Below are 56,605 nucleotides of genomic sequence, written 5' to 3'. Positions count from 1 at the left end.
GTAATATCTACAAGTCCGCTAACATGCCTTAACTCCGTGAAGAGCCCCTCTTCGTTGTCTTGGAACTTGTGCAAGAGGTTTTTCTTTGTTCGCTTTAGAAGGCTGGTTGAGAGTCCTTCGCGACATTTTTGGCAATAAATGCTTCCGCAAATACCTTTCTTCCGGTCACACTTCGCAATCTTCTCAGCCAGACCCTGATGCCCCGAGGCAGCTAAAGCCAGTGTAACGCGTTTCGTAACTCTGATACCGGGTTGGAAAATGGCTCGTGAATCGGGAATCGACGCGGCTTGCTTTTGAGCTTTACGGATCGCCCTCATCCCAGTCGAGGCCTTCCTGCGCTGCGACAGCTCACGGAATACATCGGTAAAGTCAGTTTCGGACTCAGAATCCGATGCCATGCTTATTTGCCTAATGATATTGCTGATCGCAGGTGAACGCCCGAGAGGAGAACAGTATGAAGACGATAACCAACATAGATCAATGGCTGGGAGACAACGTCGATGACGATATCGAGAACATCTACAGTGCTTGGCAAGCTGGCCAAGGAGAAAGCGAGCGCGACTTCACCGCTAGGTTTCTTCCCAATGGTGCTCTGATTATCACCGGCCCCGGTCCGAATCCCCTCTTTCTCACACCCAACGCCCAGCCGGTCTACCTGTCGTATGTTGAAAAGCTGAACCCTCACCCCGACATGACGCTCCATGGCGCCTTGATGTACGTGCGAGAGATGAGGAAGCAGGAGCAGTAGCCGATAGCTGACTGCGGGTTATTCGCCACACGTCTTCCGATAAAAGTCGTGAGGGATGATCTCCGAATTAATCAACGGCATCCGTAGATCCTGATTTAGTTCACCCGGCCCAGAAAGATCGAAAACCGAAAACTCGTCGCCAAAGTAAACGGTCACCTCTCGCACGGGGTACCAACTATCACCTCCATCATGGGCGCAGGTGACGAGTATATCAAACACTCGTCCGTGAACTCGTATTTTTGCCTCGTAGCCCCTCGATCCTTCGCCCTCCCACCCTTTCGGCTGGCCTATCAGGTCGTACGAAAAAGGAGCTTCTGCAAGATAAGGATTGATTTCTCTGCTGGCCGCGCTGACAGACAAAGGAAAGATCACTACTAGAAAAGATATCAGAATTCTCATATATCGCCCCCACCGCCAACACACCTATAGTTTAATGTCTACTTATGCAAAGCATCACTGATATTGCATAATCTAGAAACAATTCCGTTAATATATCTGCTGTCAACTTTAAGGTTGTGATAGTTTTTTAGTTCAGTATTATCCTCATGATTAACAGCCAATATAAAAAGCCTATCGCTATCCATAGTGTTCAAATCTATACACTGGAAATATAATGTATAGTCGCCATCATGAATGAATTTCGTCTCCCAATATATGTATGCCTTCTCCGTGTTCTTTATCTCAATGAGGTCGTAGAATTTTATTTGCTCTCCATCGACCTCCACGTTGATCTCTAGGCGGTCAAATCGCGTAGCCATCGAGGTTTCCGTTTTTAGCACATCTACCGAATTAACTTCATGCACAAGCGTCGTGAGTATTGCGGTAGAGATTGCCGTGATCACCACAATTGCTGCTGTTTTCATTGTGCCCCCAAATGCGATCCGACCATAGCTTTCGTGTCGGCCTTCTCGTCGTATTAACCGACGTATTATAATACGTGGTTTCTTGCGTGGCTAGGTGATCGTTCTCCTGCAATGGAGATACAATTACTTATCGGATGGAACGTTAGATCGCTTCGTGTAGCCAAGGGGCTTTCACAGGATGACCTAGCCCTCGCAGCAGACATTGAACGTGCCTACGTAGGCCACCTCGAACGCGGCAAGAAAAACCCAACTGCAACTACGTTGGCGAAATTGGCCGGCGCTCTTGAATGCCACCTGACGGAGTTGTTCAAAGACCCTCCCGAGGAGGCGTCGCTACCCCCGCCACTCAAGGGGGGGAGACGTTCTCAGATACAACCTCGACGGGGCTAGGCAAGGAGAAGCCTTGCCAGTTACCGCTTCGCAGCACGCGTAGAAGCCCACATTGGCGCCTGCGCTAGAACAACAGTATAATATAAAATACGTTATATTACTTTATTATTATATATATGGATTCGCGTTCTCACCCATTTTATGTGGAAAATTGGAGTTGGTCTTTATTTAGTAAGGCTCAATTTCACGCGCCACCTCCAAGCCCCCGAATTAAACCTGTAATGGCGGCCACGGCACCGTCTGCGGTGAGATTGCCCGCAGCCCCCACAAGAGCATTCCGCGCATCTGTAAGTAGGCCCTGAAGCTTTCCTTTGTCAGTAGACTCACGAGCGGTCGCTTGCTCGATTGCCTCTATCGTCGCAGTCAGTAACACCGCATCAACGCCAGCACGCTCCAACTCCGGCAGGGCGGCCTTAATCTTATTGGTGACTTCCAAAATTTGAGGGGCTGAAACGTCAGACGTGTTTATGTCGCCAGACGTGTTCCCACTACCCATATTGCCGATGAAGTTGCCGATGCTTCCGATCGTGAAGTTCGCCATAACCTGCTTCGCTTCTTCTCGTTCTTTCGCTGTGAAAGACATCCCTTCTCCGGTAATGCCACGTCTCTCGAGCGCTATAGCCCAATCTAGAACCTTGTTCCTGACGACATCAAGGATAGCAGCAACGTCTGCTCTTCCAACGAAGATGGCCATGTCACCAAAGCCCCCAAACTCCGCGTTCCGGTTGAGGGCGTTTATGACCTCGGGGGGAAGAGGCTGCTGCAGAGCATCACCACTTTTCGTGGACGTTATCAGCTCCTCTATGGCGGCCACGGACTGTTTCGTGGAAGCCGTCGAGATTGCTTTGACGGTCTTTGGATCGCCGCCTATTGGTATCCAGCCGTTGTAGGGATTGAACGCTCGCGGCGATCCCCTGATCTGCCTATATGGGGGTACTTTGCCTTTGTAGCCGTTGAGTTCATTCTCAACCCATTCCTCAACCTCCGGAAGTTGAAGTTTAGCTGCTGCTAGCTTCACCTTCCTCAGAAGCGTTGAGACACGCACGGTTGGGTCAATAGCGTCGTGTTGAATTGATTCGATCAGTTTAGACATGCACACGCCTCCCACAATGTAGAGCTTCGCCGAGCATGGAGATAATCACAAGGCGGAACGTCAAAAGGGCGAGGGATGGGGAAAAGCAATAGCTGCATAATTTGCGGCGTGTCACCGACGGTTCGGTCGCATCTTTGGCCGAGGGCGCTGTCACATGATTTACGTCGCGGGGAAACTCATCTCATTTCGGGGCGCGTAGGCGACTCGCGCTTGGAGTTCCTTCAAAGCGGACGATGGAGAAGTTTTCTTTGTTCCTCCCACGAGGGCAAACTGCGAAAGGTTGATGACTATGGTGTGAGATTCGTTCGGCGCGCTCGAGAGCGTCAGCGGATGGATTTCACCGTCTCCAACCCGATGCCCGCCTTACTCAAGAAGTTTGCATTGTCTGTTGTCTGGCGGTTCGACGCCGCAGAACGGGTAGATGGCCGCTCATCCTCTCTCGGCCCGTACGAGCAGGCAATTCGCGAAGCAATTTTCGAGGACAGGTTTATTGATGCCCCAGTTATATTCATCCAGCCCAATATCGTCGCCAAAGGTGAGCCGATGGATATTGCAATGGAGCCGACCAAGGCAAGGCTGAGAGGGGCTACAGTATGGAAATTCGACTTCGGCTCGTTGGCATGTGTCGTGAGGATCAGTGGACAGGCCTGGCCTGCTGAGTGGGAAGCCGCAGACGCGGGGCGAAGTAAAGATGTCACGATCTTGGTTGCGCCGCCTTCAGAGATAACTAGCCTGCCCGCATATCGCCCTCTACTGATGCAAATGCAAACTTTCAAACCGCGCGGATAAAAACGAACGTTCAGTTCTAGAGCATACGTTTGATTTTTTATCACCCGTATGCCACTCAACCCTCGAAAGAAGATTTTAAAATTTCCAATACAATTGCATATTTTATTATATAATACCAATTATTAATAAAAATGCGATTATGAACGAGCGCCTATATCAGCAGATTGTCATGAATAATCCAAGAGTATTTTGGAGGATGCTCAGGACGGCGCATCAAACTATTTCCATAGAATGCGGCGATGGCTGGTATGACTTGATTGACGGCTTGGGTCGTGATCTTACCATCCTTGCCCGCCAAACCGACATCACAATCTTTGTTTCGAGAATTTCAAGCCATCTAGGTGCAATGCGGGTCCGATGGGTGACCCCAAACGAGCTTCTTATCGTCGAGCGTCGGGCCATCGAAGACCTCATTCTCCGACACTCGATCGCAAGCCAGTCGATATGCGATGTGTGTGCGCGACCACTTACGCCAATCCAACTTCTAAAACCACGGTGTCCAGCCCATACTCACAAGCTCTAACCGCATTGAAACTACCCCCGCTTCAATTAGGTTCGTTCCAAGCCTGATTGCCAAGGAGCCGGCCGCCGCTCGGCACTTTGTTGAGTTCTTTTCCGCGACAATCCGAAATCCGAACACACGATTGGCCTATTACCAATCGGCAATTCGGTTTTTGACGTGGGCCGAGGGCTTTGGCGTTAGAACATTGTCATCTGTTGAGCCCGTTCATGTAGCTGCTTGGGTCGAATTGAACCTCCAATCCCACGCAATCGCCACTGTGAAGCAGCGATTGGCAGGATTGAAGATGCTCTTTGACTGGCTCGTCGTCCGTCGGGTGATCAACGTCAACCCAGCCCAATCGGTTCGAAGCCCACGACAAACAATCGGCAAGGGAAAAGCCCCGGTTCTCGATCCTTCCGAAGCTCGCCGGCTAATAGCGGCAATAGATGTATCAACCGACATCGGCCTACGGGACCGGGCACTTATTGGAACAATGCTGTACACTTTCGGGCGCATCGGGGCCGTCCTGATGATGCGGGTTCGGGACGTCTATCCCCAAAATCGCCGGCTCTGGGTTCGCCTGCATGAAAAGGGGGGCAAACTTCACGACATGCCTTGCCACCATGAGCTTGAAGAATGGCTTTCCGAGTACATTGAGCGCTGTAGTTTGCTTCCCGACCCGCATGGCTGGCTGTTTCCATCGTGGGACAGGGAGAGCGGTTCCCTAGGATCAAACCGACTTGCTCATCCAAATGCCTTTGTGATGGTCAAGCGTAGGGCACGCGCGGCTGGCATCGAAACCCAGATAAACAATCACAGCTTCCGAGCAACCGGCATTACGGCATATCTTCTTAATGGCGGGACATTGGAGAAGGCTGCGAAGATGGCCAACCATGCCTCGACGCGTACCACGCAATTATATGATAGACGAGACGATCAAATCGTTCTGGGCGAGATCGAGAAGGTAAGGTTCTAGGCGGAAAAGGGCATTACCCAGAATATACTTCGTACATACAAACCCACCTAAGGCAACGTACCTTCGAATCTGTTCGAGCTACATGTTAACGGTCCCAAAAGCTGCGCATCGGTCGCTTTTTCGTCGCAGGCTAATGCTGGTAAAACGGCATCAATGGGGTTTCAGGCCTCTCTATGCCAAGGCCTTCACGTCGACGTAGAGCTTGCGCAAATGCTCATCCGACATGTCGATAATTGGTTCGTACATGAATGCGTTCAAATGTATGTTCTCCGGGGTCATGAGCATGACGCGATCCAGTATCGGTCCTGCGGCGCTCCCGGGATAATCATTTTTGAATCTTTCTAAGAGGCGCGGGGTTTGAGTGCTGGTAATGCCATTAACGAAGGCCTGATCGGCAATTTTGTCGACCATATATTGCTCGGCTTTGAGACGAATTGCGATTGACAGGGCAATCTTGTTCTCAAAATTGGCACCCGCGCCAGCTACTAGGCAATCTTCCGCCACTTGAAATATCATGTCTACCACGAATGCAGTCCCGTTTGCCGGTGACGTGGTCGTGCCAAAAAGCCCATCGTACACACTACATAGATCATTCTGCGTAATGATCGGTGAATCCGCTTTCCAATGTAGAAGCGAAGTTAATCTTACATACTCCGGATGCGCCTCCCCCTTTGTAAATTCCAGCAAGTTTCGCATAAACGGGATTGACGCGATTCGTTTCTTGTTGTCCGTAAAGAAATTCTGTTTCCAATCCTTTATAAAAACGTTGTCGATACCAGCCGCTTTGTTCAGTGTGATGCCGGCGGCGCTCTTTGACACCATCAGGCAGTTCGCGTAGCCGACGAAACGGCCCTTGACGGTGCGGAAAAAGTCGAAATTGTGTGTCAGAATAATTTGGCGGAAATTATCGCCTTCGGAAACATCCTTAAGATACTGGATTATTGCGTATTTGTTCTTGTAGTCGAATGAATCGGCGATATCGTCGACTACCACTAGCGTCTTGGTCCCGGCCTTCTGCCTAGCCTGTATTTCAAAGATTATATTCAGGACATAGAGGGCCTTTTTCTCGCCAGTGCTTAGAGCCGCCATCAAAGCCAGCCTATCTACACTAGCCGACTCCTCGCCATCTTCAAACGTGAATCCTAGGCTCAGCATGGGTTGCTGTCCTAGTATGACTTCGACCCGGTTTTTGGCAACAAGCTTGAATGGGACAAAGAAACGATCATTGAAAATATCAATTACTTCCTCCCATTGGGTCCTTTCTTTGGCAGCCTCCACCTCGATTTCACCGCGTCGCTTTTGTGCGGCCCGATATTTCCCGATCAAATCGGCATATTTGTCCTGGTGTGTCTTTAAATATGACTTCCACACCTCTTCACGGAAACTCGCCATATTTTCTAGAAATGGCAGGATGTCCTCATGCTCCGATAGGTACGCGTCAAATGTGCGCATGCCCGCGTTTTTCTGCAGCAGGTTCTCAATTTCCGCGAACTTTTTCCTAAGCTCGGCATCTTCGCTTATCGCTTCCTTTTCCTTCGCGATAAGCTCTTCAAGTTCCTCTCGGGTCGATATGTCTTTCGGAGCATCGGAATGAAGTCGTAGCGAGTGTTTGGCTTTGAAAAAGCCGTTATCAGCCAGGCTCTTTGCGATAGCTCCTGCGTTATAGTAATTGAAAACTCCCTTCTTAAAATAAACTGAGGCAGCTATAAGCTCATTGTATTTCTCAATGTATTCCTTAATAACAGAGCGCACATCGGGCGTCGACAGGAACTCAACTGCTTTCTCATCGAATAATATATCGTACTTAAGGTCGGCGAACGGCATATCTTTTTGTTCGAGTATTTCCGACTCAACTCTTAGCAATGCTTTAAAGAACTGGTTGTCACTCGCGGTAAACGCCCTAGATATCTCGTTCTCTAGATCTCTCTTCGATCCGGACTGTTTCTTCAACGCCTTGAGGAGCACCTCTTTCGCATCCTCCGTTTCGACATGGAGGCGTTCGTACTCCAACCGGAGGTCGGAATTGACGAGCAAAGTGGAGGTCTTTTCAGTATGACCGAAGACTTCATCATAAGGCTGTACGACCAGCACGTTTTCCGCATCCAAGGCTGCGCCGGTCTCATCTAAAATGGTCCGCTTGCCTATCCGAGCAGGAAATATGCGATCCCCTGATGCCAGACCCTTCGCAACATCCTGGAACGTTTTGGCGAAGGAGGTCTTCATCGCACCATTCGGTGCATAAATGGCGTAAGCTTTCGACTTTTCGAAGTCGAATGATGTCTTTAGAGCTTTGATTCCGTAACAATGCTCCAGATCGACTTCCAGCCTATCCATTGTCACCCTCCCAAATAATGGAAGGCTACACCACACGTGGCGCCTTGTCCCTCGTATGGGCGCTCAATTTCCATCGACACACAGCATTGTTGGAGCTTCAATCTGAAAGGATCGCCAGCGAGAACCGGCCCAGGAGCCCCGGCGCTTGCATGGATCGTCTACCCCGCATGGTATTGCTATAGTAGTTATTCGCACCAAAAGTGACTGGCACACAATTCATTGATGAGATTAAGGTATTGATTTTAAATGCTTTTTTATGGCGATCCCGACAGGATTCGAACCTGTGACCCCCAGATTAGGAATCTGGTGCTCTATCCTGCTGAGCTACGGGACCGCTAAGCCGCGATATAGACGTTTAGCGGGCGTTCGCCAACCGTTTTGGCGGCTGGCGAAAGGGTGTGGATCAGGCCGCGCGGCCGAGCGCGGTTTCCGTCAGCCGCACCCAGTACGAGATGCCGTGCGGTATCAGCTCGTCGTTGAAGTCATAGGCCGGGTTGTGGAGATTGGCCGTGTCGCCATTGCCCGCGAAGATGAACGCGCCGGGGCGCGCTTCCAGCATGTAGGAGAAATCCTCGCCGCCCATCACCGGGTTGATCGACCCGTGCACGTTGGGCTCGCCCGCGATCTCGCGCGCCACGCCCGAGGCGAAGTCGGTCTCGTCGGGATTGTTGTGGGTGACGGGATAGTTCACGTCGATATGCACGTCGACGCTCGCGCCGTGCGCGGCCGCGATGCCTTCGCAGATGGTGCGCATCCGCGCGCGCGAGGCTTCGCCCACTTCCGTGCGCAACGTGCGGATCGTGCCCGCGAACACCGCCTCCTGGGGGATGATGTTGTAGGCGTCGCCCGCGTTGAACTTGGTGACGGAGACCACGATGGAGTCGATCGGGTCTATCGTGCGCGCCACGATCGTCTGCAGCGCCAGCACCATCTGGCTGGCGATCACGATCGGGTCGATGGTCCCGTGCGGCATCGCCGCATGCCCGCCCTTGCCCTTGACCGTGATGGTGAACTCGGCCGTCGCCGCCATGATCGGTCCCGGCCGGATGGCGAACTGGCCGACGGGAAGCCCCGGCATGTTGTGCATGCCGAACACGCGCGAAATGCCGAAGCGGTCCATCAGCCCGTCATCCACCATCGCCTTGCCGCCCGCCCCGCCTTCCTCGGCCGGCTGGAACACCACCGCCACCGAGCCTGCGAAGTTTCGGGTCTCGGCGAGATACTTCGCTGCCCCCAGCAGCATCGCCGTGTGGCCGTCATGCCCGCAGGCGTGCATCTTGCCCGGCGTCTGCGAGGCGTAGGGCTTGCCGGTGATCTCGTCGAGCGGCAGCGCATCCATGTCGGCGCGCAGGCCGATGGTCGGCCCCGCACCCAGATTGCCGCGAATGATGCCCACGACGCCGGTCTTGCCGATGCCGGGCACCACCTCGTCGCAGCCGAACGAGCGCAGCTTCTCCTCGACGAAGGCTGCCGTCTGGTGCACGTCGTAGAGAAGCTCGGGAATGGTATGGAGATGGCGGCGCCACCCCGTCACTTCGTCATGCATCTCGGCAACGCGGTTCAGTACGGGCATCGGTCGGTCCTTGCTGGCAGGTCCCCTCCCCGTCTGCCGCGATTGTGAACCCATGACGGCTTTGCCATCTTGGCGTCACATAGGCTAAATAGCAGGGGCGAACGTTAAGGGGGCCCTGGTGTTTCGGCTGTCCAAGGGAGGCTGTGCCCCCTTTGAAGCGACCTTAATGACCCACGGGCGATCACGGCAAGAGGCGATTTCGGTTTGACCATGCGGCGGATGCTTTTCTCGACGGCTCTTCTGGCGGGTGCCGTCTCGTCACTCTTCACCATCGCGGCGGCGCAGGCCGGCCCTTCGGTGCTCATCGATCTGGCCACCGGCAAGGTGCTGGAGCAGCAGGACGCGTTCGATCCGTGGTATCCCGCCTCGCTCACCAAGCTGATGACAGTCATGGTCACCTTCCGCGCGATCAAGGCCGGCGAGATCGCGCTGGATTCGCCCGTCCGCGTGTCCGAGCGCGCCTCGAAGGAGCCGCCGAGCAAGATGGGCTACAAGCCCGGCTCGGTGCTGACCGTGGACAACGCCGTCAAGATCCTGATGGTCAAGTCGGCCAACGACGTAGCGACCGCGCTGGCCGAGAGCGTGGCGGGCTCGCGCAACGCCTTCGTCGCGCGCATGAACGGCGAGGCCCTGCGGCTGGGCATGTCGAGGACGCGGTTCGCCAATGCCCACGGCCTCCACGCAGAAGAGCAGGTCACCACCGCGCGCGACCTCGCCGTGCTGGCCATGGCGCTGCGCAACGAGTTTCCGCAATACGCGCACTATTTCTCGCTCGAGGCGCTCCAGTCCGGCAACACGGTGATGGAGAACCACAACGACCTGATGATGCGCTTTGCGGGCGCCAACGGCATGAAGACCGGCTACACCTGCCCTTCCGGGTTCAACCTCATCGCGACGGCAACCCGAGGCGGCCGCAGCCTGATGGCCGTCGTCATCGGCGAGCCCACGGTGGAGGCGCGCGCCGACAAGGCGGCCAACCTGCTGGAGCGCGGCTTCGCCACATCTGGCGACACCGCGCCCTATCTCGGCCAGCTTCGGCCCACCGGCCGCGAGGCGGCGGGCGCGGTCAACCTGCGGCCGGTCATCTGCACCGAGGCGCACTGGAAGGCGGTGACCGAGGCGCGCGGCCCGGCCGGCAAGCCGCTCTATACCTCGCCCTACCTGTCGGAACCGACGCGTGAGCCGACGGTCGTCGCCGTTTCGCTGGGCGGCGCGACGGGGCCCGAATCGACCGCGCCGCGCTATGCCGACGTGCCCATTCCCACGCCGCGGCCTGCCTATACGCCCGCAGCCGTGGCCGAAGGCGGCTGATCCTGTGCAGCATCCCCCCATTGCGGTTTCCATCCTCACCGGCTTCCTCGGCGCCGGCAAGACGACGCTGCTCAACCGGCTGCTGAAGGACCCGGCGCTGGAAAACACCGCCGTCATCATCAACGAGTATGGCGAGGTCTCCATAGACCACATGCTGGTCGAGCAGGCCGCATCCGACGGCGTGATCCAGCTTGCCGACGGCTGCCTTTGCTGCACCGTGCGCGGCGAACTGGTGGACACGCTGGCCGACCTCGTCGACCGGATGCACACCGGCCGCATCGCGCCGCTCAAGCGCATCGTGGTCGAAACGACCGGCCTGGCCGATCCGGTTCCCGTGCTTCAGGCGGTGATGGGCCATCCCGCACTCGTGCAGGCGCTGCGGCTCGACGGCGTCGTCTGCGTGGTCGATGCGGTGAACGGCCTTTCGACGCTCGACGCCCACGAGGAAGCGGTGCGCCAGGCCGCCGTTGCCGACCGCATCGTGCTTGCCAAGGCCGATCTGGCGGAAGAGCAACAGCTTGCCGCGCTGTCGCGCAGGCTTGCGAGCCTCAATCCCGGCGCCACGGTTCTCGACGCCGCCGACGCGCCTGCGACCGCGCTGGTCGATTGCGGCGTCTACAACCCGGAGACGAAGACCGCCGACGTGCGCCGTTGGCTGGGTGCGGCCGCCCATGAGCATCACCACCACCACCACGATGACGATCATGCCCACGACCATCACAACCATGGCCACGACAATCGCATCCGCACGGTGTCGCTGACGCATGAGCGCCCGGTGTCCTGGTCGACCATCGAAAGCTTTCTCGACCTGCTGCGCTCGACGCAGGGCGAAAAGCTGCTGCGCATGAAAGGCGTCGTCGAACTGGCTGAGGACCCGGAGCGTCCCCTCGTCATTCATGGCGTGCAGAAACTGCTGCATCCGCCCGCGCGCCTGCCGGGCTGGCCCGACGGCGCGCGCGGCACGCGCATCGTCATCATCGCGCAGGATTTGCCGGAGGATTATCTGCGGCGTCTGTTTTCGGCATTCATGGGCGAGCCGGTGCTCGACACGCCCGACCGCGCTGCCGTCGAGCACAACCCTCTCGCCATCGCCGGCTTCAAGGGCTGACGCCGCGCTCGATCAGGAACCTGTGACCGCCGTCGAAAGCCTCGCTCTGCACAAGGCTGTGGCCGCTCTCGGTGCAGAAGGCGGGCACGTCTATCACGGCCAGCGGATCGGTGGTCTCCACCCATAGCCGCGCCCCCGGCGCCATCCCGGCAAGCCGCTTTCTGGCGCGCAGGACCGGGAGGGGGCAGTTCAGCCCCCTCAGATCATAGACCTCGATCGTATCGTCCAAGCCAGCTCAGCCGCCGAACATGCCGAGCAGGCGGCTGCGCAGGCCGGGCTTCGCAGGCGCGGGCTGGGCCGCTGCCGCGGCTGCCGCCTCGCCCTGTGGGCTTGCCGGAGGAATGGGTGCGCCGTCGGCCGCAGCGGCTGTTTCGGGCTCGGCGGCAGGTGCGACAGCCGGAGCTGCAGTACGGCGGGGCGGGAACAGCGAGGCAAGCGGCGACGCGCTGGTGGTGGCCGCGGGCGCAGCGGCCTGCTGCTCGGCCGGTGCGGGCGTCGGCACGGCTGCAACCGTGGTTTCGAGCCGCGGCGCAGCTGCCGGCGCTGCCGGGCGTTCTTCTGCCATCAGCACGTCGGGCCGGTCGAGCGAAGGCGGCTCGCGCGTCACGCGCTCGCCACGGGCGCGCCTGCGCGACCAGTCGGCCACGAGCGCTGCTTCCTTGAGGCCGGCGATGGACGGCGCAGGTGTGCTCTTGGAAGAGCCCTTCCCGGCCGCCGCCGAGAACGCCGCGTCGTAGGTCGCCTGGTAGCTCCTGTAGGCCACCTGCAGCGTCTCCGGCTGCGTGGTCACCGGGCAGGCCGCCGTCGGCGAGAACGCCTGCCCCGGCTGGGCGATCTGGTTGAACACGTAGCGCCTGCCGCAAACGTCCACCTTGGGCGGGCTCTTGGTGATCTCGAAATGGTCGTAGCCTTCCTTCAGCATCGTCCAGAACTCGTAGTTCGGGTCGTCCTGGTAGCGCGCCATGTTGGCCGCCGTCATGCGGAAGGGGAAAGCCTGGACCTGAAATTCGGTCTGCCCGCCTTTGAAGGCGTCGCGGGCGAATGCGTAGATCTGCTCCATCTGCGCGTCGGTCATCGAGTAGCAGCCCGCCGACGAGCACGCTCCGTGTACCATCAGATGCTGCCCCGTACGGCCGTGTGCGCGGTCATAGGAGTTGGGGAAGCCGATATTGAACGCCAGGTGATACTGCGACTGCGGATTCATCTGGTGCGGCCGCACCATGTAGAAACCCTCGGGCGCCTGCCGGTCGCCTTCCGTGAATTTCGGCCCGAGCTTACCCGACCATTTGCAGATGTCGTAGTTGGTGACGAGGTCGTAGCGGCCGTTGGTCTTCTGCTTCCAGACCTCGAGGGTCGCCTCTTCCTTGAAGATGCGCACCATGATCGGCGCGGTCGTCGACATGCCCTTGGCGCGCATCGACTGTACGATCTTGTCCGGCAGGGGCCGCGTGGCCTTGGCCGGGCCGCTCGTCGGCGCGATATCTTCGAGCGAGCCGTTGCACCCTGCTATGAACAAGGCGGTAATCAACAGGCCGGCGCGTGCGATGCTGGTCGTCATGGATCGCGGATCTTACTCTGGTTGTGAATGACGAGGCCGTCCGTCCCCGAAATTACCTGTGCCCCACACCGACAATAGGTCGGTTAACCTTGAAAAATCCTTACCGCAATCTTTACCCTTTCGCACTCACGCGAAAGTCATCGCAGCGTCTTTTCCCATTGAAAGAAGACACAAGGCGATTTTGTGGCGGAACTGTACGGCTGAAGCTAGAGGTTGCGGCCCATGGCGAGGAACTTTTCGCGGCGATGTTCGCGATAGTCCATGTTCTGGCCGGCAAGATCGGAGAAGCCCTTGGCGATCTGGTCGCCTGCCGCGTTGATGACCTGCTCGGCCCCGCGATGCGCGCCGCCCAGCGGCTCGGCGATCACGCCGTCGATGATCTTCAGCTCCAGAAGGTCCTGCGCGGTGATCTTCATGTTGGTCGCGGCATCCTTCGAGCGCGTCGTGTCGCGCCAGAGGATCGAAGCTGCGCCTTCGGGCGAGATCACAGAATAGATGGAGTGCTCCAGCATGTAGACCTGGTTGGCGACCGCTATGGCGATCGCGCCGCCCGAACCGCCCTCGCCGATGATGACCGAGACATTGGGCGAGCGCAGCGAGAGACATGCAGATGTCGACCGGGCGATGGCTTCCGCCTGTCCGCGTTCCTCCGCGCCGATGCCGGGATAGGCGCCGGCCGTATCGACGAGGCTGACGACGGGAATGCCGAACCGGTCTGCCATCTCCATCACGCGCACCGCCTTGCGGTAGCCTTCCGGGCGCGCGCTGCCGAAATTGTGCTTGAGGCGCGTCTGCGTGTCGTTGCCCTTCTCCAGCCCCAGCACGGCTACGGCATCGCCGCGAAAACGCGCGAAGCCGGCGATGACGGCATTGTCCTCGCCAAAGGCGCGGTCGCCGGCAAGCTGGGTGAAGTCGGTGAAGAGCGTGCGCACATAGTCGAGGCAATGCGGCCGGTCGGGGTGGCGCGCGACCTGTACCTTCTGCCATGGGGTGAGCTGGCGATAGGCCTCTCGAAGCGCGTCCTGCGAGCGCTTTTCCAGCCGGGCGATCTCGTCACCGACATCCACCGCCTCGCCGTTCTCGGAGAGCTTCTTCAGCTCGAGGATTTTGCCTTCGAGGTCTGCGACGGGTTTTTCGAAATCGAGATAGTTGAACATTCGCCCTACTGTATCCGGGGTGATTGAGCGGTCGAAAGGCGCGAAATATGCGCTGCTGGGGGCTTCACATAACGATACGAGCGCTAGTCGGCAAGCGGGTGATGCCTGCTGACCAGCTCCACCAGCCGGTTTTCAAGCACGTGGGTGTAGATTTGCGTGGTCGAAATGTCCGCATGGCCGAGAAGCTGCTGTACCGCGCGCAGGTCGGCCCCGTTCTGCAACAGGTGGCTGGCGAAAGCATGGCGCAGCACGTGGGGCGACACCTTCGCAACTGGAACGCCGGCGCGTCCGGCCAGAGCCTTGAGGTCGCGGGCGAAGACCTGCCGCGGCAGGTGGCCGCTTTCCGATGACGCGGGAAACAGGAACGGGCTCTCCTTCAGCCTCGCGACGCCTGCGCGCGCGGCAAGCCACTCCTTCATGGCAGCGCGCGCCTTCGGCGACAGCGGCACCATGCGTTCCTTGCCGCCCTTGCCGCGAACGACGAAGAAGCGCTCGTCGCGAAGCGCGACTGTCACGGGCAGCGCCACGAGTTCTGACACGCGCAACCCGGTGGCGTAGAGCGTCTCCACCAGCGCGTTCAGCCGGCAGGCCGCCAGCCGTTCCGCATCGTCCGCAGCCTCGCGCTTTTCGATCTCCGCGCGGTCCAGCAGCCGCGTCACCGCGTCTTCCCGCATTGTCTTGGGTAGCGGTCGATCCTTCTTCGGCGCGTCGATGATGCCGGTGGGGTCGTCCTGGCGCAGCCCTTCGGCATAGAGGAACTTGAAGAACTGCCGCACGGCGGAGAGCTTGCGAGCCTGCGATGTCGGCGCGAAGCCGCGCCCGGCCACATCGTCGAGCCATGCGCGGATGTCGGCGGTGGAAGCTGCGGCAAGCCCACCGCCGATGAAAGCCGAGGCATCCTCGAGGTCGCGCCGGTAGGCGTCGAGCGTGTTGGCGCTCGCACCACGCTCCGCACTCATCATTTCCAGGAAGGCTTCAAGCCTCGCCGCGCCGTTCATGTTCGTCCTCTGGGTCGCATCGTCCCACAGCCGCGCCGAGCCTATCGCCGCATGCTTTTCAAAAGATGAAGCGCGGCCCGATGAAACCGAAACGCGTCTCAAACGTATTTTAGCTGAACGACGACGAATAACCTGCCTCATAGCGAAAGGAGCACGTCGTGGAACACATTGCTGCACTGCTTCTGATCGTGGGCTGCTCCGGCGACCTCGGCGAATGCCGCGAGCTTCCCGCTCCCGTACCGGTTTTCGAGACCATGGAAGAATGTGACGCCGTGCTTCCCGCCGAATTCGAGAATGCCCGCCCGCAGGGCGAGCGCGTCTTCGCCAGCTGCGTTTTCGTGGACCCCGCCATGGAGGAAATGGACGCCGAGCTCGTCTGGGACGTGCTTCCGGAAGGCCGTCTGGTAGCCTCTGTGGAACCGTTTGACGATTCAGGTGTTTCTGTCGCATCGCACGATGCCGGCGCGTCGGACGAGCCGCTTATGCGGTAACGCAGGATTATGCGGAGGGGGCGGACGGCTTGATAACGCCACATCCTCTCGGCATGGTACGGTGGAAGGGTTATTTTTTAAGCGCTATGGAGGCAGGAATGAAGAAATTGATGTTGGCGGCCGCAGTCATCGCAACTCTGGGTGCGGCTGGCTGCACCACCGCCGAGCAGACCGGTGTTGGCGGCGCAGCCGTCGGTGCCGCTGTCGGTGGTCTGGCCACGGGCCGCGTCGAGGGTGCACTTGCCGGTGCTGCCATCGGCGGCGCCAGCGGCTATCTGATCGGCCGCGCTGCCGACCGTCCGGGCTACTGCCGCTATCGCGACCAGTACGGCCAAGTCTACACCGACCGCTGCTGATCGGCGACATGTCGAGAAAAAGGGGCCTTCGCGGCCCCTTTTTTGTTGCGCGGGCTTCCGCTCAGGCCGCGTCTCAGGCCGCGTCGCGCATCGCGCCCGGACCCGGAATCGCGCCGGGCGGGCATTTGCCCAGAATGATCATCCCCAGCACCTCGTCCTTGGTCACGTCCTCGGTACGCGCCGTGCCGACGACCTGTCCGTTCTTCATCACGCAGACCCGGTCGGCCAGGTCGAACACGTCGTGGATGTCGTGGCTGATGAGGAAGATGCCGATGCCGTCATCCTTGAGCTGCTTGACCAACTCGCCCACCTGCGCGGTCTCCTGAGGCCCCAGCGCCGCCGTCGGCTCGTCCATGATGAGGATGCGGGCGTTGAAGTGGATGGCGCGCGCGATCGCGACCGACTGGCGCTGGCCGCCCGAAAGCTTCACCACCGGCTCCTTGAAACGCTGGAAGCGCGGGTTGAGACGGCCCATCACCTTGCGGGTTTCCGATTCCATCGCCACGTCGTCCAGCGTGCCCCACGCGGTGCGCAGTTCGCGCCCGAGGAAAAGGTTCGCAGCTGCGTCCACATTGTCCGCCAGCGCCAGCGTCTGGTAGATCGTCTCGATGCCGTACTTCTTGGCGTCGCGCGGGTTGTTGATGGTGGCTTCTTCGCCATTGACGAAGATTTCGCCCGCGTCGCGCTTGTAGGCGCCCGACAGGATCTTGATGAGCGTCGACTTGCCCGCGCCGTTGTGGCCCAGGAGCGCGACGACTTCGCCTTCGTGAAGGTCGATGGAAGCGTCGTCCACCGCATGGATGCCGCCGAACGAGATCGAGATGTTGCGCATCTCGACGAGGGGTGCTGCATGTGTCATGGCGCTTCTCCTCAACCGATCCTGCGGCGATAGACGGTGTCGAGCCATACGGCGACGACGAGCGCCAGGCCGACGACGATGTTCTGCAGCGGCGTGTCCACGCCCAGCAGGATCATGCCCGACGCCAGCGACTGCATCAGCACCGCGCCTAGCATTGCGCCCGCGATCGTGCCGACGCCGCCCGACAATGACGTGCCGCCGATCACCGCCGCGGCGATCACCAGCAACTCGTCCAGCGTGCCCTGCGCGTTGGTGGCCGCGTTCAGGCGCGCCGTCGAGATCATCGCGCCGATGGCGGCAAGCCCACCCATCAGCATGAAGATCTTCATCGTCACCCAGCGCGTGTTGATGCCGGCCAGCGTGGCGGCCTCCGGGTTGCCGCCGATGGCGAACACGTAGCGGCCGAACCGCGTGCGCGTGGCCACGAACGTCATGGCGATGCCCACGGCCAGCGCGATCAGCACCGGAATGGCGATGCCGTGCGCGATGAATGCGTTCTCCGGCACTTCCTGGCCCAGCGCTTCATAGTAGCGGCGCACGATGCCGATGGGCCACGCATAGGAATTGGCGACGGCCACCGCGCCCAGGATGATCGCGCAGACGAGTGTGCCGAGGAAGCCTTCGGCCCATAGCGGCCGCTGCGGAAAATTGAAGCGCTTGCGCTGCGCCCGCGCGTTCATCAGCATCACGATGACGGCGACGCAGGCGACGATGCCGACCACCCAGCTCCATGTCGAGCCTATCGCGCCGTCGGGGCCGCCGCCCATCAGGCGGAACGTGGCGTCCATGGGCGCGACCGTGCGGCCGCTCGTCACCCACCATGCCGCCCCGCGCCAAACCAGCAGGCCGCCGAGCGTCACGATGAAGGCCGGCACGCCCAGATAGGCGATGATGAAGCCGTGCAGCGCGCCGATCGACACGCCGACGACAAGGCCGACGAAAGCGGCGATCAGCCACATCGCCGGATGGCCGAAGCCGATGATCGCCGGCATGATCTCGGCCTGCGTGACGCCCATTATCATGCCCACGAAGCCCAGTATGGAGCCGACCGAAAGGTCGATGTTGCGCGTCACGATCACCAGCACCATGCCGGTCGCCATGACCGCGATCGAGGACGACTGGACCGACAGGTTCCAGAGGTTTCGCGGGGTCAGGAACAGCCCGCCGGACAGCACGTGGAACACGCCCCAGATCAGGATCAGCGCGCCCACCATGCCGAGCATGCGTGTGTCGAGTTCGGTTGCCTTGAGAAACCGGGCTACCGGGCCGAGTTCGCTTGCGCGTGCCCTGTCCGCCGGCGCATGTGTGGTCGCATCCGACATGATCGTCCTCCCCGTCCGGGCGCCCGGAGGCGCCGGCTGGCCAAGCTTAGTGCATCTGGGCCGAACTTGGTATCCGGTTCAGGCCCGTTGCGATGCGCGTTCGAGGTAAGTGAACGCCGCGGCTTTCGTCAAACCGCGGCGCTCATGTGCGTTCAGTTCAGCCTTAGTCGCAGGCGGCGACGGTGCCGGCAGCGACGCCCTGGCAGACCACTTCCTTGGTCACCCAGCCCGCCTCGATCACCTCGTTGAGGTTGTCGCGCGTGATCGGGTTCGGCGTCAGGAAGATCGCGTTCATCTCGACGCCGTTGGGGCCGTCGGCCCACTTGGACGCGCCGTCCACGGCATCCATGGCGGTGCCTTCCGCCAGCTGGTTGGCGATCTCGGCCGCAGCCTTGCCCAGCTCGCGCGAGTCCTTCCACACCGAAACGGTCTGCGTACCCAGCGCGATGCGGTTCAGCGCGGCATGGTCGCCGTCCTGGCCGGATACCGGAACGGTTCCGGCAAGACCCTGCGCTTCCAGCGCCGCGACAACGCCGCCGGCGGTGCCGTCGTTGGACGCCACGACCGCATCGACGTCGTTGTTGTTCTGGGTCAGGATCTGCTCCATGTTGCGCTGCGCGTTGGCGGGCAGCCAGCCATCGGTATAGGCCTCGCCGACATTCTTGATCGCGCCGCTGTCGATGGCTTCCTTCAGCACTTCCATCTGGCCCGAGAACAGGAAGTCGGCGTTCGGGTCGGCCGAAGAGCCCTTGATGAAGGCGTAGTTGCCTTCCGGCTGGGCCTCGAACACGGCGCGCGCCTGCATGCGGCCCACTTCCTTGTTGTCGAAGGTCAGGTAGAACGCGTCGGCGTTCTCGATCAGGCGGTCATAACCGACGACCGGAATGCCCTCGGCCACGGCGTTCTCGACGGCCGGCCCGATGGCGCTGGAGTCCTGGGCAAGGATGATGAGCGCGTTGGCGCCCTGCGAAATCAGCGCCTCCACGTCCGTCAGCTGCTTGGCGGCGGAAGACTGCGCGTCGGCGGAGATATAGGTGTTGCCGGCGGCCTCGATCGCCGCCTTCATCGCGGCTTCGTCGGTCTTCCAGCGCTCTTCCTGGAAGTTCGACCAGGAAACGCCGATGGTCTTGCCTTCGGCATGGGCCGCTGCCGACAGCGTGAGCGACATGGCGACGCCGGCCAGCATGGCGGTTGCAAATCTCTTCATGATGTTCCTCCCTGCGCCCCGTTGGAGCGCTTGATGACACTAGCTCTACAACAGATGCGAAGCTCTTTTTTTCGAGCCTCGAAAAAAAGAATGACTCACCGGAAGCTCTGTGTCAATATCTTCCTGCGATGCTGGCGAAGCCCGCAGAAGACGGCTAGACCCACCTCATCCGGACTAGACCGGCAGCATTGCAGGGAGGAATATGCATATGACGATCGGCGTGCGCCACGACGATCTGCGCCGCAAGAACCGCGCGATGGTTATCGCCGCGGTCCGCCGCGCAGGCCAGCCGTCGCGCACCGAGATCGCGGCCGTCACCGGCCTCAGCAATTCCACCATCTCCACCATCGCGGCCGATCTGATCGAGGAAGGCATTCTGGCGGAGGTGCGCAGCGGCGAAACCATCGCCGCAAAGCGCGGCCGCCCGCAGGTGGCGCTGGGCCTCAACCCTAGGGCGGCGACGGTCGTCTCCGTGGTGCTCTCGCTCAACTCGCTGTCGGCCTCGCTGATCGACTATTCAGGGCGGGCCATCGCCCACGACATCTCGCGCCCACCCACCCTTACCATGAACGAGGGCGATCTGGTCGAGGCGGTGACGGCATCGGTGCGCCGCCTGCTGGCGCGCGTCCAGCCCGAGCACGGCCCGTTGCTGCGCATGACGCTCGCCGTTCAGGGCATAACCGATTCCGACGCGCGCAAGCTGCTGTGGTCGCCGATCACGCCTCACAGCGACATCGCCTTCGCCGATGCGCTCGAGGCGATCTTCACCATTCCGGTCACGGTGGAGAACGACTGCAACATGATCGCGGTCGCCTTGCGCAGCCGCGCGCCGGAGCGCTACTCCGACAACTTCTTCACCATCCTCCTGTCCAACGGCATCGGCATGGGGCTGGTGCTGCGAGGCGAGCTTTTCACCGGCTCGCATTCTTCGGGCGGCGAGTTCGGTCACATGGTGCATATCCCGGACGGTGCGCAGTGCCGCTGCGGACGGCGCGGCTGCATCGAGGCCTATGCCGGCAACTACGCCATCCTGCGCCACGCGCGGGGCGAAAGCGAGCGCGCCCAGCCCGCAGCCGACATCGACGACGCCACGATGCTGGCGCTGGCCGCCGCCGCCCGCGACCATGAAGGCAGGGAACGAGAAGCCTTCCAGAAGGCGGGCGAGGCCATCGGCTTCGGGCTCGGCAGCCTGTTTGCGCTGTTCGACCCCGCACCCGTCGCCATCGTCGGCCTCGGCACCTCGGCCTTCGACGTGATCGAGCCCGCCATGCGCGACGCGATTTCGCGCACCGCCGGCGGCCAGCACAATGCCGCAATCTCCTTCGACCTCGAACCCGACGAGATGCCGCTGATACGCGACGGCTGCGCGCGGCAGGCCCTGGCCCACGTCGATCTGGAAATCTTTGCAGCAGGCGTCCTGACGACCACGATCGCCGGCAAGGAAGTCGCCTGAACCCCTACCCCGGCGTCCATGCCGCCAGTGCGGCCCCGCGCTCCAGCATGTAGAACCCGTCCGAGTCGAAACGCTGCCAGTCGCCTTCTTCCCCGTCCGGCCAGATGACGCGGATTTCGGCCTCGGCCTCCTCGCCCAGCCCGAAATGGTGCCAGCCGCTCTGCCCGCTCGCGTGGCCGCCGCCCACCGTCACCTCGCGCCGCATCACTTCGCCTGCGCAGCGGATTTCGATCCACGCGCCAACGGCGTCGCGGTTGGGGCCGTCCTGCACGAGCCTCACCTGCATCCACCGGCCGGCATCTTCGCTGGCGTTGCGCCATAGCTGCGCGCTTTCCCAGCGATTGACGACGACCATGTCCAGCAGCCCGTCGAGGTTGAAGTCTGCCAGCGCACCGCCCCGGCCGATCGCTGTGCTGGCCACGCCTGCCCGGTCGCCGGCTTCCTCGAACGTGCCGTCGGGGCGCTGGAGCAGCAGGTTGTTGGGGTCGTGCTCGGCGAAGTCCGGCATCTTCGCGACGTTGCCCTTGACCACGAAAAGGTCGGCAAGCCCGTCATTGTTCACGTCCTCGAACTGCACATGCCACGCCGTGCTGGGTCGCAGATTATCGCCGACATAGGGCCGATGCGCGGTCACGCCCTTGGCGAAAGCGACGTCTGCATAATCCGGACGTGACGCGTCGCCGCTCAGCTTCTGGAGCTTGTTGTCGGCCATGCTGGTGAGGAAATATTCGGGGTAGCCGTCGAAATCGAGGTCGTAGCCGGCAATGCCCATGCCCCAGATGCGCAGCGGCTTCCAGCCTTCTTCGGCCGTGTAGCGTGCCGGCACCTGCCCCAGCTCGATGCGCCAGAGCTGTTCCTGCCCGCCCTTGTAGTATTCGCGATCGTTGGAAACCCGCAGTGCCGGCGTTCCGGAGCGGTTCCAGTCGGTGAACAGGATGGAAAGCGCACAGTGGCTGGGCTTGAGCGCCAGCGGCGGCGCGAATTGGTCGCCGCCCTCCGGCCGGTGCAGCCAGTTGTCGGTGCACGAGCCCCACGGGAACCCTTCCTCGCGCCGGTCGATGTAATTGCCGACCGCCAGCGTCGGCCATTGCGCGCCGCGCTCCCATGTCGCCGAGAAGGCGGTCGACCACGCATCGCCGCCATCGAAGCTCCATTCTTCGTTGGCGCGCTCGAACCGGCAGCTGCCAAGCCCGCGCATCACGACGTTTTCGCCCACCCGCAGCAATACGAGATCGGTTACGCCGTCACCGTCGACGTCCAGCGGATAGGCTCCCGCGACGGCATCGAGTTCGAGGCCGCTGTCTTGCTTTTCGAAACGCAGGCTTCCGCCGCGCTCGCTGGCATTCCGATAGAACGTTGCCTTTGCCGAGCCGCCGGCGATCAGCATGTCGGCAAAGCCGTCATCGTTGCAATCGAACGTCGCGACGCCGCCGCCGACCATGTATTCCCAGTCGCCGTCGAATACGGCATTGATGCCGGCTGCCTGCGTTTCCTCGATGAAGGTCGGTACGACGGGCGACGCCTGCGCCATCGCCTGCGCAGTCAGGGCAAGCAGCAAGATCGCCGCCGACGTTGCCCGCATCATGGCTGTCTCCGGGTCCGCAACGCATTGGCATGATCGCCGATGCAGTGTCCCTGCTCCAGCCCCCGCTCTATCGCGGCGCGGAAATGAATGCCGCCATAGAGCCGCGACATCGCCGCTTCCTCCGCCGCGGCATGGAAACTTGCGTAGCTGCGCGCCGGCAGCCCGTCGTCGACATGGGTGTCGTCCTCAAAGGCGAAGGTCTCGCCGAACAGCTTCGCCAGCACCACCGCCGCCGCGCCCGACTGCGTGCTGTGCCCGCTCGGATATTCGGGGAACGGCGGCGTGTTCAGCGGCGGCTCCCACTTGGGGTCCATCAGCCGGCGGATATAGGTGATCGGGCGCACGAGGTCGAAGCGGTACTTGGCCTCCCAGCATCCGATGAAGGAATCGGCCAGCGTCACCCCCAGCAGCGACAGCGCCTCGACGCTGCGGTCGAGGTCGGCCCCCTCTTCCTCCAGCACCTTCATGGCGATGGAAATCCAGTGCCCCGGCGGCGTGGGAGACAGCATCGGATCGTCAGACCAGAACCGGGCGATCGCCCGCTGCTCGGGCGTAAGGTCCTTGACCGTGTCGTAGACCTCCCTGGCCTCGCGGTAGAATTCCGAATCTTCCTCCTCGCTGTAGGCCGGCGGCGGCGGCAGGTCGCACGACGCGCCGTTCGGCATGGCGAAGGTGCGGTTGTTGCCCCAGTCGGGCAGAAGCGGCTTCTGCTGCTGCGCGATCAGGCTGGTGGGCGTCCAGTGCGCTCCACCGGCTGTGAGTTCATGGACATGGGGAAAGCCCATGTTCTCCACCACCGCGCCGCGATCGCTCTGCGACCATTCGAGAATGTGGGCGGCTATCGTCTCGCCATGCGCCGTGCTTCTGGCCAGCACCTCCGCATCGAGGCCTTCCGAAACCCGCTCGCCCAGCCGCCGCTCGATGGCATCCATCGCGCGCTGGCCGGTGGGCCCGGTATTGCCGAAGAGTTCGCGCACCGCCTTCGCCATCGCCGCGTGAACCACCGCCGCATCGGCATAGTCCTGGCCTTCCTGCCTTTCAGGCAGGGGCGAGAGTGCGTTGAGCTGGCCGGCAAAGGAGACGAGGTCGTCCGAGCCGCCGGCTGCCGCCTCATAGGCCGTGACGCCGAGATAGGCGAAGGCGCGGCTGGCGACGGGCGGGGAATAGGTCGGCGTGTGGCGCACCAGCTCCAGAGTCAGCCTGTACCAGGTCTGCACCACCTCCACGGCGTCGCCGTCCGTCTGCGCCCGCGCCGGCTGCCACGCCAGCGCGCACGCCACCACGATCATCGTCGCCAGCGCCTGTGTGAATGCTCGCATCGCCACGCAGCGGGGCTTTCGCCCCGGCCCTCCCTTTGCGCGCAGCAAAGCATGGCCGCAGGGCCGCCTGCAAGTGTGCTCAGGCTTCCCTGATCGCGTAGCCGGCGCCGCGTATGGTGCGGATCACGTCCGGCTGGCGGCCGTTGTTCACCGCCTTGCGCAGCCGGCCGACATGCACGTCCACCGTACGCTCGTCGATGTAGATCGTCTCGCCCCAGACATTGTCGAGCAGTTGACCGCGCGAGAACACGCGGCCGGGATACTGCATCATGAATTCCAGCAGCCGGAACTCGGTCGGCCCCAGCCTTATCTCGGACTTGCCGCGATGCACCCGGTGCGTCTCGCGGTCGAGCATGATGTCGCCCACCTTGAGCACCGAGGACAGCACTTCAGGCCGCGCGCGCCGCAGCAGCGCCTTGACGCGTGCGATGAACTCCGGCGTCGAGAACGGCTTGACCAGATAGTCGTCCGCCCCCGTCGAAAGCCCGCGCACCCTGTCGCTTTCCTCGCCGCGTGCGGTGAGCATGATGACCGGCAGGCGCTCCGTCTCCGGCCGCATGCGCAGCCTGCGGCACAGCTCGATCCCCGAGATGCCGGGCATCATCCAGTCGAGCACCAAAAGGTCCGGCGGGCTCTCGCGCAGCCGGATTTCGGCCTCGTCGCCGCGCGGCACGACCTCGACCTGGTAACCTTCGGATTCGAGGTTGTACTTGAGCAGCACGCCCAGAGGCTCCTCGTCCTCTACCACCATGATCTTCGGTGCAATCATCAGCCGTCTCTTCCGCGCTCAGTCCGCTTCGACCGTCACCGACGTCTCGTCGGTCTTCGGCCGGTTCAGGGGAAGCTGCTGCCCCGTCACGACATAATAGGCATTTTCGGCGATGTTCGTCACATGGTCGCCGATGCGCTCCAGGTTCTTGGCGCAAAACAGCAGATGCGTGCAGGCAGTGATGTTGCGCGGGTCTTCCATCATGTAGGTCAGAAGCTCGCGGAACACGGCCGTGTATTGCACGTCGATCTGGCGGTCGTCGTCGCGCAGTTGCACCAGCCCGCGTGCGTCGCGTCCCTCGTAGCCGGCGATCACCGCGCCCACCTGCGCCATCACCATCTGCGCCATCGCGTCGATGGAGTGCGACAGCGAGCGGGGTGCCGCGCCTTCGCCCACCGCGCTGACGCGCTTGGCGATGTTCTTGGCGAGGTCGCCGATCCGCTCCAGGTCTGCCGCCATGCGGATCGCGCCCACCACCCGGCGTAGGTCCTGCGCCATCGGCTGGCGCTTGGCGATCAGCGTGATGGCGCGGTCGTCCAGCTCGCGCTGGCGCGCATCCATCAGCGCGTCGTCCGAAATCACCCGCTGCGCCATCGCGGTGTCGTTCTCCAGCAGCGACCGCGTCGAGGCCGCCACCATCGCGCCCGCCAGGTCGCCCATGTCGCGGATCAGCCTGTCGATGTGGCCGAGATCCTCATCGAACGACGTAACCGTATGCTCACCCATGCTTGCCTCCTCGCGGCCTTCGACGCATCAGCCGAAGCGGCCGGTGATGTAGTCCTGCGTCCGCTTTTCGCCGGGACTGGTGAAGATCATGTCGGTCGGGCCTTCCTCGACCAGATTGCCGAGGTGGAAGAACGCGGTGCGCTGCGAGACGCGGGCCGCCTGCTGCATCGAGTGCGTCACGATGACGATGGTGAAGTTCTGCTTCAGCTCGTCGATCAGCTCCTCGATCTTGGCGGTCGCGATGGGGTCCAGCGCCGAGCACGGCTCGTCCATCAGGATCACCTCGGGCGACACCGCGATGGCGCGCGCGATGCACAGCCGCTGCTGCTGACCGCCCGAAAGCCCGGTGCCGGGCTCGTTGAGCCGATCCTTCACCTCGCTCCACAGGCTTGCCTTGTGCAGGCTGGCTTCGACGATGGCGTCGAGTTCGGCCTTGTTCTTCGCCAGCCCGTGGATGCGCGGGCCGTAGGCGACGTTCTCGTAGATCGACTTCGGGAACGGGTTCGGCTTCTGGAACACCATGCCGACACGCGCACGCAGTTCCACCACGTCCAGCGCCGCGTCGTAGATGTTCTGGCCGTCGAGTTCGATCCGGCCGTTCACGCGGCAATCCTCGATCGTATCGTTCATCCGGTTCAGGCAACGCAGGAAGGTGGATTTGCCGCAGCCCGACGGACCGATGAAGGCGGTAACCGCCTTTTCGGGAATGTCGATCGACACGTCGAACAGCGCCTGCTTGGCTCCGTAGAACACGCTGACATCGCGCGCCGTCACGCGCACCGGGCGCGGGCTCTCGTCGGGCGTGCGCACAGTGGACGACGAGATCGCGTAAAGGTCGGAGCTGGGGACGATTTTCTCGGACGGCATGTGCATGGTCGAAGCCTCCGGCTGGGTCTGATTGTTCACTTGCGGCGCTCCAGTCTCGAGCGCAGGAAGATCGCGATGGCGTTGAGCGTCAGCATCAGGCCGAGCAGGACGATGATCGCGGCCGACGTGCGGGCCTCGAAGAAGTTTCTGTTCTCGTTGCCCTGCCACAGATAGATCTGCACCGGCAGCGCGCTCGACTGGTCGAGCGGCGTCCCGGGTATCTGCGCGACGAAGGCGTTCATGCCGATCAGCAGCAGCGGCGCGGTTTCGCCCAGCGCCTGCGCGACGCCGATGATGGTCGCCGTCAGGATGCCGGGATAGGTCACGGGCAGCACGTGGTGGAAGACGGTCTGCGTCTTGGAAGCTCCCAGCCCCAGCGCCGCCTGCCTCAGCGATGGCGGCACGGCGCGCAGGGCCGACCGCGTGGCGATGATGACGGTCGGCAGCGTCATCAGGGTCAGCACGAGGCCGCCTACCAGCGGGGCCGACAAAGGCAGGCGGAAATAGTTGATGAAGACCGCCGCGCCCAGCAGGCCGAACACGATCGACGGCACCGCCGCGAGGTTGTTGATGTTGACCTCGATCAGGTCGGTCAGCCGGTTCTTCGGCGCGAACTCTTCAAGATACACGGCGCTCATCACGCCGATCGGCACCGCCAGCACGATGACCACCAGCATCATGTAGAGCGAGCCGACGAACGCACCGGCGAGGCCCGCCGATGCGGGCGCGGACCGCGAGTCCACATTGGTGAAGATGTGCGAGGCGAAGGCGAAGCGGATATGGCCGTTCTCATATAGCCGGTCCGCCAGCTCGCGCGCGGGGGCGGCAAGCTGCTGCTGTGCGTCCGGCAGGTCGCGGTTGATGTTGCCCTTCAGCCAGTTGTCGGCATTGGCTGAGGCCAGCATCTTCACACGTGCCGTTGAGCCCAGGATGCCGGGATCGGCGACGAAGCGGTCGCGCAGCTCGAACCGCGCATTCGTCTCGACGATCGAGAGAAGCTGGCGCGAGTCGGCCTCGGTGCCGGGCGCGGCGTTGCGCACGGCGGCTTCCACGATCCGGTTCCAGTTCACCATGGTCGCCTGGCGCTGCCAGTCGGTCATCGCCCGCCTGAATTCGGCCTGCGACTGGCCCTGCTGCTGCACCGGCATGGGATCGACCGAGATCACCTCGGGGTCGAAGAACACCTCGACCTCGAGCGTCGCCTGCGTGAAGGCGGGCAGGCCCTTGTAGAGGATCATCGTGAACAGGATGGCCACGAAGCCGAGCGCGGCGGCGATGGCGGCGATGCCGTAGAAGCGGAAGCGGCGCTCGCGGGAATGCCGCGCGGAAAGGCCCGCGCGTATCCGGGCAAGCCGTTCCGCCGATCCGTCCGAAGCGGGCTGTGGGACGAGAGTCTCGGCCATTATTCGTACTGCTCCCGATAGCGGCGCACGATGTAGAGCGCGGCGACGTTGAGGACGAGCGTCATTGCAAACAGGGTCAGGCCCAGCGCGAAGGCCACCAGCGACTGCGGCGATGCGAAGTCGGTGTCACCGGTCAGCTGGTTGACGATGGTGACGGTCACGGTCGAGACCGGCTCGCCAGGGTTGAGGCGCAGATAGGGGCTGTTGCCGGCTGCAAGCACGACGATCATGGTTTCGCCGATGGCGCGGCTTACCGCCAGCAGGAAGGCGCCGACGATACCGGGTAGCGCCGCCGGCAGGATGACGCGCTTGATCGTCTCCGACTTGGTCGCGCCGAGGCCGAGCGAGCCGTCGCGCATGGCGCGCGGCACCTGCCGGATCACGTCGTCGGACAGGGACGAGATGAAGGGAATGATCATGATGCCCATCACCACGCCGGCCGTGAGCGCGCTGGTGGCGCGTATCTGGAGCCCGAGCGACTGGCCAAGCGTGGCCAGAAACGGGCCGACCGTCACAAGCGCGAAGAAGCCGTAGACGATGGTGGGAATGCCGGCCAGCACCTCAACGATCGGCTTGATCGTGCTGCGCACACGCGGCCTGGCGTATTGCGAGAGGTAGATCGCCGTCATCAGGCCGATCGGCAGCGCAACCGCTATGGCGATGCCCGCGACCATCAGCGTGCCCCAAAGCAACGGCAGCAGGCCGTATTCGCCGCTGGGCCCGGAGCCGGTGGTAGAAAAGCGCGGGTTCCAGACAGTGCCGAAGAAGAAGTCGGCGGGGCTGACGAAGGTGAAGAAGCGGATGGCTTCCGAAAGCAGCGAGGCGACGATGCCGACCGTGGTGAGGATGGCGACGACGGAGCAGGCGATCAGCACGATGCGGACCGCCTTTTCCACTTCGTTGCGTGCCCGCAGCGCCGTCGTGATGCGACGCCGCGCCAGCCACAGGCCGATGGCGCCGGTGCCGGCGGCAGAAGCCAGCACGACTGCGAAGGTCAGCAGACGAAATTCGCGCAGCGCCTGTGCGGCGGCGTTCTCATATGGCGCGGTCTCGCCCACGACGCCGAAGCCGGATTCGATCTGGCGTATGCGCGCTATCGCCCCTTCGAGCGCCGCGCCGGTCTGCGAGGCTATTTCCGCAGGCAGTTGCGCGATGATGTAGGCTCTGGTCGCGGTGGTGCCGAACAGCGTCCACAGCGCGAGCACGAGGAGTGCGGGAACCAGCGCCCAGATCGCGGCGAGCGATCCGTGATAGACGGGGCGCGAGTGAAGCCTGCCGCCGGTGGTGGCAAGCGAGCGGCTGCGCGACCACCCTGCCTGGTAGGCAAAGCCCAGCAGCAAGAGCAGCAAGGCAGCAACGAGAGCAGTGTTCACCGGTTTCGCCTCGAACTATCGCCCACTAGGAATTGCAGCGGCAGGGGCCGGCTTTCGGCCCCTGCCCGCCTGTCGGTGACTACTGCAGGTCGGCCGCGGTCAGCGCCTTGCCTTCCTCGAATTCCGCCAGAACGTCGGCGGTCTCCTCGGTCGGGGCCGGGATCAGGCCGGCAGCCTCGAGCGTGCCGCCCGCACCGGCCATCTGGTCGGAGAGGAAGAACTGCACATATTCCTCGATGCCGGGGATGACGCCGATGTGCTCGCCCTTCACGTAGAAGAACAGCGGGCGCGACACCGGATATTCACCGGCGGCGATGGTCTCGAGCGACGGCGTGACGCCGGACATGGTCGCAACCTTCAGCGTGTCGCGGTTCTGGTCGTAGAAGGAGAGGCCGAACACGCCGACAGTGTCGGGGTTCGACTGCAGGCGGGCCAGCGTCTCGGTGTAGTCGCCGGCGATCTCGACGACGACGTCCTGGCGCAGCGCGAGGCAGGCGGCGTCCAGCGCTTCCTTTTCCATCTCGGGCATACCAGCATTCTTGCAGCCCTCGTGCAGGACGCGCTCTTCGAACACTTCGCGCGTGCCGTGGTTGGAAGCGGGAATGGCCAGCGAGATCGGCTGGTTCGGCAGGGTTTCGTCGATCTCGTTCCACGTCGTGTAGGAGTTGGCGACGAGCTCGCCATCGACCGGCACCTGCGCGGCGATCGCCTTGAACACGTGCACCGGCTCGAGCGCGAAGTCTTCCTTGTCGGCGCCGGTGGCGAACACGATGCCGTCATAGCCGATCTGGATTTCGCGGATATCGTTCACGCCGGCTGCGTTGCAGGCCTCGATCTCGCCGGCACGGATGCGGCGCGACGAGTTGGCGATGTCGATGGTGTTTTCGCCGACGCCGCCGCAGAACTGGCGCAGGCCGCCCGACGAGCCGCCGGAACCGACGACCGGGGTCTTGAACTCGGGGAACGCGTTGCCGAACTCTTCGGCCACGATGCTGGCGAAGGGCAGGACGGTGGACGAACCGGCGATCTGGATGGTGTCGCGCGACTGCGCGGCGGCGGTGCCGAGCGAGGCGGCAAGTGCGGCGGAAGCGACCGTCGCCGCAAGCGAATATCTGTTCATTGAGCCTACTCCTGTCCGGAATTCGGATGCGACGCCTTGTTGCGTCGGGAGTGGCAATAGCGGCCCTGCATGACAGTCAGATGACAGTTTTGCGTCAGCCGGGTTACGAGCTCTGTATATGCCCGCAACCTGTACCCGGCAGCCGGCTTCGGCGACGGCTAGCCGGCTACGCGGCCGTCTTCCTCGCTCTCCTTGATCCAGCGTTCGATCTTCTGCGTGAGCGCCTTGGGACTGATGGGCTTGGAGAGGTAGTCGTCCATACCCGCATCCAGGCAGCGCTCGCGGTCGCCCTTCAGCGCATGGGCCGTCACGCCGACGATCGGCACGTGGCCGCCCGTCAGTCCCTCCGCCTCGCGGATCTTGGCCGTCGCCTCGAGCCCGTTCATCTCGGGCATGGAAACGTCCATCAGGATCATGCGCGGCGTCATCGTCCTGTGCGCCTCGACCGCCAGCCTACCGTTGCCGACGATCTCGTAGGTAAGCCCCGTCTCCCCAAGTATCTGGGTAAAGACCAGCTGATTCACCTCATTGTCCTCGGCAACCAGTATATCGACGCGGTGCTTCTGGGCCGTAGCGCGCGGCGATATGCGCAGCTCGGGCCGGGCGGGCGCGGGCTGTGCTGCCGGCGGCTCGGCCTCCACCTTCGGCGCGCTCTGCATCGGCTCGTCCGACACCAGGACGCCGCGATGCTTCTGGATCGTGGAAACCAGCGCCTCCAGCAGCGCGGAAGACCGCGCCGGCTTGATGAGATGGGCGTCGATGTCGAGGCTGCGGAAGCTAGGCTGGCCGAGCGTCTGGTCCACCGAGGTCAGCATGATGATCGGCGTGTGCGCGATGCCCGGCGTGGCCCGCACCACACGCGCCACGTCCGCGCCCGTCATCCCCGGCATCTGGTAGTCGAGGATGACGCAATCCACCTTCAGCCCGTGCGCGACCACGGCCTTCAGCACCGCGATGCCTTCCGGCCCGCTTTCGGCCGCGCAGGCGTCGAAGCCCCAGTTGGTCATCTGCTCGATCAGGATCGCGCGGTTCACGGCATTGTCGTCGATCACCAGAATTCTGGAACCCGAAACGTCGATCGGCATGGTCCTCTCCCTTTCGGATGCTCCGGCCCACGGCAGTACGATCGTGAACCAGAATGTTGACCCTTCGCCTTCCCTGCTCTGAACGCCCATGTCGCCGCCCATCAGCCCCACCAGCCGTGACGTGATGGCGAGGCCGAGCCCCGTTCCCTCATGCCGTCTGGTGGAGGACGCATCGACCTGGCTGAACTTGTCGAACACCTGCGCAAGCTTGTCTTCCGGTATGCCGATGCCGGTATCCGTCACCGACACCCGCAAAACCGTCTCCAGGCCCTGCGCCTCGCCCGTCACGTCAACCAGCACATGACCCGAATCGGTGAACTTCACCGCATTGCCGAGCAGGTTGGTGATGATCTGCCGGATACGACCGACATCGCCTAGATAGTGGTCGTGCAGCCCCGGCTGCACCCGCACGATCAGTTCGAGGTCCTTTTCTTTGGCGCGCGTGGAAACCAGCGTCGCCACGTCCTCGATGGCCTCGGCCAGATGGAACGGCACCGGGTCCAGCACGAGCTGGCCCGCGTCGATCTTCGAGAAGTCTAGGATGTCGTTGATGATCGTCAGAAGCGCGTTGCCCGACTTCACGATGATGTCGGTGAACGTGCGCTGGCGCGAATCGAGCTCCGACTTGGCCAGCAGTTCGGCCATTCCCAGCACGCCGTTCATCGGCGTGCGTATCTCGTGGCTCATATTGGCCAGGAATTCCGACTTCGCGCGGTCGGCCAGTACCGCCTTGCGCTGCGCTTCCTGAAGCTCGGCCTCGCGCTGCTTGAGTTCGGTGATGTCGGTGCTCGACCCGATCAGGTGCACCGCACCGTTGGCCCCGATAAGCCGGCTCTTCTTGGCGATGAGCGCGCGCACGGTCCCGTCGCGGTGCGTCAGCGTCTCTTCCGTCTCGTCCAGCTTTCCGCTCGCCAGCACGGCCCGGTCGCGGTCGGCGAAGCCTTCGCCCTCATCGCCGAAGAAGTCGCGATCCGTCTTGCCGATCGCCTCTTCCTTGTCGATGCCGCTGATCTCGCACCACATCTTGTTGACGAACTCGAAGGCCAGCGCGTCCGATTTCACGTAGGTGGAGACGGGGAGCTCGTCGAGCACGTGCTTGTAGAGCTCGATCTGCTCCATGCTCGCCTGCAGCGCTTCCTCGCGCTGCTTCAGCTCGGTAATGTCGAGGCGAATGCCGATGAACGATCCATCCGGCGTGCGCACGTCGAACGCCTGATACCACCGCCCGTCCGGATGCTGCCGTTCGAAGACCGAATAGGGCAGCTTGTGGCGCTCCATATACGCCTCGATCCACGCGTCGTAGTCGGTGTCGTAAAGCGCATCGATGGCCGGGTCGCCGCACTTGCGGAAATAGCCGACCTTGTATCCGTGCTCGATCGCCTCGCGATAGGTGCAGCGCCTGTGCCACACGGGCACCAGCTCGGGCAGCATGTCCTGCAGCTTCCTGTTTGCCAGCAGGAACCGGTCGTCGCTGTCGTAGATGATGACGCCGGCCGGCAGCGATTCGAGCACGCCGGCCAGATGGTCGCGCGCCCGCTTGCTTTCCATCTCGCGGCGCTTCAGCTCGCTGGCGTCGAAGATCGAGCATGCCACATAGTGCGTGTCGCTTGCCGTCTGCACCCGGTTCTTGCGCACGATCCGCCAGCCGGTGACGCCGTCCTCCACATAGGCGGCCTCGTTCTCGTAGACCTGGCCCGTATCCAGCACCTTCTGTTCCAGCGCCTCGAAGGTGCCGACTTCCTCGGCCGGCACCAGATCGGCGTCCCGCTTGCCGACGACGCCGTCCGGCGTCGTGCCGAAGAAGTTCGCGAACGCCTGGTTGGCCATCACGAAGTTGAGCTGGGCGTCCTTCACGAACATCGGGCTGGGCAGGCTGTTGAAGACCGCTTCCGCCAGCCGCGCCTTCTCCAGCGCTTCCGCCAGCTGCTCCTCGCGCTCCTTCATCGTGGTGATGTCGTAATAGCACACGAGGCGCTTGCTGCCCGTCAGCGCCGTCACCGAATAGATCAGCGTACGACCGTCGGCGCGGTGGAACTCGCGCGCCGCGATGCCGTCGCCGCGAATCTCGTCCAGCCGCTTCCCGACGTAGTCTTCCCACTCCTCATCGGCCACTTCGTAGATGCCGTTGTGGCGGTTCACGTCCATCAGCGCGCGGAACGGGCTGCCGACCGCCACGTCTTCGGCCGTCACCTTCCATATGTCGTAGAAGGCCTGGTTTATCATTTCGGCGTCGAGATTGCCGTCCAGCAGCACCACGCCGAGATCCATGGAATCGAGCGTGCGCTGCAGGTCCGTCAGCAACAGCTCGGCCTGCTGCTTGGCGCCGGCCAGCTCGCTTTGGCGCTGCTTGTATTCGGTGATGTCCTTGCGGATCCCCACCCTGTCGCCATTGTCCGTCAAAAGGTCGCGCCGCAGCATCCAGCGGCCGTCATGGGTTTCGAACTCGATGTCCTGGCCGAGCTCGGCCGCGCGGTTGGCGGCGTGGATCTCCACCCACTCCTCCTCGCGTCCGACGGCCTCTGCCACCACGCCGCTATGCGCGAAATCGAGGAAAAGCTCCCTGAAGCTGCGGCCCGGCCGCAATTCGGGCAGGAAGGAAAATTGCGCGGCAAACGCGCTGTTGAAGGCCAGCAGCCGGTCGTCCTTGTCCCACAGCACGAAGCCATCATGCAGCGCGTCGATCGCCGCCTGCAGCCGCTCCTTGGCTTCCTCGGCCTCCGCATGGGCTCGCTCCAGCCCCTCCTCGTTCTGCTTGATCGCGGTGATGTCGGTGCACAGCGCGACGGTGCCGCCGTCGTCCGTGCGCATCTCTCGATGCATGATCCAGCGGCCGTCGGTCAGTCCCAGCAGCGATTCCGAACTGCTTTCGTTGCGCCGCTTGTCCAGCACATGCGTTCGGAATCCGTCGCGGCCCGTTTCCCCGGTCGACCAGATCCCGCGGTCCAGCCCGGCATCGATAAGCTGTTCGAACGTGCATCCCGGGCGGATCACGTCTTGCAGCCCGCCATAGATGCGCGTCATCGCATCGTTGAACAGCACCAGCCGGTCGCTTGCGTCGTAGTAGCAGAATGCGTCCTGGATGACGTCGAGCGCCGATATCAGCCGGAAGGCATGGCTCTCGCCGGAGATTTCGTCTTCCACAAGCCGGTCGCGGCGTTCGCGCAGCGCGAGCTGGCGGCGGGCCTCGTTCAGTTCGTCGACGACAGACAGCAGGTGCGTGACATTGCGTCCGATGCCCGAATAGCCGGTGAACGCGCCCTTGCCGTCGAACCGGGGCACGCCTGAAATCGACACCCAGCGGCAGCTCTCGCTGCCATTGCGCGCCTCATAGACGAAATCGCGAAAGGGGCGGTGCGCTTCGAGTTCTTCCAGATGGGCGGAGGCCTTGTCGTCGTCCAGCGACGTTCTCAGCAGCAGTTCGAGACGCGAGTTGCCGACGACGCGTTTCGGGTCCATGCCCGTTACCGCGAAGAAATTTTCCGACAGGCTGACGATGCGGTGCTGCGCATCCGATTCCCACAGCCAGTCGGCATCGCATTGCAGCAGGGCCGCAGCCTCGCTGCCGTCGAGCGTTCGGCCATGACAGGTCACGGCCGCGTGCCCGCCGCTCCGTTTTCCCAACGCTGCTTTTCCACGACCGTCCTCGGTTTCCCTCGACCCAGGTGCGGTCCGCCCCTCCCGCATTGTCACCGGCAATGCTCTCCCCGCGCAGAATCATGCAACCTCCAGTCTGCCCGGCAAGGCTTAACGCTTCGCTAACCATAGGAAAATTTCACTCGTTCTCATCCGCAGGAATACCCGGCAGCGCCAAAGCCGTTGTCGCCCTCTCCTGACGTCCATATGCTTTGCGCCAAAGCAGGGAGGTCGACTTGCCATACGTCAAGCTGGAAATCGCCAAGGGCATCGCGTCGGTGGAGCAGAAGCGAGCCGTCATTCGTGGCATCACTGACGTGCTCGTCACGCAACTGGGACGTGATCCGGAGTACATCTTCGTCGTCATCGACGAGGTGGACACCGACAACTGGGGCCGCAAGGGCAAGTCGCTCACCGAGCTCTGGAGCGAACGCGACGAGAGCCAGACCTAGAGCGGTTCGGGTTCACTCGTGAAAGGCAGGGCGCCGGGCGTCGAACCCTAAACGAAGGTACGAACCACGAGTCGCAGATCCTCCGCGATCGAAATCGCGCCCATATACTCGGCGTCCGTCTCCGCGCAGCGTTTGGGATCGGACATGTCGATGCCGTGCACCTGCGCCAGACCCGTTATGCCGGGCCGCAGCGCGAACACGCCCAGCCTGCGGCGATGCTCGATCAGTTCCCTCTGTCCCGGCAGGCAGGGCCGCGGCCCTACGATGCTCATCTGGCCCGTCACCACGTTCCAAAGCTGCGGCAGCTCGTCGATCTTGGTGCGCCGCAGGAAGGAGCCTACCGGCGTGATCGCGGCGGCGGGCGCCTCATGCGTCGGCAGGTCGGGCGTGCTTTCATGCATGGTGCGCAACTTGTAGCAGACGAATGGACGCTCATCGCGCCCAACGCGCGGCTGCGCGAAGATCGCCGGTCCGGGCGATGTCGCCCGCACCACCAGCATCGCCGCAAGGATCACGGGCGCTGCAACCAGAAGGCACGGAAGCGCCACGGCCAGATCGAACATCCGCTTGCCGGGTCGGTGCCGGGTCGTGTGTGCTGCGCTTTCGTCCATCGCCCGGGGCTTAGCAGCATTGGCGCACGCCGCACAGGGGGAGATCGTGCGCCCTTCCGCCGATTTTCCAAGCTCGCCGCCGGTGGAAAAGCCCCCGGATCGCACATTGTTGCCATCATGGCGTGAATTGGCTATCTGCCTTGCCACGGGGAAGTTACGCACCGCGCTCGGCGACACGCGCTTCCTGCTTGGTGGCGCTGACCGCAGGCATGGTGGCTCGAACCGGGCGTTCGGGCCGGCCGGAAGCTGCTCCCGTGATATCGGAACGATGTGATGTATGTTGCCATGATGATGCATCCGCGATCCGGTCTCGCCATTCGAGTAGCTGAAGCCCGGGCATGAAGATGTCGTCGCCACTGCCAACGCTCACCCGCCTCCGGGAGCGGGTCCTCAGAAGCTCGCGCAACCGCAAGCGCTGGGTGCTGATCGTCTTCGACGCGGTGGCGCTCTCCTTCCTGTGCTGGCTCAGCTTCTCGATGCGTTTCGGCCAGCCTTTCGTCCCCAACGCTTCGCAGGTGTTCATCATCCTGGCGGCGCCGGCCATCGCGATTCCCATCTTCGCGCGCATGGGCCTTTACCGGGCGGTGCTGAAATATCTGCCAGACCGCGCGGTATGGACCATCCTGCAGGTCGTCAGCCTTGCCGTGCTCACCTGGGTGGCCCTCGCCTTCCTCACGGCGATGACGGGCGCGCCCGGCGTGCCGCGAAGCATCCCGGCGATCTTCTGGGTGCTTTCCGTGCTTGTCATCACCGGCAGCCGCTTCGGCGCGAAGTGGCTGCTGTGGCGCAACATGCGCGAGCGAAGCGGGCTCACCAAGACGCTCATCTACGGTACCGGCGACGCGGCGACGCAGCTGGCCGGCGCGCTGCGCTCGACCAGCGAGCGCGAGGTGGTCGGCTTCCTCACCAAGGACCAGTCGCTCTACGGCATGGACATACTGGGCATCCGCGTCTACGCGCCCAGCGAGCTGAAGCGCCTGATCCAGAACATGGGCGTCGAGGAGATCATCATCACGACGCCCTCGCTGGGTGGCGCCGGCGAACGCGAACTGCTCGCCGAGATCGGCAATGCGCCGGTCAATGTGCGCATTCTTCCTTCCATCGTCGATCTCGCGGAAGGCAAATACATCGTCAGCCACGTCCGCGACATCGACATCGACGATCTGCTGGGCCGTTCGCCCGTCCCGGCCGATCCAGCCCTGCTGCGCAAGATGATCGAGGGCCGCTCGATCATGGTCACGGGGGCGGCCGGTTCCATCGGCTCGGCGCTCTGCCGCATTATTGCGCGCATGAAGCCCGCGCGATTGGTGCTGTTCGACACAAACGAGCACGGCCTCTATCAGATCGGACGTGAGCTTCACCCCGACGCTTCCTTCCCGCTCGTGCCGGTGCTCGGTTCGGTCACCGACGCAGAGCTGATTCGACGCGTGCTGGTCGAGAACGGCATCGAGACTATCTACCACTGCGCCGCCTACAAGCATGTGCATCTCGTCGAGCTGAACCCGCTGGAAGGCATTCGCAACAACGTGTTCGGCACCGATACGCTGGCTGCTGCCGCCACCGAGTGCCGCGTGCCGAACTTCATCCTCATCTCCTCCGACAAGGCCGTCCGCCCCGCCAACGTCATGGGCGCGACCAAGAGATGGTCGGAGAAGATCGTGCGCCATCACGGCACCCGTCAGCTGGACGATCCCTACGAGCGCAATTTCGCCTGCGTGCGCTTCGGCAACGTCATCGGCTCCAGCGGCTCCGTCATTCCGCTGTTCAAGGAACAGATCGCCAATGGCGGACCTGTCACCATCACCGACGAGCAGATGACGCGCTACTTCATGTCGGTGCGCGAGGCGGCCGAACTCATCGTGCAGGCCGGCGGCCTTTCCCAGAGCGGCGACATCCTGCTGCTCGAGATGGGCCAGCCGATCCGTATCCGGGATCTGGCGGAGGACATGATCGCGCTGGCAGGGCTGACCGTGCGCGATGCGCGCAATCCGGAGGGCGATATCGAGATCGTCACCATCGGCATGCGCGAGGGCGAGAAGCTGCACGAGGAGCTGTTCTACGATCCCGACGGCGTATCGGCGACGGCCCACTCCAAGATATTGCGGGCGCGCCGCGCCAATGGCAACGGCGCCGATCTGCCGGCCATGCTGCGCAGGCTGCGCGAGGCGACCGACAGGGCCGACACCGCCGAGGCCGTCAAACTCCTCTTCAAGCATACCGAAAGATGACCGCCGGCCCGCCGGATACGGTGCTGGTCACCGGCGCAAGCGGGTTTGTCGGCAGGGTCGTCTCGCAAAGGTTGATGGCCGGGGGCTACCGGGTCCGCGCCGCTTCCCGGACGCCAGAAAACCTGCCTGCCGCCGTTAGTGAACGTGTGCGGATGCCTGCTCCCGATGCCGGGCCGCAGGAATGGGACGCCTTCGTCAGCGGCGTGGACCACGTCGTTCATTGCGCGGCAATCGCCGAAGCCGCATCCGGCATCCCGGCATCGGCATACAGGATCGCAAACGTCGAACTGACGGAGAAGCTCGCGCATTCCGCCCGCCGGCATTGCTCCGGACGCTTCGTATTCATGTCGTCGGTGCGCGCCGTCAGCGGCCCGATATCGGCGACGGTCGTATCCGAGGATACCCCCCCAAAACCCGAAGACGAGTATGGTCGATCGAAGCTTGCTGGGGAGGATAGGGTAAAAGAGGCGTTTTCAGCCGAAAATGACGCTAGCCGGGCCGTTATTCTCAGGCCTGTGCTGGTCTATGGCGGCGAGGCCAAGGGCCATCTGGCGACGCTGTTCAGGCTTGCCCGCCTGCCTCTGCCGCTGCCGCTCGGCGGCCTCGACGCGCCGCGATCTCTAATTGATATTCAAGGGCTTGCGGCCGCCGCAGTGCATGCGATCGAGGCGCCTTCGACCGGTGGCGGCACCTTCACCGTGTGCGACCGCGAACCTCTCTCGGTGGCCGCCATTCTCGCTTCGATGCGCCACGGGCTGGGCCGCCCGCCGGGCCTTTTTGTAACCTCGGATAGACTGCTCTCCGCACCCCTGATTCTGGCGGGTCGACGGGCTCTGTGGCAAAGACTTTCCGGAAGTATGCAAGCCTCTCCCGCAAGTCTTGAAGCGACCGGATGGCAGTCCCCGAAGGATACTTTTGAGCGTCTTGCGGCCTACGCGGCGACCTGGAAGTAGAAAACCCGGAACCGACTTTACTTTTGCTGATCTCGACCCGGTATGCTCGCCGCCACCAGAATGGCGGAAAATACGAAAAACGCGTCCATGATGTCGTGTTTGAACATGATCTGGCTCAGCCCACACAGCGCGTAGATCGAGCAAACCTGCAGCGCCAGAAAGAACCGCCGCCGGTGGTTTTCGTCCTGCGGAGCCTTCCACGCAACCGCTACCGGAACCGCCAGAACCGCCAGAACCGCAACGAAAACAATGATCCCGCCGTCGATGGCGAAGGTGATGAAGGCGTTGTGCGCATGGGTGAAATCGCGCATATGCCCCCCGTCCAGGGCCAGCACTTCGGCGACCTTCGCCATGCGATTCTGGATGCCGTGTCCCCAGACCGGCGATTCGAGGATGGCGGTCCACCCCGCGCCCCAGAGCCGCAGCCTTTCCCCCACATTGGCCGAGTTTTCGCCATCCATCACCTTGCCGATCTCATCGACCGTGAGCATGAAACGCGCCGAAATCAGGTCGGCCGCGCCGTAAAGCGCCACCGCAACGACACCCGCCAGCACGATCCAGGCGAACCGCATGGAGGTCGGCATCCACCTGCGCGGCGCATAGATCACCAGCACCAGCACGGTGAAAACGGCGACCATCGCCACCCCGCGGGTCAGCGAGAGAACGACCGCCAGCAGGCCTGCCACGGTGCCGGCGATCGCCAGCATGCGATAGTTGCGCCGTTCGTCGGTGATGTTGAGCCCCGCGACGCCCGCAAGGCAAAGCGCCATCATCCCGAACACTGCGGCGTTGCCCGCGCCGCCTTCGGCGCGCTGGTCGAGGCCGACGACCTGTACGAAACCGATAGCAAGGGCGCCAATCGCACCCACCGCCGCTCCGATCATGAAGATCGTCAGATAGTCCAGATCCGGCGTCGCCCGCAGCCGCGGGATCACGACCCAGACCGACAGGAACGGCGCCAGCCACAGGATATGGCCGCGTATCTGTTCGGGATTCTCGCCTATGACCGCCGTCAGCAAAATCAGGGCGACGAAGACGGTGAAGGTCCAGGCGATGGCCTTGTCGTGACGGGTCAGCCGGAACTCGAAGCGCCGCAGCGCCAGCGAGATCACGCCCCAGACGAAGAACATCCCCAGCGCAACGGAGATCGCACTGCCGGCAACCGCCGGCATCGCGCCCATCAGAAAGACGGAAATCGCATTGTTACGCTCGAATGCATTCGCGTATTTCAAAGACAAGTCCAATACGAAAATATAGCAGTAGTATTGTGCCTGCCCCGGGCAATCCGGCTCCGACCGCAGCTTGCTTTAGCGCGTGTTAGTCGATGCGTCCAGCCTTGCGCAAGCCATTGGGTAGAGGATCGCCGAGCTCATGTTCCGGGGATTCGTCACGATGGCAAGCTTAAGAAACGCCGCCTTTGCCGCCATTCTGGTGGTGGCCAGCGGCTGTTCGACCACGGCCGACGAGGGCTGGATGCACGAGCTGACCGCGCAGGACATCCAGCTCACCAAGGACACGGTGTCGGCCCATCTGATCGACCCGCGTTCCGCGCACTGGACCCACATGATGGCCGTACGCGACTCGGCCTATGGCGACGTCACCGTCTGCGGCATGGTCAACTCCAAGGCCGTCAACGGCGGCTATCCGGGCATGCGGCCCTATCGCGTGGTGCTGCAGGGCGGCTATTCGCAGCTCGTCAGCCTCGCGCCGCCGATCCGGCTTTGGGACAACAAGGCCCATCAGCGCTGCAAGCCGCACATCACCGGCGATACCCGTCGCGTCCTGAAATAGCGACTCAGGCGACGACGCCGCGCGCATCCAGCATGCGCCGAGCGCTGTTCTCGTCCGTTATGAAGATCGTCGGCGCGATCAGGCTCATCGCGCCAAGCAGCGCGTCTATCTTGTCCTCGCCGCCGGAAGTCAGGATGCGGATAGGCGCCTTGCGAAGCCGATCCACGTCCACCGACATCACCAGCTGGTTGACCGGATGATCGACCAGAACACCCTCGCGGTCGTAGAAATGGAACAGCAAGTCGCCCACGGCGCCTCGCCGCACCAGCGCCTCGCGATCCTCCTCCTTGAGGAACCCACCGCGATAGAAGGTCGTGGCCGATGCGATCCCGCCCACGCTGAGCAGCACGGCGTCGAGGTCGTTCGTCATGTCGAACGTGTCCTTGAGCCCGCAGCGCTCCACAAGCGCAATCTTCGTCTCGATGCTGTCGACCACGGCAGGCGTCGGGATCAGGTAACCTTCACCCTGGAATATCTGGGCGAACCGCCATGCGAACTCGGCTGGATTGTACCGCCTGGCCGCGCCGACACCGCCAAGCAGCGAAATGACCTGAAAGTCGTTGAGCTGCTTGGCGCCGATGAATTGCAGCGTGCTGAACAGCGTACGCCCCCAGCCCACGCCCACACGCATGCCGGACCGCATCGCATCGGAAAGATAGCTGCCGGTTCTGGCGCTTATGGCGGGGATGGGATCGGCGTCCGGCGACGACAAGGGAGCGATCAGCGCCTGCTGAAGGCCGAAGGTGCGCTCCAGAGCCCGCTCCAGACGCACCGTTTCCGCCAGCTCGCTCTCGATGCCTATCTTCACCTCGTTGCGGGCACGCGCTTCCGCCAGCATGCGCACCACGCTGACCCGCCCGACGCCAAGCACGTCGGCGATTTCGTTCTGGGTCATCTGCTCGATGAAATACATCCACGCCGCACGGACCCGCAGCCGGTCTGCCCGGCTGTCGCCCGCCGGAAGCGCAGCTTCGGCGTCTCCGCTTTCAACGTTCCTGCGCGGCCGCCTAGCCAATAGCTGTACCTTCCCTGCTCCCCCTCGCGCGGCGCAACCGTCAACGATTCTGTATGTGAACGCAATATCGACTCTTGACCGATCCCGGCTCCGCGACGCACCCTTGAGACAAGAGCGCGGACGCGAGAAGGCCGTTCGCCGGCAAAGAAACAAGGGATGGAGCGCCATCATGCTGCGAGAGATTTCCGAAGAGGTTCGGGTCGCGCTGAAGGACCGGCTGCGCGATGTCCGCCACGTCATCCGCCAGCACCGGCACGACGGATCGGCCACGCCTTCGGCGCGGCTGGGCGATATACTTCCGCTGCCGCGACCTCCATTCGCCCCCGCCGCGGTAGACCACCTGGTGGGCCATGCGGTCAGCGCGTTCGATGATGCGATGACACTGGCAGAGAGACTTACACCCGTGCGCAGGTCTGCGCCACCCGCCGGCGCGGTGCAAGGCTTTGCGACATACTTTCCGCTGGGCGAGGCGCGCGAAGGCGCACGCGCGTACCGGCGCGATCTCTACTATCTGGCACGCGAGGTGCTGGCCAACCGGCGCGTCACCGATGCGCGCATCCACGAGAGCGAGCTTGCAGCCATCCATGCCACGATGCGTACCCGCCACGGTGACCTGATAGCCGGGATCGCCGGCGCGACAGACTGGGCGGCACGTATCGAGGCCGCCTCCGCATTCAGCGCGGCACTGCTGCTGACCATGCTCGACCATCGCGCGATCCGGCTCGATGATGCGGCCCTGTCTTCAAGGGACGCACGAACGCTGGAGCTTCTGTGTCTGGTGCCGGTCGTGCTTGCCTGCGGGTTCGCAACCGTTGAGCCGGATGCGTCGCCCGAGCCCGATATCCTGGACCTGACGGTTCTGGCCACGGAAGCACGGCTCGACCGTATCGCTGACGCCTGTGCAGGGGCGGACGCACGGGCAGAACTCACCCGTATCTTCGCAACCCTGCTGGCGCACCTGCCCTAACGCGAGGCCTTATCCGGCGCTCATCTCGGCAATGCACTTCTTGGCCCGCTGGATCGACGCGGGGCTCATGCTCAGTTCGGTGAGGCCCATGCGGATGAAGGCGGGGATGAGGTCCGGTCGGCCTGCCGCCTCACCGCACATGCCGACCATGATGCCGGCCTCGACGCCAGCTCTGGCCGTCATCTCGATCGCGCCCATGACGGCGGGGTTCTCGACATGGTTGAGCCCGGCGACCACCGGATTGAGCCGGTCGGCCGCCATCACATACTGCGTCAGGTCGTTGGTGCCGATCGAGAAGAAGGCGACTTCCTTCGCCAGTTCGCGTGCGATGAATACGGCAGCCGGCGTTTCCACCATGACGCCGAGCGGGAAATCGGCATGCGACTTTCCTTCCGTCGCCAGTTCGCCCTTGCATTCCTCGATCAGTGCCCTCGTGCGGCGAACCTCGTCCAGTTCCGAAACCATCGGCAGCATCACCTTGATGTTGCCGTGGACTGCCGCGCGCAGAAGCGCGCGGAGCTGGCGCTTGAAGATGTCCGGCCGGTCGAGGCACATGCGAATGCCGCGCCAGCCCAGGAACGGGTTTTCCTCCTGCGGAAACTCTACCCCCGCAATCGGCTTGTCGCCGCCGATGTCCAGCGTGCGCACGATGACCGGATGGGGCGCGAAAGCCTGTGCCAGCGCGGCATAGGTTTCGGCCTGCATGTCCTCCGACGGCAGGTGCATGTGCCGCATGAATAGCAATTCGGTGCGGAACAGCCCGACGCCCATGGCGCCCGCCTCGCGCGCCGCGTCGATTTCTTCCAGCGAGCCGATATTGGCCGCGACCTCGATCACCGTGCCGTCGGCGCGGCGGGGCTCCATGTCGCGATAGGCCGTCAGCGCCTCCCGCTCCTTGCCGGCGGCGGTGATCCGGGCCTCGAAATCGGCTCGGATCGCATCGTCGGGATCGGGGTGCACGTGTCCGGTCGATCCATCCAGTGCAATCGCGCCGATCTCGCGCAGCGCATCGACCTGACCGCCAAGCCCGAGCACGGCCGGAATGCCGTGCGAGCGCGCGATGATGGCGACGTGAGAGGTAGCGCCGCCATGGCCGCACACGATGCCGCCGATGCGCTTCAGCGGCGCGCGCGCCAGATCCCACGCACCGATGTCTTCCGCAATGAGGATCGCGCCTTCGGGCAGCGCGTCGAGCCCCGCCTCTTCCTCGCCGAGCAGCGCCAAGCAGAGCTGCCGGCCGACGGCGCGGATATCGTCGGCGCGGGCGTTGAGATAGGGATCGTCCATTCCGGCGAACTCATCCGCCACCTGCGCCGATGCGGCCATGACCGCCGAGACGGCGTCCAGCCCGCCCGCCACCGTCCGCTCGGCCTCGCCGATCAGATCCTCGTCGGCCGCTATGTCGCGCAGCGCGGCAACGATGCCGCGGTCGCCCTCCGCGAGCGACCTGTCGGCCAGCGTCGCGTCCATGCGCTGCTGGACCGTTGCCACCGCGCGCCGCAAACGCTCGACCTCCGCACCGGTTTCGTCGGGTGCCAGAGTGCGGCCATCGGTATTTATCTCGGCGGGGAAATAGGGAAACGCCGGCCCCATCGCCACGCCTTCGCTGGCGGCAACGCCGCGCAGGCCGTGATGGGTTTGGACGAGAGACGCGGGCGCCACCGGCACTGGTGCGGCGACGGGCTCGGCTTGAGGCGCGCCGTCGTCCTGCGGCTCGTCGTCGAGACCAGAAAGCGGGTTTTCCAGATAGCCGATAAGCGCTTCGACGGCCTCGATGGAATCGGCTCCTTCGGCACGAACTGTGACTTCCTGGTTTTCCTTCACGCCCAGCAGCATCAGCTTCACCGGGCTCTTGGCGCTCACCGCCTTGCCGTCGCGCACGATCTCGATGTCGCACTCGAAGCTCTTGGCGAGCTTGACGAAGCGTGTCGCGGGGCGGGCGTGAAGCCCTTCATGCACTCGCACGATAGTGGAGCGTTCCATGGCAGTATCCTGAAGCAAATTTGCGCCGCCTGGCTAGAGGCTTATGCGGCGATGGTGATGACGGCGTCGACGGCGAGCGCATCCACCAGCGCCTGCGTGTCGACCTCCGTCGCGCAAATCTCGCCCGGTCGCTCGGCCTGCGAGGCGCCGTTGAACGAGATCACCACATGGCCGATCTCGCGCACCTTGTTCCATGCGGTGTCGCCGATCGCCGTGATGGTTGCCGACACACCGCCGATGGCGATCGACGCGCCGGCCTGCGGCGCGTCGTCGCTGGGTTCCTGCTCGCCTCTGTGCAGCACAGACACTTCGGCGAGCTCGGGCGGCGAGCCATCGGCAAACAGGATGACCACGCCGCCTTCGGCGAGGTCCGCCACTTCCGGTCCAACAGCGGTGACCCGTGTCTTCAGATGAACCGTCATATTGGCGAACCTCCTTGTTTTCAGTTTAGAGCACGACCAGGCTGACCGCCCAGGCGATCAGAACCGAGACCGGGCCCATGATCTGGCGGCTGATGAGCACCGCCGGCACGCCGATCTCGATGGTCTTGGGCTTGGCCTCGCCGAGTGCGAGACCCACCGGCACGAAGTCGCAGCCCACCTGCGTGTTGTAGGCGAACAGCGCCGGCAGGGCCATGGCCGGCGAAATCGTGCCGTTGGCTATCTGCGGACCTATGATGGCCACACCGATGACCTGTGCGATCACCGCGCCCGGCCCGAGTATGGGCGAGAGGAACGGCAGGCCGCAGATGGCCGAAATGATCAGCAGGCCGACGATGTTGTTGGCCAGCGGCCCCATCGGCTGGGCGAGAAGATCGCCGATGCCGGTGTAGAGAATGAGGCCGATGAGCATGGTCACGAAGGCCATGAACGGCAGCACGTTGCGCACCACCTGATCGATCGTGCGGCGGCCGGCATTGAAGAAGATGCCGACCACCCGGCCCATGACGCGGCCCACCGAGCTGATGAGCCCGACGATACCGCCGTCGTTCTCGACAGGCGGCGCGGACGCCGCCGGGGTGGTGGCTTCCATTGCCTGCGCTCCCCCCGCGGCCGTTACCGGCTCGCTGCCGTCAGCCAGGACGACGTTCTCCGGCTTCACGCCCGAAACGTAGATGTCCTCCGTGATGAACTGGGCCAGCGGACCGGCCTGCCCCACGGGCGTGAGGTTGACGGTCGGGATGCGCTTGCGCGGATAGACGCCGCACCGTGCGGTGCCGCCGCAATCCACCACCACAACCGCCATCTCGCTTTCGATGGGCGGGGCGCGGAAGCCGTCCACAGCTTCGCCGCCGGTCAGGTTGGCGATGTGCTGGGCGACCGGGTGAATGCCGCCGCCGGTGACGGAGACGATCTTGTTGCGCTGCGCGGTCGGCTCGATGACGAGCGGGCCGCCCCAGCCGCCGGAGCCACGGGAGATGCGTACGGCCTTGTAGGTCTTGGTGATCATGATCTTCCCTCCCGGCCTAGAGCTCGACGCCCTGGCGGCGCGCCATGAAGGCTGTGATGCGCTCCGTCAGGATGCCCTTGAGAAGGATGACGACCAGACCGACGAGGGCGTACCAGATGGCCACCTGGATGTGATAGCCCGACGCCACGGAACCGTTGCGCTCGAGTTCGAGCAGCGCCACGAGGATGCCGCCCCACACGAAGTACTCGCCCGGATTGACATGCGGGAAGAGACCCAGCGGCGGATGCACGTAGGACACGGCCGCGTCGTAGAAGGCCGGCTTGTGCTTTTCCTCAAGGAACGAGCCGAAGGTGTAGGCCATCGGGTTGGTGAGGAAGAAGACCGCCAGCACCGGAAGCACCGTGTAGCGGGTAAGCGCGATGCGGCCGGCGCCGCGTGCAAGCCCGTGGACGCGCTGCTCGCCCACCAGTTCGGTGACGGCGTAGAAGGCCGTCATCAGCACCACCAGCGTCGGGATGATGCCGGTGACGAAGCCGGCGAAGACCTTGCCGCCTTCCTGGAAGATACCGATGAAGTATTTGCCCGCGGCAGTCAGCCAGCCGAGCTGTTCTTCCTGCACGACGTTGTCCAGCCTCTCGCGGAACTCGTCGACCGTGATGTCGCCGTCGGTCGCGGCCTGCGCGAGGACGACGAAATCGTTCGAGGCATGCTCGAGCGCGAGCCTGCCGTGCAAAGCAACATCCGTGACCATCGAGCCTGCGACATGCAGGTTCTGGACGGCCATGTCGGCATGCTGCGCCAACATAGAAACTACCGACATTCTTCCTCCCTCCTCAGTGCCTGCCGGCGACCCCCGACGGCTTCGGCACGTTAAGCGCGCGTGGCGCTGATGCCCGACAGTCCGGGCTGCCTGTCAGGCTCCGCCCGTGCACGGTCGATCTGCTCGATTGCCCGCTTGACGGCCTCCGTCACACCGGGCTCCTTGTCTCCCATGATCGCCGGCTGGGAGCGCAGCCGATCGAGGGGCATGCCCTCGAATTCCTCATGCCGCCTGAACTTGGTGAACACGCTGCGCCCGCTCATCAGAAGCAGCCGGCGCACGACGAGGTCTGGCGTGACCACGACCAGCGCGATCGTGCCCTTTTGGAACCGGCCGCGGAAATTGCCCGCGCCGACGAACCCGTCCTTGTATTTTTCGGTGATGCCTTTGAAGACGCCGGAATAATGCTGCATCTGCATCCAGACGCCCAGAGCCTGAAGCGCCCAGACGGCCGCCAAGAGCAGCAATCCCCATTGCCAGATCGCCATCCGGCCTCCTCCCGTCACACACCGGCAACCTCCAGCCGGCAAGTGTCATTTAGAGAACATTTGTTTCCAGTAGTGTCAATATGTATTATCCTTGCAGTATAGACCCGACAGCGTCATGCTGCAGCGGGAGGACCGAGAAGCAAATGGACCTGCGGTTCAAGGACGAACTGGCGACCATGCCCGACCTGCGCCATCGCCTGCGCCGGCTGCGCTGGTTCCGCGCCACCTTTCGCGCCAACGCAAAGGCCGTCACGGCGGCCTGCGGCCTGCGCTACGAGATCGACGAGACGCGGCTGACGCGCGTGTTCCTCGACTGGGTGGAGACCGTGGAAAGCCAGAAGGATTTCGCGCGCGTGAACCGCGGCGACTTCATCGTCTTCGCGGCCGGCCTGGTTCTGCGGGAGCTGATTCGACAGAATCCGGCGCACTATGCGGGCGAGGATGCCGACGCACCGGCATCCGGTGACCCGGCTCTTCTTGAGATCGCGCGCTTCTGGCCGGAGGGCTTCCTTTACACGAACTATTGCATCTCGGCGATCGCGGCGATCCACGAGCAGGAGTTCGGTCACGCCCCCGCTCTCGACGCGTGCGTCGACGACCTGCGGCTATGGTGGTCCTACCGCGAGAACGCCACCGAGATGCCGGCGACCGCGGTCGCCTTCCTCGACCGCTTCCTCGGCGGCGAGCCCAACTGGGTCGTGCCGGACATGGCGCAGTCGCGCAAGGCGATGCGAGAGGCACTGGCCGTGCCCGGCGACAATGCGGCGCTTGCCTACCGCGCGTAAATCCGGAGTTCCAGCTTGAAGCCATCCCTCATCATTTTCGACTGCGACGGCGTGCTCGTCGACAGCGAGCCTCTCGCCGCGCTGGCCTACGAGCGCGTCTACGAGCGGCACGGCATGGCGGGCGTGGGGCCTGACATCATCGCCCAGTGCATCGGCATGAAGCAGGCCGACATCATCGCGAAGATACACGGCCTTACCGGTCACCTGCTATCGGACGACAGGCAGGACGATATCTGGCTCGAAACCAGGCAGCTCTTCACGGAACGGCTCGAGCCGACCGACGGGATCGCTGCGTTCCTCGACGACCTGACTGCGGCGCGCTGCGTCGCGTCGTCCTCGTCGATGGAACGTATCCACCACAGCCTCGCCGTGACGAGACTGGCGCATCACTTCGGGGACGCGATATTCTCGTCTTCGATGGTAGCGCGCGGCAAGCCCGCTCCCGACATCTTCCTGTTTGCCGCAGAGCGCATGGGTGCCGAGCCTTCGGGCTGCGTCGTGATCGAAGATTCGCCCTTCGGCGTGCAAGGGGCGGTCGCCGCGGGGATGGTCGCCATCGGCTTTACAGGCGGCGGCCACACCTATCCCGGCCATGCGGAACGGCTGATCGAGCATGGCGCGGCTGTGGCGTGTGCCGATTGGAACGCCGTGTCGCGCGAGATCGAACGGGTGCGCGCCTACGCCTGAAGCCGCGCGACAAGATCATCGCCGAGCGGCGCGCCGCCGAACCAGTTCAGCCGGTTGATGGTGACGCAGCCGGCATCTATGGCGCTGTTCTCGTCGCCGTCCTTGGTGGTGTGGGGCCGACCGCGCGGTATGATGATGACGGTGCTGTCGCCATCGCTTTCCACCACCTCCGCACGGCTGCCGATCTTGTCCCGGCCGATGCGGGGCTGGCGGACCTGAGCGGGCAACGCGTCGGGCAGGTTGACGCTAAGATAGTGTCCGTCGAGGGCCCACTCCGCCCGCGCCTCGAACAAAGTACCGATCAGCCGCGCCAGCCACTCATGATCGTCATTGCCGATCTGCGGGTTCTTGACCCGTGAAAAGCCGATGGAGGGCACGCCCCAGAAAGACGCCTCGCGGGCAATCGCCAGCGTGCCGGAATAGGCGAGATCTTCGGCCACGTTGCGGCCGTCGTTGACACCTGCAATGACCAGATCCGGCTTCTTGCCGCCTTCGAACAGCCACGTCATGGACGCGACGATGCAATCTGCCGGTTTGCCGGAACAGGAATAGCGCTGTTCGCCCAGCTTGCGCATCGTGATCGGCTTGGCGATGGTGATGGAGCCTGACGCGGCCGTGTGCTTCACCTCAGGTGCGACCACCCATACATCGTCGCTCAGGCGCGCGGCGGTCTTGGCCAGAAATGCGAGGCCCGGAGCCTCGATGCCATCGTCGTTGCAGACGAGAATCCTCATCGCGCTTCCTCTTCAAATGGTCAGGACATCGCCGGTACGGCTATCGAGGCGAAGGGCGGGAATATGCGTGCCGAGCGGAACGAGCTCGGCCGACACGCACGAATGTCCGAGCGCGGCGGGGCGGCCGGCCCCCTCCCATATCGCGACGTTTCCCGGCAGCGTCGGATGGGTCGGCATCCGTATCCAGTCCGCCCGGCCGGCAGCATGCAGCAACTGGCCCGGCGAGCCTTCCGGCAGATGCCCGCTCAACAGGATGGGAAACCCGGCATCGGCGGCGCGCGGCAACAGCCTCGCCGACGGCCCGGCCTTGCCCATGCCGTCATCCGCCAGCAGCGGCAGGGCCGGCAGGCTTTCCCCGTCGGACCAGTCGCGCGCTTCGGAAAGCCGTGCGTGAAGCCGCTCCGCCATGCCGGGCGCAAGCGCGCTTCCCGCATCGATCTGTACTGCGAGCGCCTCGCGCATGCTGGTATGGATGGCGAACGGGCCCGAAAGCGCCGCCATCAGTTCGAGCGACCTGCCGGAAAGCGGCGTTGGCAGCAGGCACCCTGCCGGGCGGGCATCCACCCATGCGGCGATGGCGCGCGCGCGCTCGACGCCCGAAATCGGATCGGCGCCATATGATGCATCGAGCGCGATCAGGTCGCATTCAGGCAGCGTGTCCATGACGAAGACGCCGCTGTCGGGCACGACATCACCACAATGGACGAAGCGGCGCGAGCCGTCATCGACGGCGAACCATACCCCGCCAACGACGTGGCCCGACCGGCCCGTCTCGATCCGCATGGCGCCGATGGAAAGCGTTTCGCCCGGCTCGAAAATCTCGATCCTGTCCCGCGGGAAAGGGCAGGCCGCGAGATCGGCTGCGTCGGCGTATCCGGCCAGCGTCGCCGGCGTTTCCGATCTCGTTTCGGCCGTCATAAGGATGCGGCCACGAAAGCCCTGAGCCAGCAGCCACGAGAGCGCGCCCGCGTGGTCTTCATGGGCGTGGGTCAGCAGCAGCGCATCGATCTCGCCGGCGGGCCACAGCAGCTTCGGGTGATAGTCCGCCAGAGCCGCACCCACCTTGATGCCGGCATCCAGCATGAGACGGGTTTCGCCGCTTTTCACGCCGATGCTGGTGCGCCCCTTTTCGCCAAAACCGCCGAACAGCCCAATCTCCATGGTCAGGCCGCAGCCCCCGACGGGATCAGCCAGCCGGAGCGGATGCGGATGCGCGCCTGTGCACCCTCCTGAAACGGGTTCGGATCCGGCAGCTCGAAATGCAGGTGGACGGTGGGGTCGGCGGCAGGCGCAAACTCGATGCGCGTCGATCCACCCTTGTAGACGGCGCGGATAACCGTCCCGTCGAGCCCCGGCTCCCCGGCGGCGGCCATCTCTATATCCTGCGCACGGCAGCAAATCTTGGCCGCCTCACGCGGCTGCTCGCCCGGCCGGCAGCGCACCACGGCCTCCTGTCCCAGCACGCTCACGCGGCAATGGCCGCCCTCCTCGCCAGACAGAACTTTTGCCGGCAGCACGATGCCCTGCGCGATGAAGGAAGCGACCATCTCCGTTGCCGGTTCGCTGTAGAGCTTGCGCGGCGCGTCGAGCTGAACCAGCCGCCCTTGATCCATGACCGCGATGCGGTCGGCCAGCGCCATCGCCTCGGCCTGATCGTGGGTGATGTAGACGATGGTGGTGCCGGTGCGCTTGTGGAAGGCAGCGAACTCGTCCTCCATCGACGCGCGCAGATGCACGTCGAGATTGGCCAGCGGCTCGTCGAACAGAACCAGCGAAGGCGCGGCGACGAGACATCGCGCCAGCGCCACGCGCTGACGCTGCCCGCCGGACAACTTGGCCGGATAGCGGTCGCCGAAGCCCTGAAGGTTGACCAGCGCGAGCGCCTCATCGACCTTGCGCTTCGCCTCGGTTTTTTCGACCTTGGCGACCTTGAGCGCGTAGCCGACATTCTCGGCCACCGTCATATGCGGCCAAAGCGCGTAGTTTTGGAAGACGATACCGACGCGGCGTTTTTCCGGCGGCACGTTGCCGTCGGCGTTCGACACCACCCTTTCGCCGATGCCGATTTCGCCGCCGGTGACGCCCTCGAAGCCGGCCACCAGCCGCAGCAGCGTGGTCTTGCCGCACCCCGACGGGCCGAGCACCGCCAGGAACTCGCCGTCGGCGACCTCCAGCGTCACGTCCTTCACAGCATCGAAATCGCCGAACGTCTTGGTGACGCCGCGCATGGTCAATCCCGCCATGGGAGCACTCCGTTGGGCAGGTGGCGCGCGAACATGTTGGTCGCAAGCATCAGCCCGAAGGTGATGGAGACCGTGATGATCGACAGCGCCGCCGCATATTTCGAATCGCCGCCCTGCTCGAACGAGAACATGACGACGCCGATGGTTTCAGACCCCGACGACCAGAGCAGCGCCGACACCGTCAGCTCGCTCAGCGCGGTCATGAAGATCAGCAGTCCGCCCGCCATCGCGGCCGGCGCGACCAGCGGAAAGATGACGGTGCGCATCCGCATGAACAGGCCCGCACCGGTAACCTGCGCGGCCTCTTCCAAAGCGCGATCGACCTGGTGATATCCGCTCACCGTCGGGCGCAGCGCCAGCACCAGGAAGCGGGCGAGGTAGGCGTAGAGGATGATCCATACCGTGTTGTAGATGTGGATGCCGGTGAGCGGGATCGGCCGCAGGAACAGCAGCAGCGACGCGATCGCGAGCACGACGCCGGGCAGCGCGTAGGGCAGCTCGATCATCAGATTGGCGAACCGCACCCATCTCTGCCTGCCCCATGCGACGAGATAGGCCACCGGCAGCGCGGCGAGCACGGCGAAGATCGCTGCCCCGAGCGCCAGCATCATGCTGTTGCCGAAGGCACGCCGCGAGCCGGCATGCTCGAACAGCACGAACTTGTAGTTGGCCAGCGTAGCGGTCTGCGACGACAGCGGAATGCCGTGGCCGGGGACCAGCGAAGTGAGCATGAGCCCAAACAGCGGCAGCACGAGAATGCCCGCGATCAGCACCCACATCGCGATCTCCAGCGGCAGGCGAAAGCGGCCGAGTGGATAGGGATCGGCCGGGAGCGAGGTCGAGCTGATGCGATAGTCGCGCCGACGGCTCATCGCCTCCTGCGCCAGAATGCCGGCCATGGCGATGACGCCGATCAGCACCGACAGGAACGCCACCTCGCCCAGCACTGCAGGCCCGCCGCCGGCCAGCCGCTGGTAGATCAGCGTCGGCAGCACGAGATAGTTTGCCGGGATGCCCAGGAAGGCGGGAATGCCGAAATTGCCGACCGACGATACGAAAGCCAGCGCCGCGGCGGCAACGATGGAGGGCGTCATCAGCGGCAGGACGACGGTGCGCAGCACGGTGAACCAGCCCGCGCCGCCGGCCCGCGCCGCCTCAACCAGCTCGCGCGGCAGCTTGCGCAGGCCCGCCCGTACCAAAAGGAACACCAGCGGAGCATACTGGATGCCCAGCAGGAGGATGATGCCTTCCGGCGAATATAGCGGATTGCGGCTTCCCAGCGGCGGCGCCATGCCTATGAGCTTGAGAAACGGGCTGGCCGGGCCGAAAAGCTGCAGCCACGCCAGCGCCGTCACCTGCGGCGCGATCATCAGCGGCATGACGAAGCACAGCACGAAGGCGTTGCGGCCGCGCATGTCGGTAAGCGCGACCACGAGCGCCACGACGGTGCCGGCGACGACCGCCACCACCGTGCCGCCGATGCCGACCACGAGGGTGTTGATCGTGGCCGTCAGGGTCGCCGGATTGGCAAGCCCCGCATTGATCGCAGAGAGCGAGAACGTGCCGCCCGGCGCGACGATTTCCCAGACCAGCCGCACCATCGGCAGGAGGGACAGGACGGCGATGATCGCAGCGACCGCCACCGCCAGGGCCATCTCCTGGCCCCGCCATTCCTTCAAAGCTTGCGCCATGATGCCTGTCCCGCCTGCTTGTCTACGGCCCGACTGTCCTTAGCCGCCGAACAGTGCGGAGAACTTCTCCTTGTCGGCGTCGATACGCTCGGCAACACCCTGGATGTCCACAGGCATCACCGTGACCTCGACACCTTCAGGCAACCACGCCGGCCGGCCGACGGAGGCATCGGCGGGCAGGTAGCCCATGTCGAGCGCGAGCTTCTGGCCGTCTTCCGACAGAATGAAGTCGACGAAGCGCTTGGCACCCTCGACATTCTTGGCGGTGGACATGATCGCCACCGGCTCGGTCACGGCAGGCACGCCTTCGGGCGGGAACACGAACTCCACCGGCGAGCCCTGCGCCTTCGCGTTCATGGCCATGAAGTCGACGAGGATGCCGTAGGGCTTCTCGCCGTTGGCGACCGAGCGCAGCACCGCGCCGTTGCCCTGCACGGTGATGGCGTTGTTGTCCTTGAGGCCGGTGTAGAACTCCCAGCCGATATCCGGGTTCATCGAGAAGCCCGACATCATGAACGCCGCAGCACCCGAATAGAGCGGGCTCGGCAGCACCACGCCATCCTTGTATTCCGGCTTGAGAAGGTCGTTCCAGGTCTCCGGCTTCTCGGCGGCGGCCGTGTTGTAGGCGATGCCCGTGGTGATCAGCTTCGAGCCGAAATAGGTCCGGTCGGCGTCGTAGGAGCCTTCGGCCAGCCCGGCCACATCGGCCTCGGGATAGGCGAGCAGGCGGTCGTCCTTCTTGAGCAACTCCATCGTGACGGCGTCGGCGATGAGAAGCACGTCGGGCTGCGGCGCGCCGGCGGCGAACTCGGCCGCAAGCTTGGTCATCAGGTCGCTCGTGCCGGAACGGAAGATCTGGACGTCCACGCCGGGATTGGCCTCCTTGAAGGCCTCCACGGTCTTGGTCGCGTCGGCTTCCGGCTGCGAGGTGTAAAGCATCAGCGTCTCCGCATGAGCGGCGCCGAGCGAGAGCGAAAGTGCAAGCGCGAGCTGGCTTGCGGCCAGCTTAATGGAAAGCGATTTCATAGGAACCTCCTGTTGCGTACTGGTGGCCTGCCTCTTGAGACAGACGGCCTGCCAGCTCCTCCCTGCATGGCGCACATGACCGCTGGATGACAAATGCGCTGGCTACCATAAAATATGTTCATTTGTTCGATGTCAAATACAAATGAACACTTCATGAGCCGGCGCATCATCGCCTTTCGGGTTGACAGGTCGGGTGGCATCCTACGAATGGTTCGCTGCAAGGGAAGAGGAGCCTGAACATGTCCACGACGAAGCGCCGCGCGGCGATGGTCTCCTCCGATCTCAATGTGAAGACTGCGTGGCTCTACTATGTGGAGGGGCTTACGCAGGAGCAGATCGCGGAAAAGCTCGACGTCAGCCGCGTCAAGGTGATGCGCACGCTGGCGGCCTGCGTGGCGGAGGGCGTCGTCGTCACGACCATAACGGCGCCGACGAGCGGCCAGATCGAACTTGAACGCGCACTGGAGGCGCGGTTCGGCCTGCACGGCGCGGTCGTCGTGCCGACGCCGTCGGGTACGGAGCATCTGGAAAAGGCAATCGGCCACGCCGTCGCGCTGTATCTCGGCGAGGTCATGCAGGACGGCATGACGCTGGCCATCGGCGGCGGCGCGACGCTGCACGCGAGCCTCGCCTTTCTCGTCCGCCGCCGGCTAAAGGACGGCTCGGTGGTGGGGTTGGTCGGCGGCCTGCCGCATTCGCAATGGGTCAATCCGTCCATCGTCGCAGCCAAGGTGGCCGACATGTTCGAGGTCGACAGCTACCAGATAACGGCACCGGTGATGGTGCACGATCCGGTGCTGCGCTCGCTGCTGTGGGAGCAGCCGGAGTTGCAGGACGTGCGCCGGCGGGCCGCCAATGCCGACATCGCGCTCCTGACCGTGGGCGAGATGGGCCCGGATGCGACCATCTTCCGCCACCGCATCGCGCCGCCCTCGCTCCTGGCACCGCTGAGGGCCAGAGGCGCTGTCGCCAATTTGCTATGCTACTTCGTCGATGCGGAAGGTAAGATGGTGGACCATGAGGTCAACGAGCGCGTCGTGGCGATCGATCTTGAAACCGTGGCGTCCGTGCCGAATGTCGTGCTGGCCGCAGGCGGAAAACACAAGGTCGACGCCATTCTCGCGGCGCTGAAGGCGGTGCGCGCCGGCGTCCTCATCACCGACAGCGAAACGGCACAGACGCTGATCGACAGATCCTGATCCTCAGAGCAGCCCACGCTCGCGCAGGAAATCGTCGATGCCGACATGCGTCATCGTCTCGAACTCCTCGACGGCTTCCACAAGCCTGCGACGCTGATCCGCGATCAGCGTGAACACCTGCTTCATCTCTGCCGAAAGGCCGAACCGCTCCCAGCGCTCGGCGACATGCGGCGGCAGGCCGACAGCGGCACACAATGCGTCGAGGTTTTCATGACCAAGTTCACGGGCAAAGGCGCGCGTCTCTTCGGGCGACATGCGCGGCTCGAACGCGTGGTCGTGCAGGCGCTGCGCCACGAACCTGATGTCGGACGGCGAGGCCTTGATGACCTTGCCTATCAGCGCGCGCATGTCCGGGGGTGCGAAGTCGGGCATCATGGCCTCCTGTAAAACGCAGCCGCCATCATCATGCAGCCGGCATCCACTGACGGCAAGATGCGGCGATCAGACCAGCATCGACATCGGGTTTTCGACGGTCTTTTTGAACGCCGCGAGCAATTCGGCGCCGAGTGCGCCGTCGACGGCGCGATGGTCGGTCGACAGCGTCACCGACATCA

At 63.5% G+C, this 56,605-nt stretch carries 53 protein-coding genes and 1 tRNA gene (1 of these 54 cut by a window edge); 17 read left to right on the top strand and 37 right to left on the bottom strand.

Annotated features, from left to right (window positions below):
* Window positions 1-74 carry the start of a hypothetical protein gene (locus tag FY036_RS03430; RefSeq protein ID WP_148913302.1) on the bottom strand. The gene continues 610 nt to the left of window position 1, outside the view, so 74 of the gene's 684 nt are visible here — the first part of the coding sequence; it begins with the start codon at window positions 72-74; its stop codon lies beyond the left edge, outside the window.
* 380 nt (window positions 75-454) lie between these two features.
* Between FY036_RS03430 and FY036_RS03425 the strand changes: the two genes are divergently transcribed.
* Window positions 455-748, top strand: coding sequence for a hypothetical protein (locus FY036_RS03425; protein WP_148913301.1), 294 nt, complete (start codon window positions 455-457; stop codon window positions 746-748).
* Window positions 749-1,185: 437 nt separating this feature from the next.
* On the opposite strand, the gene FY036_RS03420 is transcribed toward FY036_RS03425, so the two are convergent.
* Window positions 1,186-1,611, bottom strand: coding sequence for a hypothetical protein (locus FY036_RS03420; protein WP_148913300.1), 426 nt, complete (start codon window positions 1,609-1,611; stop codon window positions 1,186-1,188).
* Window positions 1,612-1,722: 111 nt separating this feature from the next.
* On the opposite strand from FY036_RS03420, the gene FY036_RS03415 reads away from it, so the two are divergent.
* Window positions 1,723-2,001 carry a helix-turn-helix domain-containing protein gene (locus FY036_RS03415; RefSeq protein WP_148913299.1) on the top strand — a complete coding sequence of 93 codons (279 nt, stop codon included), beginning with the start codon at window positions 1,723-1,725 and terminating at the stop codon, window positions 1,999-2,001.
* 184 nt (window positions 2,002-2,185) lie between these two features.
* Here FY036_RS03415 and FY036_RS03410 read toward each other — a convergent pair whose 3' ends face one another.
* A complete protein-coding gene (locus FY036_RS03410; protein ID WP_148913298.1) occupies window positions 2,186-3,094 on the bottom strand; it encodes an AbiTii domain-containing protein in 909 nt (302 codons plus the stop codon).
* Between the two features lie 330 nt (window positions 3,095-3,424).
* Between FY036_RS03410 and FY036_RS03405 the strand changes: the two genes are divergently transcribed.
* On the top strand, window positions 3,425-3,883 hold the full coding sequence (locus FY036_RS03405; RefSeq protein WP_148913297.1) for a hypothetical protein: 459 nt from the start codon (window positions 3,425-3,427) through the stop codon (window positions 3,881-3,883).
* Between the two features lie 644 nt (window positions 3,884-4,527).
* Window positions 4,528-5,361 carry a tyrosine-type recombinase/integrase gene (locus FY036_RS03400; protein WP_235897498.1) on the top strand — a complete coding sequence of 278 codons (834 nt, stop codon included), beginning with the start codon at window positions 4,528-4,530 and terminating at the stop codon, window positions 5,359-5,361.
* A gap of 171 nt (window positions 5,362-5,532) precedes the next feature.
* Here FY036_RS03400 and FY036_RS03395 read toward each other — a convergent pair whose 3' ends face one another.
* The 3 genes from FY036_RS03395 to FY036_RS03385 form a co-directional block, all read right to left on the bottom strand.
* Window positions 5,533-7,695, bottom strand: coding sequence for an AAA family ATPase (locus FY036_RS03395; RefSeq protein ID WP_148913295.1), 2,163 nt, complete (start codon window positions 7,693-7,695; stop codon window positions 5,533-5,535).
* Between the two features lie 257 nt (window positions 7,696-7,952).
* A tRNA-Arg gene (locus FY036_RS03390) sits at window positions 7,953-8,029 on the bottom strand.
* Between the two features lie 69 nt (window positions 8,030-8,098).
* The gene (locus FY036_RS03385; protein WP_148913294.1) at window positions 8,099-9,268 is read right to left on the bottom strand and encodes a M20 aminoacylase family protein; all 1,170 of its coding nucleotides are present in this window, start codon (window positions 9,266-9,268) and stop codon (window positions 8,099-8,101) included.
* 210 nt (window positions 9,269-9,478) lie between these two features.
* On the opposite strand from FY036_RS03385, the gene FY036_RS03380 reads away from it, so the two are divergent.
* Together FY036_RS03380 and FY036_RS03375 are read left to right on the top strand one after the other, a co-directional pair.
* A complete protein-coding gene (locus tag FY036_RS03380; protein ID WP_235897496.1) occupies window positions 9,479-10,579 on the top strand; it encodes a D-alanyl-D-alanine carboxypeptidase family protein in 1,101 nt (366 codons plus the stop codon).
* A 4-nt stretch (window positions 10,580-10,583) separates the two neighbouring features.
* The gene (locus FY036_RS03375; protein ID WP_148913293.1) at window positions 10,584-11,687 is read left to right on the top strand and encodes a CobW family GTP-binding protein; all 1,104 of its coding nucleotides are present in this window, start codon (window positions 10,584-10,586) and stop codon (window positions 11,685-11,687) included.
* Here the strand turns inward: FY036_RS03375 and FY036_RS03370 are convergent.
* The 4 genes from FY036_RS03370 to FY036_RS03355 all read right to left on the bottom strand — a co-directional run bounded on the left by FY036_RS03370 (window position 11,677) and on the right by FY036_RS03355 (window position 15,400).
* Entirely contained in the window at window positions 11,677-11,916 is a 240-nt protein-coding gene (locus tag FY036_RS03370) for a sulfurtransferase TusA family protein (protein WP_148913292.1), read from the bottom strand. The two genes, FY036_RS03375 and FY036_RS03370, sit on opposite strands and share 11 nt — an antisense overlap.
* Window positions 11,917-11,922: 6 nt before the next feature.
* Complete coding sequence (locus FY036_RS03365) at window positions 11,923-13,245, bottom strand: L,D-transpeptidase family protein (protein WP_148913291.1); 1,323 nt, start codon at window positions 13,243-13,245, stop codon at window positions 11,923-11,925.
* Window positions 13,246-13,451: 206 nt separating this feature from the next.
* The gene (locus FY036_RS03360; protein ID WP_148913290.1) at window positions 13,452-14,402 is read right to left on the bottom strand and encodes an acetyl-CoA carboxylase carboxyltransferase subunit alpha; all 951 of its coding nucleotides are present in this window, start codon (window positions 14,400-14,402) and stop codon (window positions 13,452-13,454) included.
* 83 nt (window positions 14,403-14,485) lie between these two features.
* A complete protein-coding gene (locus FY036_RS03355) occupies window positions 14,486-15,400 on the bottom strand; it encodes a site-specific tyrosine recombinase XerD (RefSeq protein WP_148913289.1) in 915 nt (304 codons plus the stop codon).
* 158 nt (window positions 15,401-15,558) lie between these two features.
* On the opposite strand from FY036_RS03355, the gene FY036_RS03350 reads away from it, so the two are divergent.
* Window positions 15,559-15,891 (top strand): hypothetical protein, encoded by a 333-nt coding sequence (locus tag FY036_RS03350; protein WP_148913288.1) that lies wholly within the window; start codon window positions 15,559-15,561, stop codon window positions 15,889-15,891.
* A gap of 98 nt (window positions 15,892-15,989) precedes the next feature.
* A complete protein-coding gene (locus FY036_RS03345) occupies window positions 15,990-16,247 on the top strand; it encodes a glycine zipper domain-containing protein (RefSeq protein WP_148913287.1) in 258 nt (85 codons plus the stop codon).
* A 73-nt stretch (window positions 16,248-16,320) separates the two neighbouring features.
* On the opposite strand, the gene FY036_RS03340 is transcribed toward FY036_RS03345, so the two are convergent.
* From FY036_RS03340 to xylF, 3 genes are all read right to left on the bottom strand, one after another.
* Window positions 16,321-17,106, bottom strand: coding sequence for an ATP-binding cassette domain-containing protein (locus tag FY036_RS03340; RefSeq protein ID WP_148913286.1), 786 nt, complete (start codon window positions 17,104-17,106; stop codon window positions 16,321-16,323).
* Window positions 17,107-17,117: 11 nt separating this feature from the next.
* The gene (locus FY036_RS03335) at window positions 17,118-18,428 is read right to left on the bottom strand and encodes a sugar ABC transporter permease (protein WP_148913285.1); all 1,311 of its coding nucleotides are present in this window, start codon (window positions 18,426-18,428) and stop codon (window positions 17,118-17,120) included.
* Between the two features lie 163 nt (window positions 18,429-18,591).
* A complete protein-coding gene (gene xylF / locus FY036_RS03330) occupies window positions 18,592-19,635 on the bottom strand; it encodes a D-xylose ABC transporter substrate-binding protein (RefSeq protein WP_148913284.1) in 1,044 nt (347 codons plus the stop codon).
* A 208-nt stretch (window positions 19,636-19,843) separates the two neighbouring features.
* On the opposite strand from xylF, the gene FY036_RS03325 reads away from it, so the two are divergent.
* Complete coding sequence (locus FY036_RS03325; protein WP_148913283.1) at window positions 19,844-21,088, top strand: ROK family transcriptional regulator; 1,245 nt, start codon at window positions 19,844-19,846, stop codon at window positions 21,086-21,088.
* 4 nt (window positions 21,089-21,092) lie between these two features.
* Here FY036_RS03325 and FY036_RS03320 read toward each other — a convergent pair whose 3' ends face one another.
* The 9 genes from FY036_RS03320 to FY036_RS03280 form a co-directional block, all read right to left on the bottom strand.
* Window positions 21,093-22,673, bottom strand: a complete 1,581-nt coding sequence (locus tag FY036_RS03320; protein WP_148913282.1) for a CRTAC1 family protein — start codon at window positions 22,671-22,673, stop codon at window positions 21,093-21,095.
* On the bottom strand, window positions 22,670-23,992 hold the full coding sequence (locus FY036_RS03315; RefSeq protein WP_148913404.1) for a vanadium-dependent haloperoxidase: 1,323 nt from the start codon (window positions 23,990-23,992) through the stop codon (window positions 22,670-22,672). Before FY036_RS03315 ends, FY036_RS03320 begins: the two co-directional genes overlap by 4 nt.
* A gap of 79 nt (window positions 23,993-24,071) precedes the next feature.
* Entirely contained in the window at window positions 24,072-24,761 is a 690-nt protein-coding gene (phoB, locus tag FY036_RS03310; protein ID WP_148913281.1) for a phosphate regulon transcriptional regulator PhoB, read from the bottom strand.
* Window positions 24,762-24,779: 18 nt separating this feature from the next.
* Window positions 24,780-25,487 (bottom strand): phosphate signaling complex protein PhoU, encoded by a 708-nt coding sequence (gene phoU / locus FY036_RS03305; protein WP_148913280.1) that lies wholly within the window; start codon window positions 25,485-25,487, stop codon window positions 24,780-24,782.
* 27 nt (window positions 25,488-25,514) lie between these two features.
* Complete coding sequence (gene pstB / locus FY036_RS03300; RefSeq protein ID WP_235897508.1) at window positions 25,515-26,360, bottom strand: phosphate ABC transporter ATP-binding protein PstB; 846 nt, start codon at window positions 26,358-26,360, stop codon at window positions 25,515-25,517.
* A gap of 29 nt (window positions 26,361-26,389) precedes the next feature.
* Window positions 26,390-27,757: a phosphate ABC transporter permease PstA gene (pstA, locus tag FY036_RS03295; protein WP_148913279.1), complete on the bottom strand. Its 1,368-nt coding sequence runs from the start codon at window positions 27,755-27,757 to the stop codon at window positions 26,390-26,392.
* Entirely contained in the window at window positions 27,757-29,106 is a 1,350-nt protein-coding gene (pstC, locus tag FY036_RS03290; RefSeq protein WP_407941123.1) for a phosphate ABC transporter permease subunit PstC, read from the bottom strand. Before pstC ends, pstA begins: the two co-directional genes overlap by 1 nt.
* A 103-nt stretch (window positions 29,107-29,209) precedes the next feature.
* Window positions 29,210-30,250 (bottom strand): substrate-binding domain-containing protein, encoded by a 1,041-nt coding sequence (locus FY036_RS03285; RefSeq protein ID WP_148913277.1) that lies wholly within the window; start codon window positions 30,248-30,250, stop codon window positions 29,210-29,212.
* A 158-nt stretch (window positions 30,251-30,408) separates the two neighbouring features.
* Window positions 30,409-34,956 (bottom strand): PAS-domain containing protein, encoded by a 4,548-nt coding sequence (locus FY036_RS03280; protein ID WP_161601087.1) that lies wholly within the window; start codon window positions 34,954-34,956, stop codon window positions 30,409-30,411.
* 224 nt (window positions 34,957-35,180) lie between these two features.
* Here FY036_RS03280 and FY036_RS03275 point away from each other — a divergent pair, with 224 nt between their 5' ends.
* On the top strand, window positions 35,181-35,420 hold the full coding sequence (locus tag FY036_RS03275) for a tautomerase family protein (protein WP_148913275.1): 240 nt from the start codon (window positions 35,181-35,183) through the stop codon (window positions 35,418-35,420).
* 47 nt (window positions 35,421-35,467) lie between these two features.
* Here FY036_RS03275 and FY036_RS03270 read toward each other — a convergent pair whose 3' ends face one another.
* Complete coding sequence (locus FY036_RS03270) at window positions 35,468-35,983, bottom strand: sugar transferase (RefSeq protein ID WP_235897494.1); 516 nt, start codon at window positions 35,981-35,983, stop codon at window positions 35,468-35,470.
* 392 nt (window positions 35,984-36,375) lie between these two features.
* Here FY036_RS03270 and FY036_RS03265 point away from each other — a divergent pair, with 392 nt between their 5' ends.
* Both FY036_RS03265 and FY036_RS03260 read left to right on the top strand, forming a co-directional pair.
* Window positions 36,376-38,259, top strand: a complete 1,884-nt coding sequence (locus tag FY036_RS03265; protein WP_148913273.1) for a polysaccharide biosynthesis protein — start codon at window positions 36,376-36,378, stop codon at window positions 38,257-38,259.
* Complete coding sequence (locus FY036_RS03260; protein WP_148913272.1) at window positions 38,256-39,212, top strand: NAD-dependent epimerase/dehydratase family protein; 957 nt, start codon at window positions 38,256-38,258, stop codon at window positions 39,210-39,212. The genes FY036_RS03265 and FY036_RS03260 overlap by 4 nt, the downstream gene beginning before the upstream one ends.
* A 17-nt stretch (window positions 39,213-39,229) precedes the next feature.
* On the opposite strand, the gene FY036_RS03255 is transcribed toward FY036_RS03260, so the two are convergent.
* Window positions 39,230-40,444 (bottom strand): O-antigen ligase family protein, encoded by a 1,215-nt coding sequence (locus FY036_RS03255; RefSeq protein WP_148913271.1) that lies wholly within the window; start codon window positions 40,442-40,444, stop codon window positions 39,230-39,232.
* A gap of 160 nt (window positions 40,445-40,604) precedes the next feature.
* On the opposite strand from FY036_RS03255, the gene FY036_RS03250 reads away from it, so the two are divergent.
* Window positions 40,605-41,003 carry a hypothetical protein gene (locus FY036_RS03250; protein WP_148913270.1) on the top strand — a complete coding sequence of 133 codons (399 nt, stop codon included), beginning with the start codon at window positions 40,605-40,607 and terminating at the stop codon, window positions 41,001-41,003.
* Window positions 41,004-41,007: 4 nt separating this feature from the next.
* Here the strand turns inward: FY036_RS03250 and FY036_RS03245 are convergent, their stop codons facing one another.
* Window positions 41,008-42,018 carry a sugar-binding transcriptional regulator gene (locus tag FY036_RS03245; protein WP_235897493.1) on the bottom strand — a complete coding sequence of 337 codons (1,011 nt, stop codon included), beginning with the start codon at window positions 42,016-42,018 and terminating at the stop codon, window positions 41,008-41,010.
* Between the two features lie 169 nt (window positions 42,019-42,187).
* Between FY036_RS03245 and FY036_RS03240 the strand changes: the two genes are divergently transcribed.
* Window positions 42,188-42,985, top strand: a complete 798-nt coding sequence (locus FY036_RS03240; protein WP_148913269.1) for a hypothetical protein — start codon at window positions 42,188-42,190, stop codon at window positions 42,983-42,985.
* A gap of 9 nt (window positions 42,986-42,994) precedes the next feature.
* On the opposite strand, the gene ptsP is transcribed toward FY036_RS03240, so the two are convergent.
* The 5 genes from ptsP to FY036_RS03215 are packed head-to-tail and all read right to left on the bottom strand — an operon-like array spanning window position 42,995 to window position 47,686.
* Window positions 42,995-44,968, bottom strand: coding sequence for a phosphoenolpyruvate--protein phosphotransferase (gene ptsP, locus FY036_RS03235; RefSeq protein ID WP_148913268.1), 1,974 nt, complete (start codon window positions 44,966-44,968; stop codon window positions 42,995-42,997).
* Between the two features lie 41 nt (window positions 44,969-45,009).
* Window positions 45,010-45,390, bottom strand: coding sequence for a PTS glucitol/sorbitol transporter subunit IIA (locus tag FY036_RS03230; RefSeq protein WP_148913267.1), 381 nt, complete (start codon window positions 45,388-45,390; stop codon window positions 45,010-45,012).
* Window positions 45,391-45,415: 25 nt separating this feature from the next.
* Entirely contained in the window at window positions 45,416-46,414 is a 999-nt protein-coding gene (gene srlE / locus FY036_RS03225; protein ID WP_148913401.1) for a PTS glucitol/sorbitol transporter subunit IIB, read from the bottom strand.
* Between the two features lie 19 nt (window positions 46,415-46,433).
* Entirely contained in the window at window positions 46,434-47,198 is a 765-nt protein-coding gene (srlA, locus tag FY036_RS03220; protein WP_148913266.1) for a PTS glucitol/sorbitol transporter subunit IIC, read from the bottom strand.
* A 50-nt stretch (window positions 47,199-47,248) separates the two neighbouring features.
* On the bottom strand, window positions 47,249-47,686 hold the full coding sequence (locus tag FY036_RS03215) for a transcriptional regulator GutM (protein ID WP_148913265.1): 438 nt from the start codon (window positions 47,684-47,686) through the stop codon (window positions 47,249-47,251).
* A 143-nt stretch (window positions 47,687-47,829) separates the two neighbouring features.
* On the opposite strand from FY036_RS03215, the gene FY036_RS03210 reads away from it, so the two are divergent.
* Window positions 47,830-48,471: a hypothetical protein gene (locus tag FY036_RS03210; protein ID WP_148913264.1), complete on the top strand. Its 642-nt coding sequence runs from the start codon at window positions 47,830-47,832 to the stop codon at window positions 48,469-48,471.
* A 15-nt stretch (window positions 48,472-48,486) separates the two neighbouring features.
* Window positions 48,487-49,158 carry an HAD family hydrolase gene (locus FY036_RS03205; RefSeq protein ID WP_148913263.1) on the top strand — a complete coding sequence of 224 codons (672 nt, stop codon included), beginning with the start codon at window positions 48,487-48,489 and terminating at the stop codon, window positions 49,156-49,158.
* Here the strand turns inward: FY036_RS03205 and surE are convergent.
* The 5 genes from surE to FY036_RS03180 are packed head-to-tail and all read right to left on the bottom strand — an operon-like array spanning window position 49,149 to window position 54,852.
* The gene (surE, locus tag FY036_RS03200) at window positions 49,149-49,892 is read right to left on the bottom strand and encodes a 5'/3'-nucleotidase SurE (protein WP_148913262.1); all 744 of its coding nucleotides are present in this window, start codon (window positions 49,890-49,892) and stop codon (window positions 49,149-49,151) included. The two genes, FY036_RS03205 and surE, sit on opposite strands and share 10 nt — an antisense overlap.
* Before the next feature lie 12 nt (window positions 49,893-49,904).
* Window positions 49,905-51,053 carry an MBL fold metallo-hydrolase gene (locus tag FY036_RS03195; protein WP_148913261.1) on the bottom strand — a complete coding sequence of 383 codons (1,149 nt, stop codon included), beginning with the start codon at window positions 51,051-51,053 and terminating at the stop codon, window positions 49,905-49,907.
* Window positions 51,054-51,055: 2 nt separating this feature from the next.
* On the bottom strand, window positions 51,056-52,135 hold the full coding sequence (locus FY036_RS03190; protein WP_148913260.1) for an ABC transporter ATP-binding protein: 1,080 nt from the start codon (window positions 52,133-52,135) through the stop codon (window positions 51,056-51,058).
* Window positions 52,123-53,826 carry an ABC transporter permease gene (locus FY036_RS03185; RefSeq protein ID WP_148913259.1) on the bottom strand — a complete coding sequence of 568 codons (1,704 nt, stop codon included), beginning with the start codon at window positions 53,824-53,826 and terminating at the stop codon, window positions 52,123-52,125. The genes FY036_RS03190 and FY036_RS03185 overlap by 13 nt, the downstream gene beginning before the upstream one ends.
* Before the next feature lie 39 nt (window positions 53,827-53,865).
* Complete coding sequence (locus tag FY036_RS03180) at window positions 53,866-54,852, bottom strand: ABC transporter substrate-binding protein (RefSeq protein ID WP_148913258.1); 987 nt, start codon at window positions 54,850-54,852, stop codon at window positions 53,866-53,868.
* Window positions 54,853-55,091: 239 nt separating this feature from the next.
* On the opposite strand from FY036_RS03180, the gene FY036_RS03175 reads away from it, so the two are divergent.
* The gene (locus FY036_RS03175) at window positions 55,092-56,051 is read left to right on the top strand and encodes a sugar-binding transcriptional regulator (RefSeq protein ID WP_148913257.1); all 960 of its coding nucleotides are present in this window, start codon (window positions 55,092-55,094) and stop codon (window positions 56,049-56,051) included.
* Between the two features lie 3 nt (window positions 56,052-56,054).
* On the opposite strand, the gene FY036_RS03170 is transcribed toward FY036_RS03175, so the two are convergent.
* Window positions 56,055-56,423, bottom strand: coding sequence for a hypothetical protein (locus tag FY036_RS03170; RefSeq protein ID WP_148913400.1), 369 nt, complete (start codon window positions 56,421-56,423; stop codon window positions 56,055-56,057).
* A gap of 69 nt (window positions 56,424-56,492) precedes the next feature.
* The coding region (locus FY036_RS03165; protein ID WP_148913256.1) for a 2-oxo acid dehydrogenase subunit E2 at window positions 56,493-56,605 on the bottom strand (113 nt) is incomplete at its 5' end.

It is taken from the genome of Neoaquamicrobium microcysteis, from assembly GCF_008180155.1.
Classification (GTDB): domain Bacteria; phylum Pseudomonadota; class Alphaproteobacteria; order Rhizobiales; family Rhizobiaceae; genus Aerobium; species Aerobium microcysteis.
Note: the sequence above shows the minus strand (reverse complement) of the source record. Positions and strands in the feature narration are given on the sequence as shown.

What these genes read in the sequence shown, in the direction of transcription:
- FY036_RS03270 (WP_235897494.1), bottom strand. Translation starts at nt 35,983, where the DNA reads ATGTTCGATCTGGCCGTGGCGCTTCCGTGCCTTCTGGTTGCAGCGCCC.
- FY036_RS03320 (WP_148913282.1), bottom strand. Translation starts at nt 22,673, where the DNA reads ATGATGCGGGCAACGTCGGCGGCGATCTTGCTGCTTGCCCTGACTGCG.
- FY036_RS03325 (WP_148913283.1), top strand. Translation starts at nt 19,844, where the DNA reads ATGACGATCGGCGTGCGCCACGACGATCTGCGCCGCAAGAACCGCGCG.
- ptsP (WP_148913268.1), bottom strand. Translation starts at nt 44,968, where the DNA reads ATGGAACGCTCCACTATCGTGCGAGTGCATGAAGGGCTTCACGCCCGC.
- FY036_RS03230 (WP_148913267.1), bottom strand. Translation starts at nt 45,390, where the DNA reads ATGACGGTTCATCTGAAGACACGGGTCACCGCTGTTGGACCGGAAGTG.
- FY036_RS03360 (WP_148913290.1), bottom strand. Translation starts at nt 14,402, where the DNA reads ATGTTCAACTATCTCGATTTCGAAAAACCCGTCGCAGACCTCGAAGGC.
- pstB (WP_235897508.1), bottom strand. Translation starts at nt 26,360, where the DNA reads ATGCACATGCCGTCCGAGAAAATCGTCCCCAGCTCCGACCTTTACGCG.
- FY036_RS03240 (WP_148913269.1), top strand. Translation starts at nt 42,188, where the DNA reads ATGCTGCGAGAGATTTCCGAAGAGGTTCGGGTCGCGCTGAAGGACCGG.
- FY036_RS03345 (WP_148913287.1), top strand. Translation starts at nt 15,990, where the DNA reads ATGAAGAAATTGATGTTGGCGGCCGCAGTCATCGCAACTCTGGGTGCG.
- FY036_RS03415 (WP_148913299.1), top strand. Translation starts at nt 1,723, where the DNA reads ATGGAGATACAATTACTTATCGGATGGAACGTTAGATCGCTTCGTGTA.
- FY036_RS03170 (WP_148913400.1), bottom strand. Translation starts at nt 56,423, where the DNA reads ATGCCCGACTTCGCACCCCCGGACATGCGCGCGCTGATAGGCAAGGTC.
- FY036_RS03190 (WP_148913260.1), bottom strand. Translation starts at nt 52,135, where the DNA reads ATGGCGGGATTGACCATGCGCGGCGTCACCAAGACGTTCGGCGATTTC.
- FY036_RS03355 (WP_148913289.1), bottom strand. Translation starts at nt 15,400, where the DNA reads ATGAACGGCGCGGCGAGGCTTGAAGCCTTCCTGGAAATGATGAGTGCG.
- phoU (WP_148913280.1), bottom strand. Translation starts at nt 25,487, where the DNA reads ATGGGTGAGCATACGGTTACGTCGTTCGATGAGGATCTCGGCCACATC.
- FY036_RS03385 (WP_148913294.1), bottom strand. Translation starts at nt 9,268, where the DNA reads ATGCCCGTACTGAACCGCGTTGCCGAGATGCATGACGAAGTGACGGGG.
- FY036_RS03380 (WP_235897496.1), top strand. Translation starts at nt 9,479, where the DNA reads ATGCGGCGGATGCTTTTCTCGACGGCTCTTCTGGCGGGTGCCGTCTCG.
- phoB (WP_148913281.1), bottom strand. Translation starts at nt 24,761, where the DNA reads ATGATTGCACCGAAGATCATGGTGGTAGAGGACGAGGAGCCTCTGGGC.
- FY036_RS03395 (WP_148913295.1), bottom strand. Translation starts at nt 7,695, where the DNA reads ATGGATAGGCTGGAAGTCGATCTGGAGCATTGTTACGGAATCAAAGCT.
- FY036_RS03175 (WP_148913257.1), top strand. Translation starts at nt 55,092, where the DNA reads ATGTCCACGACGAAGCGCCGCGCGGCGATGGTCTCCTCCGATCTCAAT.
- FY036_RS03260 (WP_148913272.1), top strand. Translation starts at nt 38,256, where the DNA reads ATGACCGCCGGCCCGCCGGATACGGTGCTGGTCACCGGCGCAAGCGGG.
- FY036_RS03315 (WP_148913404.1), bottom strand. Translation starts at nt 23,992, where the DNA reads ATGCGAGCATTCACACAGGCGCTGGCGACGATGATCGTGGTGGCGTGC.
- FY036_RS03335 (WP_148913285.1), bottom strand. Translation starts at nt 18,428, where the DNA reads ATGTCGGATGCGACCACACATGCGCCGGCGGACAGGGCACGCGCAAGC.
- FY036_RS03405 (WP_148913297.1), top strand. Translation starts at nt 3,425, where the DNA reads ATGGATTTCACCGTCTCCAACCCGATGCCCGCCTTACTCAAGAAGTTT.
- surE (WP_148913262.1), bottom strand. Translation starts at nt 49,892, where the DNA reads ATGAGGATTCTCGTCTGCAACGACGATGGCATCGAGGCTCCGGGCCTC.
- FY036_RS03425 (WP_148913301.1), top strand. Translation starts at nt 455, where the DNA reads ATGAAGACGATAACCAACATAGATCAATGGCTGGGAGACAACGTCGAT.
- FY036_RS03410 (WP_148913298.1), bottom strand. Translation starts at nt 3,094, where the DNA reads ATGTCTAAACTGATCGAATCAATTCAACACGACGCTATTGACCCAACC.
- FY036_RS03180 (WP_148913258.1), bottom strand. Translation starts at nt 54,852, where the DNA reads ATGAAATCGCTTTCCATTAAGCTGGCCGCAAGCCAGCTCGCGCTTGCA.
- FY036_RS03195 (WP_148913261.1), bottom strand. Translation starts at nt 51,053, where the DNA reads ATGGAGATTGGGCTGTTCGGCGGTTTTGGCGAAAAGGGGCGCACCAGC.
- FY036_RS03185 (WP_148913259.1), bottom strand. Translation starts at nt 53,826, where the DNA reads ATGGCGCAAGCTTTGAAGGAATGGCGGGGCCAGGAGATGGCCCTGGCG.
- FY036_RS03340 (WP_148913286.1), bottom strand. Translation starts at nt 17,106, where the DNA reads ATGACACATGCAGCACCCCTCGTCGAGATGCGCAACATCTCGATCTCG.
- FY036_RS03285 (WP_148913277.1), bottom strand. Translation starts at nt 30,250, where the DNA reads ATGAACAGATATTCGCTTGCGGCGACGGTCGCTTCCGCCGCACTTGCC.
- FY036_RS03215 (WP_148913265.1), bottom strand. Translation starts at nt 47,686, where the DNA reads ATGGCGATCTGGCAATGGGGATTGCTGCTCTTGGCGGCCGTCTGGGCG.
- FY036_RS03265 (WP_148913273.1), top strand. Translation starts at nt 36,376, where the DNA reads ATGTCGTCGCCACTGCCAACGCTCACCCGCCTCCGGGAGCGGGTCCTC.
- FY036_RS03420 (WP_148913300.1), bottom strand. Translation starts at nt 1,611, where the DNA reads ATGAAAACAGCAGCAATTGTGGTGATCACGGCAATCTCTACCGCAATA.
- srlA (WP_148913266.1), bottom strand. Translation starts at nt 47,198, where the DNA reads ATGTCGGTAGTTTCTATGTTGGCGCAGCATGCCGACATGGCCGTCCAG.
- FY036_RS03365 (WP_148913291.1), bottom strand. Translation starts at nt 13,245, where the DNA reads ATGACGACCAGCATCGCACGCGCCGGCCTGTTGATTACCGCCTTGTTC.
- pstA (WP_148913279.1), bottom strand. Translation starts at nt 27,757, where the DNA reads ATGGCCGAGACTCTCGTCCCACAGCCCGCTTCGGACGGATCGGCGGAA.
- FY036_RS03250 (WP_148913270.1), top strand. Translation starts at nt 40,605, where the DNA reads ATGGCAAGCTTAAGAAACGCCGCCTTTGCCGCCATTCTGGTGGTGGCC.
- xylF (WP_148913284.1), bottom strand. Translation starts at nt 19,635, where the DNA reads ATGAAGAGATTTGCAACCGCCATGCTGGCCGGCGTCGCCATGTCGCTC.
- FY036_RS03210 (WP_148913264.1), top strand. Translation starts at nt 47,830, where the DNA reads ATGGACCTGCGGTTCAAGGACGAACTGGCGACCATGCCCGACCTGCGC.